Consider the following 57,671-nt stretch of genomic DNA (forward strand, 5'->3'; position numbering starts at 1 on the left):
CGTGAAGGATGCAGTTTTTTCACATAGACTTCATCCCCCTGACCGCCCAGCATGTGTTCACCGGTAAAGGCCACGATATAAGGCGCCTGGGCCAGCAGGTTCTTGTCCATGACCAGGGACGCGTTCAGGAAGGGTTTGATGTCCATCAGCGGGATGGGAGGGATGGCTGCGTCACTGGGCATGGGCCGCATGTGCGGCGACAGTTTAATCGTGCCGTTGGATAAGACCTTCAGGTACGGGTGACGGTGGTAAAAATTGAGTTCCAGAACGGCGCCGGGATAAAGTCGGTTCGGGTTTTTAATGGTGGGATTGGCATGCCAAAGGGCTTTCCATTCCCAGGGACGATTCAGGTACGTGGTGGCAATCGACCACAATGTGTCGCCGGGCTGAACAACATACCGTCTGGGGTAATCGGAGCGGAGGGAAGTCACGTGCGGCGCTGAAGAGAATGCTTGCAGGTCAAATGAGAGAAAAAAGCATAAAAGAATCAGCAAGTATCGCATTGATCAGTCCTTGGTCCAATTGTTGGCATCTTGCAGCTGCACAGGGTATTAGCGATAATACCACGCAATTCACCATTTAAAACAGATGTCTTATGGCTATTCGCAAGATTATTTACCTGCCTGATGCGGTGTTGCGTCAGGTCGCCAAACCGGTTGGGCAATTCGACGACGCATTGCAAACGCTTATCGATGACATGTTTGAAACCATGTACAGTGTCAATGGCGTAGGCCTTGCCGCTCCGCAAATCGGCGTGAGCCTCCGCTTGTCGGTTATTGATGTGATCGGCGACAAAAAACAGCAACTCGTCCTGATCAATCCCGAAATTATCGCTTCCGAAGGGCAAAAGGAATACCAGGAAGGCTGCCTGTCTGTGCCTGGGGTTTACGACACGGTGGTGCGCGCCGACAAGGTCACCATTCGGGCACTGGACAGAACCGGCAAGTCGTATGAAATGACCGCTGACGGTTTACTCGGCGAGTGTTTCCAACACGAAATTGACCATTTAAACGGCAAACTCTATGTGGATTTACTGTCGCCGCTCAAACGCACCATGGCCCGGCGCAAGCTTGAAAAATACAAGCGTCAGATGGCGCGCAAATAATGAGGCCGCTGTCGATTGTTTTTGCAGGCACACCTGAATTTGGTTTGCCCTGTCTGGAGGCACTGGCAGGGTCGGTGCACCGCCTCACCGCCGTTTACACCCAACCGGACAGACCGGCAGGACGCGGCCGCCAACTGCAGCCTTCCGCTGTCAAACGCTGGGCCGTCAATCACGGCCTGCCGGTGTATCAACCGGTCAATTTTAAAACCCCCGAGGCGGTGGATGAACTGGCAGCCTTAAAACCGGACTTAATGGTTGTGATTGCTTACGGCCTCATCCTGCCGGGAAACGTGTTAACCATCCCCCGTTTGGGCTGCATCAATGTGCATGCGTCGTTGTTACCCCGCTGGCGAGGCGCTTCGCCCATTCAACAGGCCATCCTGCATGGGGACAAGCAATCCGGCGTAACCATCATGCAGATGGACGTGGGACTGGATACAGGCGACAGTCTGGTTGAAACCGCCTGCGAATTGACGGAGAGTGAAACGGCAGCCAGCCTGCATGATAAACTGGCGCAACTGGCGCCCAAAGCGCTGCTTGACGCCATCGACGCATTGGCTGAGGGACGCGCCAAACCGGTTGTGCAAAACCATGCGCTTGCCACCTACGCATCAAAGATTGCCAAAGACGATGCCCGCATTGACTGGCATCAGTCGGCTGAGGTCATCGACAGGCAAATCCGTGCCTATAATCCCTGGCCTGTGGCTTATACCCAAATGGGTGAGGAAAGCCTGCGTATTTATCAGGCCCGCATTGAACTCGATACCCACAGTAAAGCCCCGGGCACGGTGTTAAGCATCGACAAGCGCGGCATGCGGGTGGCAACTGGCGAAGGGGTGCTTTGCATTGAAATCCTGCAGTTTCCCGGCGGCAAAGCCATGCGCGTTGCCGATTGGCTGAATGCTGGCCGTGCCGGGCAGTTGATTAATCAGGTCCTTCAATGAGTAAAAATGATCGCCTCCAGGCCTTAAACGCACTGATGGCTGTGTTTAAGGACAACACCCCCCTGTCCTACAGCCTGTCCGATGCCTCGCCACTGGCCAAAGAAATTGCTTATGGCGTCTGTCGACATTATTTTCGGTTACAGTGCTTAGGCGATAGCCTGCTCAAAAAACGCCCTAAACCGCTGGAAGTCTGGATGGTGGTGGTGATGGGGCTTTATCAGTTGTTGTATCTGAATAAACCCATTTATGCGACCGTCAAGGAAACCGTGGCGTTGCTTGCCATGGTGAAGCAAGCCTGGGCTAAAGGTTTAGTCAATGCGGTACTGAGGAATTTCTGTCGAGAAAAAGACGATTTACTGGCAAAAGTACAAACCAGGCCTGAGTACCTGTCGGGTCACCCGGACTGGTTGGTTAAGCGATTACAACAGGATTGGCCACAACACTGGGAGGCGATCATGAAGGCCAATGATCAGCATCCGCCGATGAGTCTGCGCGTCAATCAACTTCGCTCCTCCCGCGAAGACTACTTAAAGCGGCTACAGGATAACGGCATCGCAGCGCACGCCCACTCGCAGGCAGCGCAAGGCATCGCATTGGAGCAAGCCTGTGATGTTTGGGACTTGCCCGGCTTTGCAGAGGGGGATGTCTCTGTGCAGGACGAGTCGGCGCAACTGGCCGTGACCCTGCTTGATTTACAACCCGGACTGCGCGTGCTTGACGCCTGCTGTGCTCCCGGCGGCAAAACCTGCCATATTCTGGAAACTGAAACCCGGCTTAAAGCCTGCGTCGCGCTGGATGTGGATGCAAAGCGGCTGATGCGCGTGAACGAGAATCTGTCGCGCCTGCACCTGAAAGCCACTGTGCTTCAGGGCGACGGTTTGGATCCTTCGTCGTGGTGGGATGGCGAGTGCTTTGATCGCATTTTACTGGATGCGCCCTGTTCCGCCCTGGGCGTTATCCGCCGGCACCCGGACATCAAGCTTTTGCGAAGCGAAAAGGATGTCCGTGAGGCGGCAACTCTGCAAAAGGCATTGCTTCAAGCGCTCTGGCCCCTGCTGGCACCCAAAGGGGTGCTGGTTTATGCCACCTGCTCCATTCTCCCTGTTGAAAATGAACAGCAGATTGCCGCCTTTGCGGCGCATCATTCGGATTGTGAAGTCTTAACGCGGGAGCAGCCATGGGGAATTTTTACCGGTCATGGCTGGCAAATCATGCCCGGTGAGGGAAACAGGGATGGTTTTTTCTACAGTGTGTTACGCAAAGGATAAAAGAAATGCTGATTAACTGGCCGCTGATTGTCATCCTGACCGGTTTGTCCTTACCGGGCATTGTTATCGCCATTCCCCGCCTGATTCATCTGCTGTTGCCGCAAAACACGGAGGAGTTAAGGAAAAAAATCAGCCGCTTTGCGATGCTGCAAACCCTGATGATGGTCATCCTGATGAGTTTTGCCGGTACGGTTTTATCGCTTAAAACCGGGTTAAATGAACCCATCCTGCAAGGTTTGCTGCACAATCAACCGGTGATGGGGTTGCTGCAGGAGATGCTGTTGCCGGTATTTCTAAGTGTGCTGGTCGGGCTGTTGGTCTTCTTTTTCCTCTATTACGGCGTCATGGTCAGCATTCTTGATGACAAAACCCTAACGGTTTTATACACCATGCGTGCGGCCCTGCGGCTTGACGGGTGCATTTTGTATGGCGGTGTCGTGGAGGAAATCATTGGCCGTTTTGGACTTATGAATGTCATTGCCTATTTCGGCGCCCTGTTTACTGGCCGAATTTCCGGGGGCGTCATCGGCTTTGCCATGTTAAGCAGCGGCTTGTTGCTCAGTTTGGGTCATTTACCCGCCTACATCGCGGCGGGCTGCGCAGGCAGCCGTCGTTTTGCCTATGCCATGGTGCTGTTGAACCTCTGGCAGACCGCTTTATTTGGCTGGTTGTTCTGGCAATACGGTCTTCTGGCGGCCATCGCCGGCCATGTCCTTTTTCACATTGGCTGGTATCTTTATGATCCCGCCCCAAAACCGGTTTATCCTGACGGGTCAGCCTAAGTATTTTGATTGCCAAACGGACGGCACTTGTGAAACAATTTTTCGCACTTGTATTAAAGCCCGATTTGGTCAATGCAAACACCTGCCCAGTATCAGTTATTGCCTTTAGACGCCCTGCAGCCGGGACGCTATCAACCGCGAATCCATTTTGAGGAGACGGCGCTTCAGGAGTTGGCGCAGTCCATTACTGCCCAGGGCTTGATTGAACCGCTGGTGGTCAGAGCCATTGCGGCGGGACGCTATGAAATCATTGCCGGTGAACGCCGCTGGCGCGCGGCGAAACTGGCTGGATTAAGCGAAATTCCCTGCCTGATAGGTCAGTATACCGATCAACAGGCCGCGGCATTAACGCTGGTTGAAAACATTCAGCGTCAGGAGCTGAATCTGATTGAAGAAGCGACAGGCTATCGTCGTCTCTGCGATGAATTTCATTTCCAGCAGGATGAAATTGCCGTGTTGGTAGGCAAATCACGAAGCCACATTGCCAATATTCTGCGTTTATTGACGCTGACGAAATCCGTGCAGGATAAAATCGGTAGCGGCGCGTTATCCCTGGGGCATGCGCGCAACCTGGTGGGCATGACGCCTTTTGAGCAGATGCGCTGGGCAGATGACATCATTAACGGGCAATGGTCCGTGCGCCAACTGGAAGAAAAAGTGCGCCAGACTAAAGCCGTCCCGGCCCCATTAACCGATCGGCGCCGCGACCGGGATATTGAGCGTCTGCAGAGTCAGTTGGCGGAACAAGTCGGCGCGCCTGTTCAAATTGTAAACGATGACGGCAGCGGGGGATGGCTGCAGATAAAATTTTTTGATAATGATACCCTGGCAGGGCTTCTTGAGCGCATGGGCTTGCGTTATGATTAGCACTTTTGCACTGACGTGTCGGTGTCCTGGGCTAATCAGAGTTTCAGACAGATGTTATTTCAATCACCTACTTTAAGGAAGCGAAATTGATGAAAAGGACCTTATCAGGTTTGATTATGGGCGCGTTGTTTACAACCAGCCTGCATGCCAGTTTTCAAAGCGGCGCGGACAAAATTATCAATCAGGTCGATCCCGCCATGAACATCGGTGTCGAAGTGGTGGACTTAACCAGCGGCACGACGATTTATCGCCGCAATCCGGCTCGCTCGTTCATTCCGGCCAGCAACATGAAACTGTTTTCGGATGCTGCGGCCCTGATGGTTCTCGGACCGGATTACCGGTTTAAAAACCAACTCAGCGCAGGGATTGGCACTTTGCAGAATGGCGTACTGAACGGCACGCTGTACCTGCATTTACCCGGTGACCCGTCCTTCAGCCGCGAACGCCTGGCCAGCCTGTTGGCTTCCTTAAAAAACTGGCACATCGACCGGATTGTCGGCAATGTGGTCATTGACAGCAGCCATGCCAATGTTAACCCTTACCCGCCAGGCTGGATGGTGCAGGATCTGGTTTACAGTTATGGTGCGCCGCTGGCGCCCGTGGTGATTGATGCCAACCGCATGATCGTGACGGTTAATCCCGGCGATAAACCCGGGGCGCCGGCCATTGTGGAAGTGGAAGGCGACAAAGGCGGCATCGTCATTAATAATCAGGTCACCACCAAAGACAGAGCCTCCCGGTGCGGCGTGGATTTTTCCATGAACAAGCAAAATCAACTGACGATACGCGGCTGCGTTGGCGTGGGCCAATGGGCGGTGCAGCAGAAGATGGCCATCCAGAACCCGCTGATTTACGCTCAGGGGTTGATCCAGCAGCAACTGAATCAACTCAACATCGTGCATGAAGGCAATGTCACCCTCGGCAGGGCGCCCGCCGGTTCCCTGTTGCTGGCCACCGACACATCCAAGCCCATTGCCCAGCTCATGGCCGATACCTTAAAGCCCTCCGATAACCTCTATGCCGACAGCCTGTTCCTGCATGCCGCCGCTAAATTACAGGGCACGCCGGTTAATTGGGCCGATGCACAAAGCATCATTAAAAAATTCCTGCAGCAACAAACCGGTATCCCGTTGCAGAATGCTATCCTGACTGATGGATCCGGCTTGTCCCGACACGATTTGTTAACGCCGAATCAAACCGTGAGCCTGCTTAAATTTTTATACGAGCGTTTCCCGCTCTCCTATGAATACATCGCCGCCTTGCCAATCTCGGGCCGTGATGGCACCTTGCAGCGTCGCTTTAAGCGGCCTGATCAACAGGATCTGGTGCGCGCCAAAACAGGCACCATGACGGGCGTCATCAGTTTGTCCGGCTACCTTTATACCGCCAATGCACACACCTTAGCCTTTGCGATTTACATTAACCGCCTGCCTGGAACCAAACCTTCGGTGTCTGGACGTTACCGCTACGTCGTGGATGCCCTGTGTACGTATTTCCTGCAGCAAAAGCCAAGCAATAATTCCTGGGCGAAGGTCTTTTCAAAACACCCGCGAATCAAGTATCAGCAAAATCCAACCCAGACTGAACTGCAGCGCAGCCGTCAGGCGAAATGGCGTCGTCTGGAAACCGTGGTTAAGCAGGCTCTGCGAGGGCAGGCGGTGACTATCCTGTACCGCGGCAATGAACTGGTTCTGAAGGATAATCAGCCCGATGCCAATCGGGTTATGAATGCCCTGCAGAGCCTTCGGAAAAAATACCCCTTTGCCGTGGCCCTGGCCTCCAAAAACAAACCCGGTTTAACCGGTAAGCCGCTGGTGATGTGGATAGACGAAGCGCCGCTGGCCGCTCAACGGGTTTGGACTATCCGTGAAGCCACCAGTTAAAGACCCTAAAGCGCCTGGTCAACAGGCGCTTTACCAAGGTTTATCATGATTCGTCTGATCCTGTTGATTTTCGTGTTGCTGGCTTCGTTTTCCGGCCAGGCAGCCATTCGCTTTTTAACCATTTCCGATATTCATTACGGCGCCCGGAATACGGATGGCGACGGCCATGATACCAGCCCATCCCTTCTGAAGCTGGCAATGAAAAAATACGCACAATTGTCGCGACAGGCCGATTTTATTATCACGCTGGGGGACCTTCCCACCCATTTGTTGGGGCAGGTGCCGGCTAAGGCAGACTATGAACAGGACGTATTCCATGCCTTGTATGAGGCCGATAAGGCTAAACGGCCCCTGTTCTATGTTCCCGGGAACAATGACGCACTGAAAGGCAATTATCAGCCTTTTAATGCAGCAGGGAAAACGCCGCTCGATTTGGCGGCTGACTGGGATGGAGCCTGTGCTTATTGTGACGGCCTGCTGCTGAATGACAGCGGCATGAGCCGTGATGGCTATTATGCCAGTTATGTCACTCCCGGTGATAAGTCCATCATTCTCATTGCATTAAACTCAACCCTGTTCAGTCGCACCCCTTTTTTCCTCCCTTCCTACCCGCATCAACAGGAAGCGGCTAAAAGGCAATTGCGGTGGTTAAAAAAACAATTATCCACTTACAAAGCCAGGCAATTGCTGATTGCCATGCATGTCCCTCCAGGCAATAACCTCAAGGGCGAGCCGATGTGGCATGACATCTACCAACAGGAGTTTATCCGTCTGCTGGATGCGGCTCAGTCCCATTATGGGCAAATTACCCTGCTGACATCCCATACCCACATGGATGAAATCCGACAAATCAGGCTGTCCAAATCCATGGTGTATGCCTATTCCACGCCTTCCATCAGTCGTGATCACCACAATTATTCGGGAATGAAACTGTTTAAGCTCGATGAACAGGCCATCCTTGCCGATTTTACGACTTTCTATACCCGCTCCTTCACAACCTGGAAAAATGATCGTTATGCGGCGCTTCGAGGACCGGATGCGATTTTTCCCCAATGCGCTTCGTCAACGCTGGCTTCCTGCCTGAATTCCTTAAGTCCTGTGGCGGTGTGCCATCGTCTGGACGGCGGCCATTATTACGGTGTAAAAAGCGAGAACGTCGCCTCGAACGTCTGCCCGCGCTTTTATCAGGTCAATCCGTACAACGCAGGATAAGCTGTGGTTTCCTCATCGTTGCCTTGTCAAAACCCAATTTTTGCTATAATTCAAAGTGTTCCTATAAAAATTAGTCAACATTATGCTTTCAACAGCACGAATAAAATCAACTACGCTGTCGAATGAGGGATGGTTTAACAGGAAAAGCCTGTTAAATCTCATGAATGAAGTGCTTTTGCTCCTGGCTCTCATCGCCCGCCATGAAAGCAAGGCCAATCAGGCATTGGTTGAGCAATGGCTGCAAAAAGTCTTACGTACCGTTTCCCTGTGTTTTGACAGTGGATCCCCTGAGAATATGGGATGCCTGGCCAAATTCATCCGTAGTGGTAAAGAGGGGTGGGTTATTTTTGAGGAAGAGGATTGGGCCGTGTTACACGGGATTCTGGTGCCTTCCTGCACGGGGTCAATGGCCAATCTTAAGTCGCGATGCCTTCATGAACTACAGCATTTTATCGCAGCGGCCAGTCTGAATAAAAAAAACCCTAAACCAAATGACATCATGGCGGCGGGCATTCACCAGTTACTTTTTCAGGAGCAATTGACGGCTTACCTTAAGTCATTTCACGCCGCACCCGCCAAAGCAGAGGAGATGCCCAAGTTAACCAAGGCGGTTACTGTGTTGATCATTTATTTTTTAAAAGCCGTGGGTATGGCATTGACGCCGCTTGCTGTGTTAAGAAAAGACAATAAATACTATTCCCATTTAAAAAGCGGAAAACAAATCCAAACGGTTACCACCCGCCTTCGCGATGCCGCGGTGGACGTAGCCGATGCCTGCCGGCAAGCTGTTTTTCTGCGAAATAACCAGACTGACATTGAACGTCAGGCGTTGACGGTTGTTAACGCCGCATCCCAGTTAGCGATTGAATTCACCCTGAAATCCTCGGAACGCTCGTTGAAACTGGTAAAGGAACGTTTGGCAGCCAAGAAAAAAGCCCTGGGTGAGGCATCGGAAAAGGCCAGCGGCCTGCAAAAGGAAATAAAAAAGCTGCGCAGTGAAAATCAACAACTCAAACAGCAACTTAAAATTGAAGCCAACCTGCTGGAAGCATTAAGGCAGGAATTTGTTACACGGAATAAAGAAGCCCTTCATCTCAGGGAAGAAATTCAGCAGGTTAAAACCGAAACGTCAGGGGTTAAAAATGAACTGCTGCGTCTGCAAAGCCTCATGGAGCAGGAACAAAGCCGGCAGAAGGCGGCGCAGGTAAAAAATTTTGACAAGGATTTGACGCGTTACAGTAAATCGCCCTCCAAACGGCTTAAACCCTAGCTTTTTTGCGCAGTGACAGTTTGAAATGCGCAAACGGCTGTGTGATTTGCCCCAAGGCATCCGCATAGCCAATACCAATCGCTGATGCCTTGAATTGCAGAGGTTTCAATTGCCGGTATTCTTTAATTAAAGTATTTATTTCCTCGTGAAAAGCCGCAGCTTCCGTGGCATTCTTAAACGGTTTGGCCATCAGGGTGATGTGGGGGGCGTATTCAAAAAACACATTCGGGCTGCCGTAAAGGCTGAAAGCCTGGCGTTTAACGGGGTTATTCATCGCCCAATCGGGGATGGGCATCGTGTTGTCCCGCAGCGAATTCAATTGCAGCACGGCTTCATCACTCATCTGCTGCAGGTAATGGTTACCGCCACGCTCCTGATGCGGTAAATCAATGCCCAGCATGACGTAATTTCCCTCCGTGACATAGAGCGACGTGGTTTTTAGTTCCACTGCGTGCCAGAATTTGGCCAGAAAGGCTACTCGTTTGACCAGTTGCGGGATGTTTTTATCGGGGTAATCGGCAAGGTAAAGCGTGACATGCAGCGGGTAAGCGTGCAAAAAAGGCTCTATCTGGTATTTCTTAAAAACCCCCTTGCTTTTTAAAAAGTGATTAAACTGCTCGATGGATTGATAAACAGCGAGATTATCCAATTCGACATAGACATTCACACTACGGGCAAAAGCGTGCGGTATCAGAAACATCAGCGTCAGGCAAATCAGTCGTTTCAACAGGGAATGAGCGTTGTTTGTTTTCATCATAAAAACCCGGCTAATGGACGGTAAAATCAAAATAAGTCTGAGGATAAGGTTCATTTCTCAAGGTGAAGTGCCACCATTCCTTACTATAAGGTTTAAATCCCTGGGCCATCATCAATTGCCTGAGCAACAGGCGGTTTTGTCGCTGGATTGCGGTTAACCCGCGATAAAAAACATGGGCGCTTGGGTCTAAGCAATCGAAACGGGTGCCGGTATTAATGGAATCATCGTCAACGTGCTGATTGGTTTTACTGTAACAGGTGCCGTTAATGCGTAGTGGGTAGTGGCCGCGCTGGTTCAGTTTCACCAGGGTTAAATCGACCGTGCTGCCGCGGCTGTGGCCTGAGGCGAGTGAAATATAGCCCTTGGCAAAGAGTGTATTTTTTTCTTCGCGCGGGTAATACCACGTTTTGGTGGCGGTGTTACTGGATTGACTCCATTGGTAAAAGGCTTTCACCGCGCGGCGGGGGCGGTAACAATCGTAGACTTTTAATGTATACCCTTTTTTTAAAGCGGCTTTTTCGACTAAGGCGAGTTGCCTTGCGGCTTCCCGGGTCAGAATACACCGCCCCGTTCGATAACCCGGAACGCGCTGTCCGGTAAAATTGTTGGCACTGGCATAGCGCAGGTCTTCAATGATTTCGGGCGCTACCGGGTGCAGATAGACAAAGCCTGTCGGCAAAGCACACGCTGCTGCAGTCCATAATAAGGTTAGCAGGGTAACAAACAAAGGGCGCATGGCGTCCTGCCAGTGATTAGGGGAAGACTAACTATAATCAATCTTTTCAAACGTTGGCAAGCGATGAAAGGGCGTCTGTCAGAGAATAAATTGAGCCAGAACGCCTCATTCCCCTTGCAACTTTTTTCCAAATTGTCTATTTTATGACATTTTTTTTGATTGGCGGTAGTGATTATGAAAAAGACATCAACTGAAAAGGCTGGCATGGGGTTTATCGATCTTATTCTTAAAAAACATCAGAAAAAAGAGAAAGAATTCCCGCAGGATAGGCTTCAGGAATCCCCGGAAGAACTGATCCCATCCATTGAGGACTTTCAAACAAAAAATGACGCCACGGAAACTGGAAAAACGCTGGGTGAGCGGGATGAAATCCTTGAGGAAAATGAGAGCATACTATTTCATACCGACAGTGAAATTACAACGGCTGCCGCATTACCCACCCCCACATTTTCACCAGAACCGAGGATTAAGAAAGTCGGAGATACCGAACACGTAAATGCGTTGACCAAAAGTGAGATGGCGGACAACAAGATGACTGCAGCTGCGGTATTGCACAGTAAGTTCACTCTGTCAGAGCCGGCCATTAAAAAAGTCGAAAGAACCGAAACTACTATCCCTCGAGCCACAAGCGAGATAGCGGTAAAGGGTGAAAGGACGTTGGCCTACACGGCCTCATTTACCCAAAAAAAATTAAGGGAACTGAAAAGCCTGGAGCAGTTGTATCTACCAAAAGACCTTCCCCGCAAAAGCAGTGAACCGCCCGCGTCGTTTTCCCAACTCACCCGGGCTGACACGGTGGACAGCACCGTAACGCCTTATTTTATTGATTCGCTGACTCGAAAAAATTCGCAAATGGAGCTGGTTACGGTCGATCCCTCGGCGCCAAGTTACCTGCTATCGCGTCAGGCTTCTGTTGATGAAGCAGGCTTTAAGGCGTCCATGAGCTATGATTGTGTACCGCCTTCGCGTAAGCCGCCTGAAGAGCCTGGCATGGAGGCAGTGCAACAGCCTCAGCTCATACCGGACGTTCCCATCAGCCAGTTAATCATAAAAAAAGTGACCGCTCCCGATAATGATTTTAAAAATAATTTCTCACTGAATGGCTATACCTGCTGGCATGATAACACGAGTCTTGTTCGTGAAAATGTCAAGCTGTATAAGCAGAAATCCAGGCTTGAATCCATTCAGGAACTCCGAAAACTGCTTGAGCATCTGCTGGATAACAACGCTTATAAAAATCTTAAAGCGATTCAAAAGAGCAGAATTAACCTTGATGAAAGCAGACATCGTTCGTTGAACTGGTTGCTTCTTTTAACGGAGATTAGTGCGATAATCCAAGTTTTTGATTCTACAACCGGGGAAAAGTTTGCTAAGCCTTTGCCCATAATAACCATGCATCAGTGGCTACCAACCCAGGGAATGGCTCATGTCTTACGCTTGATCAACTTTAATATTCAAGAGATTGAGATTTACAAGATGATTATCTCTTTTTTTGAACTATTTGCCGATGAAAAGACCAAAAAGGACGCCAGGTTACTTTTTTTAGAGCAGGTTATTGGCGATTTAAAACAAATTGAAAAGGAACTTTCTGAGGTTGACCTGGATATGGGGCAATTTGCACACATTAAATATTTAACGATTGATGCTTTTAAAGAAGACTCATCTCATGGTGAGGGCCATCTGTCTCATGCTTATCCTTTTGAATTTGCTGATGTGCTCAACTGGTTGCGAGCTCTTGAGTTGCCTAAGCTTAAAAGTGTCATTATTGATGATTTTATTGATAATCAATTTAAATCCAATTTTGCCGTGCTGGTGGGTTTTTTGCAGAAAAACAGCAGCAGTTTAAAGACAGTCATTTTGGGCAAGTGCTTTTCCGAGGACGATCGGGAATTCCTTAAAAATAAATTGCCAACAGTGAAAATTGCGCTTCAGTCGGAGGCTGTCCCCAAAAAACAGCTTGGGTTTTTTAAGAAAGAAGCCAAACCGACGCTCAGTCCTGCGACCAGTGTACTGAAATTTGCCTGATGCTCGATTAGCTGACGGTTTTATCCGTCACCCGGCTTTCAAGATAAGGGATAAACAAGCGTAAGGCCTGCTGGAACCAGGGCGTGAACTGCTCTGGTTCGTCATGGACCCATTGCTTCAGATAAGCCAGCGTTACCCATTGCACAGCCTGGGCTTCGTCTTGATTGAAGGGTATCGTGTCGCTCTCGTAAGTGCCTGCCAGCACGTAATCGAGTTCGTTTTCAAATAAACCATTATTAAATACCGCCACATAATGAAATTTACCCACGGTATGAAGCGTGGTTTTAATCCCCATCTCTTCATAAAGGCGGCGTTCAGCGGCTGAAACAACGCTTTCCTCTGGCGTTGGATGCGAACAGCAGGTATTGGTCCATAAACCGCCTGAATGGTATTTACTCTGTTGACGTTGCTGTAAAAGAATTTCAAACCGGTCTTGCCGCCGGCGGTAAATAAACACGGAAAAAGCACGATGCAGCATGGCGTATTGATGCGCCGACAGCTTGTCGATGGTTCCCAGTACTTCGTCATCTGGTGTAATCAGCACCACATGAGGATTATTCATTCATTCGTCCCCGTTCACCCGATGGGTATTAAGAGTATAGACTGTGCGCCAGGCTTTTTTGAATAAAAATTAATCAAATTGATGGCGCTATGCTATAGTTAATTAGGTTAATTTATCAGAACGGCATTTTATGGATTTTCATACCTCTGTTCCGGCCAAATGCATATTGGCCGGTGAGCATGTGATTGTTCATCGTGGTTTTGCTTTTGTCACCCCATTTAGCAATTACACGCTTACCCTGGGTTACACCAAGGACTCTGTCCGTACCATTCAAACGATTTCCACGGAGGGGGAAAACTCGCTCTCCATTATGCTGTGGCCTGTCGTCAGTCATGCCTTGATGCTTGCGGAGAAAAACCCGGCGGAACTGACCGGCTTTTTTACCATTCATTCTTCAATTCCCATTGGCGCAGGCCTCGGATTTTCCGCCGCCATCTGCGTGGCCGTCGCCCGCTGGTGTCTGTATTACGGTTTAATCAGTCAGATGGAACTCTTTGAATTTGCCATTCAGCTTGAAAACGAGTTTCATATCAAAAGCAGCGGTCTGGATATCGCCGGAGTCATGTCCAGCGGGGTGATTAAGTATTCAACCAATCATGAAATACAACCGATTGAACCGCGTTGGAGACCCCGGCTTTACGTGTCGTCTTCCGGTGAAAAAAGCATTACTGACAGTTGTGTCAAGACGGTGAATGCGCTTCGAAAGACCAATCCTGAATTGGCAACCACCATTGATGACCGGATGCTTGATTCAGCAAGGGAAATCCAAATGGCTTTGGAAAGCGAGGCGACAGAAGGTTTTCTGCTGCTGGAAAGCGCGTTAAACAAAGGCAATCAATGCTTTTATGACTGGGGACTGGTTTCTGAAAAACTTCATCAGCATGTTCAGGAATTAAAAAAACACGCCAAAGCCTGCAAAATCGTTGGCGCAGGGTATGGCGGTCATGTGATAAGCCTCTGGGATAAGGAGCCGGATGTTCATTTGCCCTTTAAATTGCATCGCCTGTTGTAATTTTTTGATAAAAAATCAATAACACTCCACACGTGTTGTGGTCACATCCACCGGGGCGTCTTTGACAATGGTGATGGTTTGATGAGGCGGAACCACCAGGACCTGCTGGTATTGAACAAATTCGGTATTGCTGTAGTTACAGCCAGTCAGTAAAACGAAGGGTATTAAGGCCATCCATTTCATGTTGTTATTCCTTCTTCGTCATTTAGCTCAAATTGTAGTTTGATTGCTTATTATTTGCCAATCATCCCCGCCGTTCTTCGCTTGCGTAGCCTTCGGGCTTTTTATCATTAAGATAATAAAGGAAAGCCAGTAATTGTGCGACGGCCAGATAAAGGGATGGGGGAATCTCATCATTTAATTTGACTTTGGATAGCATGGCTGTCAACTCGGGGTCTTTTTCAAGCGGGATGCCGTTTTCCTGGGCGACTTTGATGATTTGCTCGGCAATAAACCCCTCACCCTTGGCCACCACCCGCGGGGCTGATTCACCATCGTATTGCAGGGCTACGGCCTGTGGCGGTGTCTTGTTCATACTTTCAAGTCCAGTAAAGAAAAGCGGCTGCCGTCGATTTTGTTGTCTTCAAGCCCAAGATGCAGGCCAAAGGCGCCTAAATTCAGCCCCAAATCGCTGACCAGTTGTGAAAATTCATCGTGATGATCCTGTAACAAATCCAGGGTGGCTGGCTTGTCCGCGTTGATGTGGATATCAATGGTGTTCTGATACATAGTTATTGTGCCCTGCAAATCGCCCAGATCGTTTAAGCTTAAGGCAAATGAAATGCTATATCGCGGCGGCATCAGGTTGTTCTGATGTTCTTCATTAATCAGCAGGGGGATGGCTTCCTGGCCATCGGGCGTTCTTATTGGTAAATCCAGCATCAGGCTGTAAGGCTGATCCGGCGTTTTCATCAAGTGAGCGTATTGACTGGTATTGATGCGGGCAAGCGCATGTTCCGTGTGCTCGCTTAGCACGGACAACAGTTTCTCCACCGGCATGTCCGCCATGGATTGCAGGGATTTGGGCTCCAGGCGATGATGGGGTTGCGGTACTGCACCGGGCAGTGGCAGGGAATCATTCTCAGCCATTTCATACCCCGTGCTGGCCATGGGTTTGGCAGGCGGGGTGATGCCCTGTTGTGCTAAGGTATCTAGCAAGCGCAGGTACTGTGCTTTCAAATCACTGGCAAGGGCCGCCGGCGGTAAGGCCGTCGGCGTCACGGCGGCGGTCAGCAGATTCGCTTCCAGAAACAGGCCGCTTTGACTGACCGCCTGCATCATCTGTTTCGGCAATTGCGAAATAGTCGGAAGGCTTGAAAGGATGTGGTTTATCTGTTCTTTGACATTAACCGGAAGCTTCGGATGCGCCACCAGCGCATGGAGTGTGGCCAGCAGGGCTGTGGCCGGGGCTTGTCGCGGCAGGTTCTGGGCCAGGGCCGTTTGAATGGGGGAGGGCGGCGCTTTATCGCTTAACACCTGCAAAATGGTTTCTTCCCCGATTTGCAGCACCTTCACATCCAGCACTTCTCCCGGAGCAAAATGGTGTGCGGTCTTGGCATTGATATTCTGGCCGTTGATTTGGATGGTGACCTGATCCTCTTTTAAGGCCCCGATGACAACGCTTTTAAGGATCTGGCCAACGTACAGGTCCACGGCCGGTTTTGCGAGTTTGAGTTCCTGCACCGGATTTAAGCGTACGTTTTGTACCGCACCAATGTCAAAGGCCATGATGGCATCCTTTATCTGCGCTCACCACCAATTTTTCTTGTCTTTTCTAAAGTCATTTCACTATACTGATGCCTTTGTTATCGGCTGGAAAATCCTTTTCTTGATACTTGTCCATGAAAAGGCGTCGTGGCTCACCAAAGCTTGGGTAACATAGGGATACTAACAAAACAGGGTGTGGAAAATGTTAGATAGAGCGAGTGTTGTCGACGAACAATTTATAAAGCGCGTTCAAAAGGGGGATTTTCCTGCTCCCCGAAGCGTATTGACTCCCTCTCAGGCCGGCATGGATAAAAAAACAAGCATCGAGATTTTCGATTCGCAAATGAAATCGCGCCTGCTTGATTTAATTGCCCGCCAGCTTAAAGAAAAGGGTTTGTCCTTTTATACCATTGGCAGCAGCGGCCATGAAGGCAATGCCGTGTTTGGCGAGGTTTTTTCACCGTCCGATATGGCGTTTCTGCACTACCGAAGCGGCGGCTTTTACCTGCAGCGGTCAAAGCAGGTGGCGGGGTGCGATGGAGTGAGGGACATTCTCCTCTCGCTGGTGGCTGCCGCAGACGATCCGATTTCAGGCGGCCGTCATAAAGTATTTGGCAGTGTGCCTTTGAATATCCCGCCGCAAACCTCGACGATTGCTTCGCACCTGCCGAAGGCGCTGGGCGCGGCCTTGTCCATCACCCGAGCCAAAGAGTTGGGCATTACCGCCAATTTATCGCCTGACAGCGTCATCCTCTGCTCGTTCGGCGATGCTTCAACCAATCATGCCTCAAGTCAAACCACGTTAAATGCCTGTTCCTGGATAGCCAGTCAGAATTACCCCCTGCCTCTTGTTTTCATTTGCGAAGACAATGGCATCGGCATTTCCGTGCCGACCCCTGACAGTTGGATCGAGTCTTCGGTGAAACAGCGTCCCGGTATTCACTACCTGCATTGTGATGGTCTGAACATGGCCGATGTTTACCTGAAAGCGCGTCAGGCAGACGCCATCGCCCGTCATAAAAAACAACCTGTTTTCCTGCACATGCGCTGCGTGCGCCTGCTGGGGCATGCCGGTTCAGACATCGAATCGCAATACCACAGCCAGAGTAAAATTGAACTCATTGAAAGCCATGACCCGTTGCTGCATTCCGCCCGCATTTTATACGATGGCGGCTGGATGTCGCAAAAAGCCATGATTGATTTGTACCGTGATAACCGGGCTTTAATCGAAGCCAAGGCGACAGAGGCCATACGCCTGCCGCGCATGACCAGCGCCCGACAGATCATGACGTCGATCACGCCCAAAGTGCAGCCGAAAGCCGATTTCCCCTTGCCGGATGAAACCCGGCGGATGGCGGTCTATGGGGCAGCGGCCAATCAGTTAAAATTAAAGCGCAACCTTTGCCAACAGATTAATTTCGCGTTAACTGATTTGATGATGCAATACCCCAATATGCTGGTTTTTGGTGAGGATGTGGGTAAAAAAGGCGGCGTTTACCGCGTCACCGCTGATTTGCAGGCCCGCTTTGGTCAACGCCGCGTCTTTGACAGCCTGCTGGATGAAACCACCATACTGGGTACCGCTATTGGCCTTGCGCACAATGGCTTCATTCCAGTACCTGAAATTCAGTTTTTGGCTTATTTGCACAATGCCGAAGACCAGTTACGGGGCGAAGCGGCCACGCTGTCATTTTTTTCAAGCGGCCAATACCAGAATCCCATGGTTATACGCATTGCGTCCTTAGCCTACCAGAAAGGCTTTGGCGGTCATTTTCACAATGACAATTCCATTGCGGTGCTGCGTGATTTACCCGGCGTCATCGTCGCCTGCCCTTCCAATGGGCCGGATGCGGCGAAAATGTTACGTACGGCCATGCGCCTGGCTTACAGGGAAGGCCGTATTGTAGTCTTCCTTGAACCCATTGCCCTTTACATGACCAAGGATTTGCATGAAAACGGCGACAACGGCTGGCTGTTTGACTATCCCTCACCTGAACAAACCATTGAACTCGGGGAGGTCGGCGTTTATGGGCAAGGGGATACCGTCATTCTAACCTATGCCAATGGTTACTATTTATCCCGGCAGGCCGCTAAACTATTAGAAGAGCAGTACAACATTAAAACCAAAATTGTCGATTTGCGCTGGTTAAGCCCCTTGCCGGCAGCCGCCATTATCAAAGAAGTGGCTAAAGCCAAACGCGTGCTTATTGTCGATGAAGGTCGACGCAGCGCGTCTGTCAGTGAAGGGTTAATGACACTGTTGATGGAAGAAGCCCCCTCCCGTTTGAAAATCAAACGCATCACGGGCGAAGACTGCTTTATTCCGTTAGGTACCGCCTGGCAGTATTTATTGCCCAGCCGGGATTCAATTATTGCGGCCGTTTTGGCATTGCATTCAGTAAAAAGGGAGAAAGAAGGTGGACGACTTGTTATTTCTTGACGAACAATTGCACGACGACGAACGTATGATTCGCGAAAGTGTCGCGCGCTTTGTCAACAACGATGTGATTCCCTTAATGGCTGAATCGTTCGAGCACGGGCAATTCCCACGTCAATTGATTAAAAAATCAGCGGATTTGGGCCTGTTGGGTTTAACCCTGCCGGCGCAATATGGCGGTGCGGAAGCCTCTTATGTGGCCTATGGCCTCGTTTGTCAGGAATTGGAAAAAGGCGACAGCGGCCTGCGCAGCTTTGTCTCTGTACAAAGTTCGCTGTGCATGTACCCCATCTTCCGTTACGGTAATGAAGAGCAAAAAATGCGCTTTTTACCCGCCATGGCGGCGGGTGAGGTCATTGGCTGCTTTGGGCTGACGGAACCCGATTCCGGCTCTGATCCAGCCAGCATGCGCACTCAGGCTAAGAAAGTGGATGGCGGTTGGCGTTTAAACGGCAGTAAAATGTGGATCACCAATGCGCCGATTGCTGACATTGCCATCGTCTGGGCAAAAACCGAGAGCGGCATTCGTGGTTTCATCGTTGAAAAAGGAAGTAAAGGCTTCAGCGCCCCGGAAATTAAACACAAGATGTCATTAAGGGCTTCCATTACCGGCGAACTGGTGTTTGAAGATGTTTTTGTTCCCGATGAAAACCTGTTGCCGGGGACTGAAAAGGGCTTGGGCGCGGCTTTAAGCTGCCTCAGCCAGGCCCGTTACGGCATTGCCTGGGGGGCAATGGGAGCCGCCATGGCCTGCTTTAATGAAACCCGCGACTACCTGTTGGAGCGTAAGCAATTTGACCGTCCATTGGCTTCGTTTCAGTTGATTCAGAAAGACTTAGCCGAGATGTACACGGAAATTATCAAGGCCCAGTGCTTGAACCTGCAGATTGGCCGCTTAAAAGATCAGCAGCGTGAAACGCCGGTCATGATTTCACTCGCCAAAGGCAATGCCTGCCGCGAGGCGCTGAAAATAGCTCGCCAATGCCGTAATTTATTAGGCGGCAACGGGATTAGCCTGGAATACAGCGTGATTCGCCACATGCTGAATCTGGAATCCGTGTTCACCTACGAAGGAACAGATAATGTTCACACCCTGGTATTGGGCCGACACATTACCGGTATCAATGCCTTCAGCTAATTAACCTGTCCTGAATTCACCGCAGGCAACAGTCTTCGCTTCGATGGCAAGGCGGTTGGCTGCGGTAATGCCCTTGAGCATTCCCTGCCCTCCTGAAAACCTGAGCAATTCACCCTGCGTTGACTATACTTTTACATATATTCTGGCTTGGATAGGAAGCACCGGCTTAGGATTGACCATGAAGGGATGCAAAATGACTCACCGCATGAACCCAAGCGATTTAAAGCCCTGTCGTACACGATTATTTCACGCAATGAGACGGCTGCGTGTTAACTTTATTGGCGTAGGGAGTTAATTATGGAAATCCAGGTGTTATTGGCCGGTGATGAGAAAAAGGAATTATTACGCATCAAAAAGCTGTTGAGCGCGATTAGAAAGAGCCGTTTCCGGGTGAATGTGGTTCTTGATTCTGATAATGCGCTGGCGGAAACCCTGAGTGGCCATGTGGATGTCTGCCTGATTGATTTCGAAGCCGAACCCCTGGATGGGCTTAATCTGGTAAGACGAGCCATCGGCAAAGGCAGTGATGTGCCTTTTATTGTTTTAGCCTCCGAAGAAGGCAGTACCGAAGCCACCGATGCAGGAGCCAGTGATTGCCTGAATAAACAGGAGTTGAACGGGCAACTGCTCGATCGGGTTATCCGATATACGATTGAGCGCAAAAAAAATGAAGATCAGTTAACCAAAGTCAATCAGCAACTGCAGTATCTCGCCAATTATGACCTGTTAACGGGCCTTGCCAATCGCAATCAGTTCAACAACCAGCTCCCTTTCATCATTGAGCGGTGCATGCGGCAAAAATTATCCTTAGCCGTGTTGTTTCTTGATCTGGATGAGTTTAAGCAGATCAATGACGCCTGGGGACACAGTTACGGGGATTTGTTATTGAGGCAGGTGGCTAAGCGCCTAAGAAAAAACCTGCGTAAAGTCGATAATATTTATCGCTTGGGCGGTGATGAATTCATTGTGGTGGTTGACGGTCATATCAATGAAGATCAGGTGGCGCATCTTGCTGATAAAATCATTGCCATTCTGTCAGAGCCGTTCATTCTGAATGAATACAAATGCCAGATGTCGACCAGCATAGGCATCAGCTTTGCCAATTTTGATTCCATGCGTCCGTCGGAGCAATTAAGTAAAGAAGCTGACATTGCCATGTACAATGCAAAAAAGAATGGCCGTAACACCTATCAATTTTACCGTGCGGAATACGTCGATGACGTCTTGCGTTACACCCATTTAACACTCGACTTGTACGAAGCCCTGTCCAATAATCAGTTTAAACTGCAGTACCAGCCTTTAATCACTCTGGATGGCGATGTCATAATGGGTGTAGAAGCACTCCTGCGTTGGTATCATCCGCAGTGGGGTAATATTCCACCCAAGGTGTTTATTCCGCTGGCTGAGAAAAACGGCTTGATTAATCCCATCGGCGAATGGGTCATGCGCGAGGCCTGCCTGCAAAGCCGACAGTGGCAGGAACAAGGCTATGCCCCCCTGCGCATGGCAATCAATATTGCCATCAGCCAATTGCAGCATCCTCATTTTGTTGACACCACGAAAAGTATTATTCAGGAAACACAGGTCGATCCATCCCGACTGGAGTTGGAAATTTCAGAATCATCAATCACCACCAATTTTCATGAGTGCGCGCAAAAAATGAGTGACCTTAAAGAAATAGGGGTTCATTTTGTGATCGATGATTTTGGCACGGGGTATTCCAATCTCGGTTATTTAAAACATTTTCCCTTCGACAAACTTAAAATTGATAAATTGTTCATTGATGAAATTACTTCCAATAACAATGAACAATACATTGTCGAAGCCATCATTAATCTGGCTAAACAAATGAACCTTGAGGTTCTTGCAGAAGGGGTAGAAACCCGGGAGCAGTTAAACTACCTGCGCAAACATCACAGTGATCAGGTTCAGGGCTTTTATTACAGTGAACCGCTGGATGTTGATGTGTGTACGCGGTTACTGGCTAAGGGTAACAAATGGAACCCTCTGATGACGACAAACCAGCATAAAGTCTATAATAAATTGAGGTAGCGGAGAAAATCGATGAGTAATCTTGAAAAAGAGACCGTGGATACCCTGGTTAAGCCGGAACCGGATTTTTCTGACGAACTCTCACTGGAAGACTCTTCCAATGAATTAAACCAGAATCAGTTTATCAGCGGTGACGAAGTGGATTTGCTGGGTGATGGCGTCCCGGGCTATGAAACCACGGGCGAGTGCGATCCGGTCGATCAGATTGGCAATGATATTCTGGTCAATAGTCCCAAATCGTAGCTGTTCTCCTCAAATTCCTTTAAATAATTTTTGCCAAACCCTTGAAAAACAGACAGTAACCCCTATGTTTAATATCACACCTTCTTAAACTTTCAGGAGACAATGATGAACATACGTAGTTATTATCCCTTGCAAAAAGATTTAAGTAATATTTTTGACCACTTCTTTCGCGATAATGGCGCAGACTCTTCGTTTGTAGACACAGGAACCTGGGCTCCGGCCGTTGATATTAAAGAAGAAAAAGAAAAGTTCCTGGTGGTGGCTGATATTCCTGGCGTCAATAAGGATGACATCCATATTGCTCTCGAAAACAACATTCTGACCATCAGCGGCGAAAGAAAATTTGAAAGCAAGGAAGAAAAGAACGGCTATTCCCGGGTAGAACGCGTGCAGGGCCAGTTTTACCGTCGATTCAGCCTGCCGCAAACGGCCGATGAGTCACAGATCAGCGCCACCTACAAGCACGGCGTTCTGGAAATTGCCATTCCTAAAAAGCCCATGGCTGTACAAAAGAAAATTGAAGTCAAAACTCAAGAGTAAATGCTTGATAACCCGGACACGGCTGCGGGCGTATCCGGGTTGCTCATGAAGCTTATTTCTTAAGCTGCCAATTCTCCATTATTGAATTAACAGAGGTTTTTGCTCCTCTCTGTTTTCGTTTTTTCCATGAACAAAGCGCGTTGTATTGAATATATCCTGCAATTGTCTGCAGCAAGCCTTGTTGTGCAGGGAAAACGCGTCATCAGCCATCAACGTATAAAGCGACTGGACCCCCTGATGACGCCCTTTACCAAAAAAGTGAGATTTTGACCAATGGCTGTCTTTGCGCGCTGCGGCGATTTCACGCATTTTCAGGCTGAGCATCGATAACTTTTCCGTTTCGGGCCAGGCCTTTTTTTGCAGTTTTTTAATTTCCGCCATGATCTCTTTCACCCCAGTGCTGTTGGTTCCCGTGCAGTGTTGCTGCAACAGGCTTTCCCAGGTTTCAAGGCGCGGCACGGCTTCGTCATGGGGGTGCATCATGGCGGGCGAACTGTCGAACCCGGTCTGTAATTGATCCTTTAAATGCTGGTTCTCCGCCGCTAATTCTTTATTGTTCTGTTTCAGGGTTGCGATTGCTTTATTAGCCTGCTGCATGGCCTGTTGCAGGTTTTTTAATTGATTCAACAGGTTTTTTATCCAGGCAATGAACGGCATTTTTTGCGGATTATTTTCAGGTGTCATTAATGTCTGGGCGTTTGCCAGTTCAGAGGCTTTGTCCATCAGGGCTTTGTTTTCTTCGAGGAGCTTGTCGCATTTCGCCTTTAAGTCTTCCAGGGGTTGCTTCAGCGGCAGGGGAGGAGCCTTTTGCACTAGTTTTTCAATTTCAGCCTGTTTCGCTTTGATTTGCTGACGTAAGGTTTCCTGTTCAGCCAGGGATTCTTCATACTGTTTTTTAAAATTCTGCAGTTTCAGTTTTTCGTAACTGGCTTGCCAGTGTTCGCCATAAGCGCGAATACAATCTTCAAGAGGGGTTGTTTTGGGGAGTTCTGGTGACAGGGAACGGATATAGTCGCTCAGTTCGTCATGTCTTTTCTGCAGGCGCTCGTATTTCTCTGAAAGCGTCAGATAATGAGCCTGGGCTTCCAGACGGACATTTTCTACGGCAAGACAGGACTGAAAAATCTGTAAATCCTTCTCCATCTTTGCCGCTTGCGCCTGCAGTCTCGAGCTGATTGGCTTTTTAAACGCAGTAACGGATTTGGTTTTCATCTTAAAAAGAGCATCGACAGCGCCTTTTAGGCCCTTTTGCATGCTGCTCCACTGTAAATCGGTCCCGGAGGTGGTTTTTTTATGGACTTCCGCTTCTTCAAAAAGAACAGCATAGGGCGTTGTGAGAAAATCAATTACTTTAATGGCGGAAGCCAGGAGATCATCATAACGTTTATCTTTGGCAACCAACGGTTCAAGATCAGCGAATAAAATTCTACGAAGGAAAGCGCAGTGAGCCTCGCTTGCACTTCTTTCCTCGGTGCTGAAGCTGTTGAGATAGGCTGAGGCGCTGGCTTCCTGCCGGTAGGGCCCAAGAAGCGCATTCAAACCGTTATTATCGGCCACAGTCCAGGTTATCAATCCTTCTTTTTTCTGGTGGCGAAAATAGGCGCCGGAGAGGGCCAGGACGTTAAAGTTTTCACTGCTGATGTATTGCAGGATTTTAGTGGAAACCTGCGAAAAAAGCTGGCTGTATTCTGATTTCTCATTTTTCAGCGCTTTGGGTGCGATAATTTCAATTAGCAATTCAGAGATATTAATTAAAAAAGAAGACAGTTCACTGGGGGATGAAGCCCAGGAGCGGCGTTGGCAGTCAGTTAATTGAATTGGCATGATAGTCCCTCGGTTACTCTGTCAATTTAATGGACTCCATCATAACCGAGTTTGTTAACGCTTAAAAAGGTTACCGTCAAAAAATAGCGCGTTTGACTATACTCAATTAAATCCAATCACAAGGAGGTAAAAATGAACCAACCGCAGACAGGGGAGTTTTGCTGGAATGAACTGGCTGTCGCTGATAAGGAGGCGGCTAAATCGTTTTATGGCCAATTGCTGGGCTGGACATTCACTGATCATGACATGGGCGAGTACACTTACACGATGATAAAAAACCGTGATCAGGAGTTTGGCGGTCTCTGGCAAATCCCTAATGACAGACAAGAGGAGATTCCATCGCACTGGATGGGGTATATTCTGGTGGATGATCTGGAAAAAACCTTGGCTAAGGCAGAAAAACTCGGTGCACAGGTCATCATGCCCATTACCCAGGCAGGTGAGATGGGTCGTTTTATTATCCTTAAGGATCCTGCCGGCGCTCACATCGCGTTCTGGCAATCGGGAACGAAATAAAGTGGAATAACAATGCCCGCCTGACCCGCGGGCATTTAACAACGAGAGGCTTGTTATTTCTCATCGGTCACGGTATTATTGCCATCCAGTTCGGGGCGTAGCGCAGCCTGGTAGCGTACTAGCATGGGGTGCTAGTGGTCGAAGGTTCAAATCCTTCCGTCCCGACCAGTCTCATCAAGGGTTATAACGAATCCACATCCCCTAGCATGAATTCTTGGCTACACTTCTGGCTACACTTTCAAAATTTTCCATAGGCTAGTGTGTAAAAAAAATAGCTCCTCAATTCAATTGCCACTTTCATCTATTGAATTTATAATCGGCACTCTGCTAAAAAATAATTTTGAACAAGGAGATGTGATGAAAGAATTTTATATTAATAGAATCGATGCAGAAGAAGATAAAGATGAGTATATGCCTTGGTAACTAAAGAAGAGAAAAAGTATTCCATCTGATATTTTGCTGTAGAAGTAGTATGAAATTAATCTTAAACAATGATGTGTTTGCAGTAATCGATGATTTCTTAGAGCCATCCCCTTTTGAAAAAATTTGGAATTTTATTCAAACTGAAAAATTTAAGTTTGTTCATTCTTCTAGATGGATAAATGCTTTTAGTCTCGAGGATGGCGCTCCTCTGTGGGGTAACGTTACTATTTCTCATTCAAGGCCTGAACCCTGCACTACAGAGCAAATTTACCCTACCGATACAACAATTGATTTATTTATACAGGCACTAATTGTGGGCTCTGCGGAGTTTTCTCATTTAATAGGGTTTAAAGATAGAGATTGGGACTTTTTCTATGCTAGGCCCTACCTTTACCCAAGGGGTTCAGGACTTTCTTGGCATACCGACGGAAAATATAAAATCTCAGGCGCGTATGTTTATTACTGTCATCCTAATTGGGATATGAATTGGGGAGCCGAATTATTAATTAATCCTATACACCAGCAAGAATTTGAATATCCTGAAGTCTCTTTAATTAATAATGAGATGAAAAAAGCAGGGTTCCACCTTAATAGCTCAGAGTTGAATAACTATATTGGCGATGGAATAGGCTATTATATCGTACCGAAACCTAATCGATTGGTTATTTTTAAAAATAATATTTTGCATTGTATAAAAAAAGTAGAAAATGCAGCAGGAAATCATGTACGGGCATCGATAACTGGTTTTTTTATGAGTAATGACAAAATACAGGAAGTGAAAGGGGGGCTGAAAAGACCATTCATTTATAATTATTAGTTTGAGCCCCACCAAATTATAGACAACCCCCAATCTTAATATGCTTGGAATTAAGAAATGAATTTAGTGCACGAAATATCCCCTACACAGGCTCAAGAAAAAGTAAATTTTGTTATTTTGATACCTCATACGGATGAAGTTACTTTATATAACCCTATACTTAGGGAAGAAGATGTTCCTTATAATGAACAACCAAGTCATTATCAATTTAAAAAATGGTCTGCTTGGTGTTCTGCTCATTTCTCCTCTTATTACTACTTTGTTAAGTATAAAAATGCTCTCTTAAGATGTAAGCAATTTTTGTATGATTTTGGGCCTTTATCAACATTAGATCATGCTGCTTTATACGATCATTGGGTTTGGGAAATGAAACCCCACGTTTTGAATCAGGAAAGTATTTGTTGGATTGGTTATGATTATTCGAAATCTAAAACGTTAAGTTTTTTATCCCATGGAACTAATATTGAACTTCGTTTACTTGAAGGAAATTTGAAGGATGAGGAGTTCTTAGATCTTTGTAAATTTTTTTCTCCTCTTTCATCATCAAGTGAAATCTTAGAAAAGAGCTTTTTTGAACTATCGTATTGGTCACGCTACAACAACTGCGTAGAAAATGCGTGCATTAATAGAAATGAATATAAACCACCTTCAAGTTTATGGAATTTAAGATGGCCAATGCATAATATCCTTAGAAGTAGCAGGCCGGATTCCTATACTAAGTATTTAAACCATCTTAACTTAGACTTTATTCCAGATAGCCAAATTATTTATGGTAATGAAAATCAAGTAGAAGAAATTCAATTTGTTATGTTTCCGAAGAATGAAAAGAAAAACCAAATTGCATGGTTTCGTGTTTTCAATAAAGCCTCTTTCCCAATAAAGAAGCCAGCACTTTCTAGATTGCCAAATATGAATTCATTTAGTGGATACAGTAATTTTAATTTAACTGTCCTAAACCCGAAGAGTGATATGATTTCCAGCAATATATACATTGCCAGTGTTAATAATTGTTATGGGCCACATGATGCTCTGTGGTGGGATAATGAAAATACTTATTTACTACAGCTAAGCGCTAGTGCTAATAACTCTATAGAGTATTTTAAGGGAATTTTTTGTCAACTTATGGATGACAAACGATCAATGGACTCATGCACTTTTAGTATGGATATATTAAGCTAGCACCAAAAGCTACCAGTAAAGCTCCAATCCACTGATATTGGGAAATCTTTTCACCAATAAAATAAGCAAATATTTGCGCAAATACCACTGAGGTATTACGAAGAGTAAGGGCTAGACCAGCTTCAGCATGACGCAATCCAATTAAAAATAGCAAGAAAGATAATGCACTTATAATTCCTCCTAGAGAAGTCATTTTCCAATTGGATTTAACTTGTTCTTTGAATATTTGTCTTTGTTTTTTCTTCATCAAAAGAAAAACACAAGGCAAAGCAATCCATAAAGCTGCAGAAAAGAGCGCAGCTGGGTTTGCACCATATGCTAAAGAACGACCGTAGCATAAATGATAACCAGCAATGCAGATGCCACATAGAACAGGAAATAACAGTTGTCTTGATTGATCAGGGTTAAAAGTTTGGCTTGTTAGTATCAATCCAAAAAGAACAGAGGATACACCAATGACACTAAATAAATTTATATTTTCACCAAGGAAGCATGCTGAGATAAACCAGACAATTACCATGGCGCTACCTCGCATAATAATGTAGGCTTTCCCAAGCGAAGACTGACTAAAACTGATAGCTAATGTGATTATATAGCCTCCTTCAAATAAACCGGAGGTTAGTGCCCATAAAAAGGAATCAGATGTTTCAAACAATGGACCAGAGAAAAGAGGAATAAATAGAAGCGAGAATACAGTTGCAAAACTCATAATTCCCAATACTTCGTAATAGGGAGTTGAATTGCGTTTGGCAAATGTATTCCATGTTGCATGGAGTATTGCGGATAAAATTATAAATACACCAGAACCCATTTCAGTTCATTTTGAGTTAAATAATCGATTATTGTAACATTGAATCAACGGGCTATAATACTTGTTTAAAACCTAATAGAAGTTTCAAAGTGGTTTTAGAGTTTAAACTAGTAGAAAAGAAGCCCCAAAGAGGGGCTTAATAGCTTGAAAAAATATATGCCTGTCCACCAAACTCTACCGAACAATAATCACTAATAAAAAGATCACGAGCAAAAGCTTCATAATCAAAATAGCAGATCAAACTATCCGGCAATTGATGGGCATAACAGTCATCAAATAACTGCCTGGAAAAATCAACCTCTGAATCATAACAACCTTGGTAATGCTCCTCCAACATAGTTTGTGCATCATCTATCGAATAGTCAGAGAGAAGAGCTAAACCCAGCTCCCCGTGTTCTTGGATAAATGAGGTGTACTCCACAATATTGCATATTGATTCGTACTCATGGATTTTGATGCTGCCGAATCCTTCATAATCATGTATGGCATATTCTTCAGCATTGGGTTCAGGGCTGTTATCCAGCATTTCCCAGATTTCTTCTATGATGTCATCTTCGCTTTGCGTGGCATCTATCCAAACACCATACAATATGGAGTTATTGTAAGAGGCTAAACAGGCAACGTAGATTGAAGGGGTGTCCATGGGATTATCTCCTTGTGTTAAGGGGGCAATCCCACACAGGAGCTTGCTCCCGTGGTAGGGTATGATCAAAACGGTAGTTCTTCTGAATCGGGTTGCAGTATTTCTCGCATCTGAGCCATGTGCTGTTCTGCGGTTTTGCTGCTTGATTCATCAGTAGATTTGGGTGTGCTGAGTAGCTGAATATGGCTGACAACAATGCTTAAGGCTTGACGCGCTTTACCTTCATTGTCAGTCCATTGATTAGAACGTAGTTTGCCTTCAAGGTATACTTGCGCCCCTTTCTTTAAATATTCAGTCACTTTAGTCAGCTTTCCAAAAAGCACTAGCTGATACCATTCCACTCTGGTTTGCCATTCATCATTCTGTTTGAATGACTCATTGGTTGCTAAAGTGGCTGTGACAAAAGATTGTCCGTCTTTTCCGGTGATGCTTTTAGGATCAGCCCCTAAATTGCCGATTAATTGAACGCGGTTTAAAGATGCAGTCATTGTATTCTCCTGTTATTTGTTAAATGTGAGCGCATAACAGAAAAACATCCGCATAGGCAGATGGTTTTCTGTTATGCAGATAAGACTTAAATCGTTTCAATCAACAAGCGATTCGTTGAGTATCAAACAGTTTGACAAAAGAAATCAGAGATTCCAGTTTGTGCATACTTAACTCTGCTTGCTGAATATCATGGGGATTGATTTGCAGTCGGTGGCGACTTAAATCATTGACACAACAATTCAGCTCAAACAGCAAATGTTCGATCTCAAATTGTGCTGGTTCCAGTTGTTGCATTATAGGCTCCTTGGAAATAGGGAGGATTAGCCCCAAAGGGACTATTAATCCCAATTGGGTTATGCAAAAAGATCACCGAAACATCGGTTGATTTACCTGGTTATTAATGATGATGTGCTCGAAGCACTCCTCGGGCGCAAGGCCGTAAAGACAACTCCTGATGGGGTTTCCCTGCTAAACGCTTTGCCATGGAATTAGGGAACAAGATGGCATATCACAAGACCTGTAGGTTTCGTCAGAATCGCACTGACTCTTCAGTTGTGTTGCTTTTAGATTATCAAGCCAGAACTGGAAATCAAGCGCTTTTTCCAAATGATAGTAAATGAACTTATTTGAAAATTTATTAATACACAGTTTTCTGATAAGTGATACAATTCAAAGATTAGCTCCCCGTTATTTGAGTATTATTTAGATGATTAAAGCCTCCTCAAATGAGTTGCGTTTTTGTTTCAGACCAATGAATAAATCTCAACATGAACTTGTTCTGGCGTGGATTCATCAGCCACATATTAATGAATGGCTTCATGGTGATGGTCTAAGTAATACGATTAAAGACATTGATCAATTTTTAAGTGATGGGGAATCGTGGGCTACTCATTGGATAGCCTATGATAATGAAATCCCATTCGCTTATTTAATTACTTCTGAAATAGAGAAATCAGAAGAATATCTTGATGGTGCAGTTACTCTAGATTTATTCATTTGCAGATTGGATTATATCGGTAAGGGATTATCAGTATGGATGATTCATGAGTTTATTTTAAGTCAATTTTCTGATGCAAAAATAGTGCTTATTGATCCTGAGATCTCTAATGAGCGTGCGGTTCATGTTTATAAAAAGGTTGGTTTTGAAATTATTGGAGAATTTCTAGCTTCATGGCATCCAGTGCCACATTATAAAATGAAATTGTGTATTGAAAAGCTAAAAAAACAAAAAGTGTCAGCCTAAATAAATTTTGGTTATGGATACTCTGGAGTGGCCGAGGTCTCTACTTATAATTCCACGGGCTTCACGATCTATTGCTTTTTCTGATTGAGACAAATATTTAGATGATTTTCCACCCTCAATTGGACATTTTAATGACTGTTTATCTGGAGAAAGCTGACTCGTGATTTCATGATATCTTTTTTGAGCATAGGCATGACGCAGACCATGGCACTTTTTAAGTCCCAGCTTTTCTGTTTCAGTTTGGTATTGCCTTAAATATTGTTTATAGGTTTTGCCTTTGGGGATCAATGATCGACCATGAGGTACTTGCTTAATCGCTTTTTCTAGCCATTCTTTTTGTTCATCGTTGGTGATATCTATGGATCTCCCAATACCGCCTTTTGTCCAGCTGGATTTTAATATTAGACGGTCCCCTCTCCAAGCATCACTGATAACTAATTTCATTGACTCTTCACGGCGTAAACCAAAGAGGCATTGGGCCTCAAGAGATAGACGTATCATTGGATTTTCGCATTTTGAGAAATCTACGTTAGTGATGGCTTTGTTATGTGTTGGCACATAATTCCGCTTGTCAATTTGATAATGATCATTGCTCGGCTTGATCAATTCTGGTTTATTGAGCCAGATAGATAACTTCCTTAGTTTAGACATGTAATTTTTGATAGTAGCGGGGTTTTTACCCAGTTTTTTCCAGTGCTCTACTAACACATAAATGTGTTTTGATTTTAGCCCTTTAACATGAGCAACCATAAAACCCTGGTCATGTAGATCCTTAATGCAGCGATTTAAGATATGGCGTGTGTCGGCTTTGCTGGCATGGGAATATACGCCTAACTCTTTGACACATTCATTGATCGAAAATAATGCGCTTTTCAGCTTTGATTTACTCATGGAGGTATGCCCATAGTGTGTTGCGGGATTTTATTCCCAGTTCATCATGTAATACTAAACAGGTTTGGTAGTTGCCCAGAATCGGTAGTAAGTATTCGTACATCTGTCTTGCATATAAATAACGCCAGGATTTTTTTATTGGGATGCTGTGGTCTACCAGTGCATGATTCCAATCTAGCTTGATGCGTTTGTAGCTAAAAAAATGTACCAGGCTTTGCCTATTGGTTAGTTGTTCTAAATCAGACAGAATATTTTTTTGGATTTCATTTCTGATAGGAATGGTTCTATCCACCGAGTTAAAAGTGATCTCGCGTGTGAGCGAGAGTTTATGTTCTTTAATATGGATACCTGGCCTAATATGTATTGCTTCACTAAAAGTTAGGCCAAATTGTGTTTGCAGTGCCATGATGATACGTGGTGTCCTATCAGAGAATGATTCCCAGAGGTTAGGTTGCCATTTTAATCGTTGGCGTTTTGGCTTTTTTCTTTGCAATTGCAAGGATTTGTTATCAATATTGAGTATTTGACAATCAATATCCTGTAAATAATTTCTGATAATTGTCATGTAACGCATAATCGTGGCGTCTTTGACACGGTCTTTTTTCCAATATTCAACCAGCTTTTGAATATGCTCTGATTTCATGACTTGCCATGAGGTAGGCACATCACCAATGCAAAATAAATCATCAATCATTTTTTGTATGACGTAAGCACGCTTTTTCTTTTCTTGATAGCTGCCTCGGTTATCAAGCTGAAAGTACCGATTAGCAGTTTGTCTTAAGGAATATTGTCTCATCATCCAATCCGAAAATTCATTTGCCCTGTTTCTGGTTTAGTGTTGGTCGAGCGGCTCACTCAAAAATGAAACCTGGCAAAAGCCATAAAGCTCGAAGTTGGGGGGCAAAACAATCGTTATAAGGCAAACGATCTCGCCGATTATTACAGTTTTTCTAGTGGTTATTTCTCCTTATTTTGCTGATTAATAAAAACGACAAGACAATGGGCCTTGTCACAAGTCCATGGTCAAATTGAAATAAATTGACTTAAACTCCCGAGGGAGTTGCCCTGCCGGATGGCAGAGATTCCTAGATGGTTTTCCCGACTGAACGTCTAGCCACAGAGTTAGGGAATGAAGTGGCTTTGCACAAGACGTTGGATACGTTTCGCTGGAATCACACCAGCTCTTCAGTTGTGCTTCATTAAAAAGTACCAAAGCGGTGCTTGCTGCGCAAGGGTTTGAAGAAGAGAATTTTGTCCTGACGCCAGACGGGCGCCAGGACAAAATGCGCTAATGTTTTGATTTTACCCGGTAAAATCAAGGTTGGTTTTCTGCGTCACTGCACAAAATTGCAGTGACGCAGAACAGAGGAGTAGAATACGATGCATTAATGATTGGGTTATATATTGTCAAAGGATACTCTGAATCAGACTTACGTTCATTGCCCCTCAAAAATTTGTTTTGTGTAGTCTAAACTTGGAGGGATTATATGTATGCAGAAGAAGGATTAATATTAATTTTATAGAACTGGGGAACATGAAAATTTTTATTGGAATATCAAAAAAATAAGGGGGCATGACTCACATGAAGCATATCAGACTGTCTAAAATAGAAAAAATGAGCTTTTTTAAGGTTGTTCTTATTGTTATTTTTTTCTTCACAGCAATAAACGCCTATGCAGGCAAGGAATCCTATCATATTAAATATCATAAAGATTCCAAAATAAAAAATGTATCTTTATCCAATATCGAGATATTAATAGAGTTCCATCGTAATGGAAATTCAATTGGGAGAATTACTACAAAAACAAGTAATACTCAAGATATTAAGATAGACAACACTTATGGAAAAAATTTGATTATTCATATCCTATCAATGAATATTGATGGAAAAAGGATAAGATGCTGGGGTGTATCAACACGTAAAACAAATACGATTGAGATTCAGTGTGATAAAGTTGTTTCATTGAAGAAGATGGAAGAAGAAACTAAGCCCTCTGATTCAATTAATTGAGAAAGGGATGCGACAATCAATAATTCTCCTCAGTTCTTTTGATTATGTCTTTTGGTTTTAAAACCCCATGACTTAGAAAGAATAAAAAAATCCAGGATTGCTGAGCTAAAATACTGACTATTGACACAGAGAATCATGTAGCATGACACTATAAAGCACTCAAATTATCAGAAAAGAAACCAAAATGACCAATAAAATTCGCGGTAAAGTAAAATGGTTTAATGAAGGCAAGGGCTTTGGCTTTATTGAAAGTAGTGGCAAGGATTATTTTGTCCATTTCAGTGCTATACAAAGTAGCGGTTTTAAAACCCTTCCCGAAGGGGCAACCGTTCTATTTAAAGTAGGCAAAGGACAAAAAGGGCCGCAAGCAGAGGACGTTGAACTCGTTAAATAATTAAATAACCAAATCAAGGAGGAAGGAAGGTGAACAAACGAATTGCTTTAGTAACGGGAGGAACTGGTGGCATTGGAACAGCCATATGTCAAGAAATGCAAAACCTCAATTATCAAGTGATTGCTTGCTACTTCAAACATGGCCATCACGAATTAGCAAGAGAATGGCAGAAAAAACAATCCATGCAAGGATTTGATATCGACATTGCCTATGCGGATATTTCTTCCTTCAATGATTGTGAAAAATTAACGGATTTGGTGATAGAGAAGTACGGCAAAATTGACGTTCTAGTTAATAATGCAGGCATTACTCATGATGCCAGCTTGAAAAAAATGACACCGGAACAATGGCAAGAAGTCATTAATGCTAATTTAAATAGCGTTTTTAATATGACGAAAACCGTATTATCCAACATGCTGGATAATGGTTATGGGCGTATTATCACAATCTCCTCCATTAATGGGCGCAAAGGGCAGTTCGGACAATGTAATTATGCCGCCAGTAAATCGGCGTTATATGGTTTTACCAAAAGCCTGGCGCAAGAAGTCGCAAAGAAAGGAATTACCGTGAACACGGTCTCCCCTGGCTACATTAATACGGAGATGCTTGCCGCGATGAGGGATGATGTTTTAGAAGCCATTGTCGCTCAAATTCCTGTGGGGCGATTAGGCAAACCTCAGGAAATTGCTCGGGTCGTTGCTTTTCTTGCTGATGAACAAAGTGGCTTTATCACGGGTGCTAACTTTGATATCAATGGTGGACAATACATGTAATTACTAAATGACCAAGAATACTTTTAAAGAAAAAATGACTTTTGGTTTATTAGCCCTTAATATTGTAGCCGCTATCCACATAAAGAGTCTGACCAGTGATGGAGGCGGCTTTATCGGATACCAAAAATGAGGCTGTTTCACCAATGTCCTCTATTGTAACCAGTTGATGCAAGGGCGCTTCCTTTGCTGCCTGTTCCATCAGCGTATCAAAATCAGCTAAACCTGAGGCTGCACGAGTGCTTATTGGCCCTGGAGAAATGGCATTGACTCGAATCTTTTTACTGCCAAGTTCCATGGCGAGATAGCGTACTGAGGTTTCCAAAGCCGCTTTAACAGGCCCCATGAGATTGTAATTTTTGACCACTTTTTCGGCACCATAATAACTCATGGTTATGATACTCCCTCCATCGACCATCAGTGGTTCAGCGGCTTTTGCCAATCGGATGAGCGAATGACAAGAAATATCCATCGCCATCATGAAGCCGTCTTTCGAGCAATCGACAACACGACCTTGTAAATCAGTTTTTGGTGCAAAGGCAATCGCATGGATAACAAAATCAAGACGACCCCAGCGGTCTTTTATTTTCTGAAATAGGGCATCAAATTGTTCCTTATCCGTCACGTCCAAAGGCATAACAATAGGAGATGACACTTTTTCAGCCAAAGGCTGTACATAGCCCCTGGTTTTCTCATTTTGATAGGTGATTGCCAATTCGCTGCCCGCTTCATGCAATGCTTTAGTACAACCCCATGCGATGGAGTACTCATTGGCAATTCCAACAATCAATCCTTTTTTATTCTCCATCAGCTTTTACTCCCGTTTGACGCTCAAGAAGTGACATGGCATGAATTGCCATCATGCGCTCTTCGTTAGCTGTAACAACCCGTGTTTCAAAAGGTTTAAGAAATTTCAAATGACGCAAGATAGTGTTTCGCACAAAGGCTGAGTTCTCACCAATACCGCCCGTAAACACGATGGCATCCATCCCACCCAGGGTTACTGCCATCATCCCCATGAATTGGGCAGCTTTAAGGCAGAAATAATCTAATGCAAATTGTGCCCTTGTATCCTCACTGTCTTGCAAGATTTTCACATCATTGCTTAAGCCTGATAAGCCAAGAAGTCCAGATTCATTATAAAGAAGACGCTCAACCTCATCGGTAGATAAGCCTAAATGACGCATCATAAACGTTACAGCGCCGGCATCAAGGTTCCCACAACGAGTTCCCATGGGTAATCCATCCAAGGCAGTCATGCCCATCGTCGTATCAATACTTACTCCATTACGCATCGCACACAAACTTGCTCCATTGCCAAGATGGGCCGCAATAAGCCGTCCCTCAACTAATGAAGGCTCATACCGCCGCAAGGTGTGAACAATCCATTCATACGATAATCCATGAAACCCATAACGACGAACACCTTGTTCCCTTATCTTTTGTGGCAATGCATACTCGGTGAACAAAGCCTTATGATGGGCATGAAACGCTGTATCAAAACAAGCAATTTGAAGTGCCTCTGGTTTCAGGGTACTGATGAATTCAATGGCTTTGAGATTATGGGGTTGGTGTAAAGGAGCCAATGGAGCTAATGCCCATAATTTCTGCATGACGTGTGGATTGACTATCACACTGTTTTTAAAGAGAGTCCCGCCATGGACAATGCGATGAGCAACTGCAGTCACCTGCCATTGTTCACTCAAAACCTCAATCCAGTTCAAAATAAGACGTAAGGCTTCTTCATGCGTACACTCATCAGAAAGGCTTTTTTTATCAACCTCTGTATTGCCGAGATTTGGTATTGCACCGATCGCTGTAAATGAAGGCTTGTTACCAATATCAGATACTTTCCCTTGAACCAACAGTTGTGGGTTTAATTGTCTTGAAAAAAGCTGAAATTTGACACTGGAAGAGCCTGCATTAATCACAAGGATACTGGCTTCTTGTACTTGGGTCATTTGATTCGTCCTTCCTTTCGAGCTGCCGCCAGTTTAACAGCCAGGGAGCAAGAGAAGAGCCTCGTTCTAAGTGAGTCGGCTCGGCTCACCAGAATGAATGGAACACGAGCACCCAAAACAATTCCGGCAGCATCCGCATGGCCTAAAAAAGTCAATTGCTTGGCCAAAATATTCCCGGACTCGATTTCAGGAACCAAAAGAATATCCGGATCGCCTGCCACAGAAGAAATAATCCCTTTTTCTTTGGCTGCCTCCTTGTTAATCGCATTATCAAAAGCCAAGGGACCGTCAAGAATGCCATCATTTATCTGTCCTCGGTCAGCCATTTTGCATAAAATAGAGGCATCGACAGTGGCTTGCATCTTAGGGTTGACGGTTTCGATGGCGGCAAGGATGGCTACTTTGGGCTTCTTGTCCTCGCCAAACAATACTCGCCAAAGATTAATGGCATTTTGGCAAATGTCCGCTTTGTCGGTGGCAGTAGGGGCAATATTAATCGCAGCATCTGTAATGATGAGTGGTTTGTGGTACGAAGGGATATCCATGACGTAGGCGTGACTCACACGATGTTGCGTGCGTAAGCCCGAGGCGGTGGGTACAATAGCCCCCATTAATTCATGAGTGCTTAATGAGCCTTTCATGATGGCATCAATCTCGCCGGAAGCTGCCAATTCGGCAGCCTTGCTTGCTGCGGCATCGCTGTGTTCTGTATCAATCGTTTCCCACTGTGATAAATCAATACTTGCTTCCAAAGCTGCAGTTTTCATCTTGACCAAAGGGCCAATTAAAATGGGAATAATGAGTCCTGCGTTTACCGCATCGTTCACCGCTTCCATGACACTCATACTAACCGGATGCACAATGGCCGTGCGAACAGCGCCCATACAGCGACACGCTTTGATTATCGCCTCGAAGCGATCGTGGTTATGTATTTCTATAGACGGTAAATGAGTTCGTGCAACCCGTACTTTTTTCGTTGGCGCAAGCACGGTTGCTAAGCCCTCGATGACCGTTTCTCCGTGCTGATTCACACCCTTGCAATTAAAAATCACACGGGGCTTATTGGCACCCTTATCCTTGACGATGATGGTGATGGTGAGCGTATCCCCTAAACGCACTGGCTTTTTAAATTGAATGTCCTGTTTAAGATAAATGGTGCCTGGACCAGGTATAATAGTACCAAGAAGTGTTGAAATCAGCGAGCCAGACCACATGCCATGACCCACAATACCATGAAAAATATCGCTTTGGGCAAACACCGGATCCATATGAGCAGGATTCACATCACCCGACATGGCAGCAAATAAATTGATGTCGTCTTGAGTGAGTGTTTTACTTAGACTCGCCTGCCGGCCTACCGTAAGCTCATCAAAAGTCACATTCTCAAGAAACTCCTTGTCCATTTTTCTTCCCTTTTATTTCTGCAGTACATAAGTACCTGGTGCAGCGGGTAGTGAGGCATTTATGACCAACGCAGGAACGCGTTTTTTGGTGGACTGTTGCACTAACCAATCATGCCATTCTTGCCACCAGGAGTCTTCTTGTTTTTCTGCAATCGCGAGCCAACTCTCAGGATTGAGATAAGCATCACCTTTCTTGCTCTCATGAACCCGATAAGAACGCCCCGGATGACCCGGTTCACTCACAATCCCTGCATTATGTCCGCCACCGGTGAGGACGAAGGTAATGTCACCCTCCGTCATCAGGTGGATTTTATAAACAGACTGCCAAGGCGCCACATGGTCTTTTTCAGTACTGACTGCAAAGACGGGCAACTGAATGTTTTCAGCAGCCACCGGCTTTCCTTCCACGGTATAACGGCCTTCTGCAAAATCATTGTTTAAAAACAGTTTTTCAAGGTATTCGCTGTGCATTTTATAAGGCATCCGCGTGGCATCCGCATTCCAAGCGGTTAAGTCAATCATCCCACGCCGCATCCCGTGCATGTAGTCTTGAACCATTTTGGACCAAATTAAATCGTAGGCACGCAACATTTGAAAGGAACCGGCCATTTGTTTGGTATCAAGATACCCTTGTTCTCCCATCATGTTTTTAAGGAAAGCCACTTGGCTTTCAGTAACAAAAAGCATTAATTCCCCGGCTTCAGTAAAATCCCCTTGGGCTGCAAGAAGGGTGAGGCTATTTAAGCGTTCATCCTTATCTCTACTCATCGCGGCCGCCGTAATCATGGCTAGTGTGCCACCTAAACAATAGCCCATCAGATTAATTTTTGTTTGAGGCAGAGTGGCTGATACCGCATCAATCGCAGCCATGGCGCCTTGGCGATAATAATCATCCATTCCTAAATCACGATCCTCTTTGTCGGGGTTACGCCAAGAAATGATGAATACGGTATGGCCTTGCCTTACGAGCCACTTCACCAAGGAATTATGAGGCGATAAATCCAAAATATAATATTTCATAATCCAGGCAGGGAGAACCAGTATGGGCTCTTTATACACGGTTTTAGTCAGAGCTTCGTATTGAATCAATTCGATTAAATGATTTTGAAACACCACTCGTCCTGGGGTAATCGCCACGTCTTTGCCCGGGATAAAATGTTCAGAGCCTGTAGGTGGTGCGCCCGTTAGCTTTTCTAAGGAGTCTTCCATAGCGATTTGGCTGCCTTGAATGAGATTAAGTCCCCCAGTGCGAATGGCTTCATGAAACAAATCAGGGTTAGACCAAACACAATTGGAAGGGGACAGGGCATCAAGATATTGGCGTGCCCAGAATGAAACGGTGCGTTCCACTTGGCTGGGTAGCCCAGGAACTTTGGTTGTGGCACGTCGCCACCAATCCTCTACCTGCAAAAATCCTTCCGCATATAAGCGCCAAGGCATAGGCTGCCAACTGTCTTTTTTGAAACGTACGTCTTTGCCACCAGCAGCACGATCGACACAAATGATATTATTAATGCAATCATTAGCATGAAAGACAGGATAAAAGGCCAGTTCCCATAATACTTCTGGAGATTGTGCCAATTGCCAAAGCCATGTGGAATAGGACGAGCCTAGCGCTGCAGGACTTATCCCCGCAGTCCATTTAGCAAGGTTTGCTTGAAATAACTGACCGAAAAAAGCAAAGGCATTATCAGTAGCGTCTGCATCACTGGGTGCACAACAAGAATCTAAACCTTCTGAAGATTCTTCCTGCTGAGTTAATAGGATTTTCTTGGGACAGCATTGCTTTTCTAGTCCATTCATGGCCTATATCCTTGGCATTATATAAGTAGATAATCAATCAGATACATACAATAATAGCAGAATATTTAACCTACCCATTCAGTTCAGGGGATATCTATTCTTGTATGGGGATGCTAAATAATGACACTTTGAGGAACTTTAGCTATTTCTTTCCTTGCTTGGTAGTAATGATCACTTTCTTGACTATGGACTATAGTCAATGGTTTATTAAGCCATTTAAATACCTTAAAGCAATTTATTGCAATAGCGGATTAATTATTTTAAGCAGATTATTACCACCTATCAAAAACAAGAGGAAGAAGTAGCCGAAAATATGATAGCAGGTGACAAGTGACTTTAGCTCGCAAATCAGGTATGCATCTTAGCCATCACTATGCAAAATGGTGAATTTATTTTACTCAATTGAAAGCGACATTAATTTTATATTTTTACAATTAATACTTTTATTCGTAATCAAAGTAAGTAATAGTCTTATATGGGTATGTTAAAAGCACGCTAAATAAAAGGAATTATAGATATGAAAATTGTTTATTTAATAATTAGCTTTATGATTCTTCTTTTGAATTCGGGCTGTGGAGGATTACGTCAAGTAAATGAAGATGCGAAAAATGTTAACTTGTATTTTTCCTATCCTACAGGAAATTGCCGTTTCTTAGGGATTATTAAAAATCCAAATGTACATGAAGTTATGGATATCCGCTCCTCTTTAAAAGATCTAGAAAAAGATGATAATAATTTTTTAAAAAATGAAGGCGCGAAGTTAGGAGCAAATGTTATCGTTCTTGTAACACATACACCAAGGGAATTTCATAAGAGATATGTAAGGGGATCAAAAAACTTAACAACTATTAATATCCATTCCGTAATAGCTAATGCATATTATTGTCCCTATGTGAAAATTGACCAATTACAACAAAGAAATTTAGAAATTAAGCAAACTCCATTATTTGAAAATGATGACCTGCAGATAAATTATTAAAAAATCCAGGGTCCTATCTGGTAACAGGACTACATTACTGTAGCCCCGTCCCATAAGAACGGAGCATGCGACTTTAGCCGCACTCCGCTCAAGCCTTCGCAAGGCCAACTTTGGTTGACCCAACCATCCAGTCTACTTCATTTGATGATAATAAGGAGGTTGATGCTTTATCCCTTGTTTCTAGCCGCTATAGTTTCAAGTAGCGCTGGCGCTTCTTAAAATATTCTGTATAGGCTGGAACATAGGGTGTTGCCTCTACCCTTATTTTGGTATGTCTTCTAATAGCAACAGAACTCATTAAAAATAAATCCATATAGGTGCTTTTGCTATCTTTATTTGGGTTTCTCGCAGTAAATATCCAATCTCGTGCACCCTGAGAGCGAAAGTACTTCTTTTCCCTCCATGCTGTACTTTTTCTCGGGCGTCTACGATGAACCAATCTCCACAAGGCTTGGTGTATTTGATGATCGATAAATCCAAACGTCTTTTTATCAGAATCGGTTTGGCCTTGTATTCCGGCAAGCCATTTATAAACCAGATATAACGGTCCATGTAACCAAACAATTCCATGCACAGGTATCTGATTTAACTGAGGCAACGAGTAATGTAAGGTTACCCTTCATCGGTAAAATAAATTTTAAACATAAGGCCATCTGTTACAAGGCCATTTTAATCCTTTCCTTATCTCTAGAAAAACTGCTTCATTTTATTTTTCATTGAGATAAATGATTATAATCCCGTTAAAAATAAAAACAGTAATAGCATCCGCCTCATACACATCCTTATTACGGTACCGTGCATCCATTTTTTAATTAAAAATCCCTGCCACACACTCTAATGCAACGTAAAGGAAACACCATGCAAAAAAATCGCTCCTAAGATGAGGAAAATGAATAGGGCGATGACAAATCGCAAATGCCTCTTTTTTCTAAAGAGAAACATGAGGCCAATTAACAGAATAACAAATACACCCAAAACGCCTATAAACCATGCATTGAGTTCCATTATTCATCCCTGAGTAGATTATAAAATCCCTTGTTATCCATTTTGGTGTATATGGCCACCATCACCACCAAAACCACCCTCATAAGCTCCTTCAGGATGAGTCTCGGCAGGGGTTGTTTTATTACAAGACATTAAACCGCATCCTAAAATGAGTAAGCCAATAAAAACAAAAATTGTTTTAAATCCGATAGGGTTCATTTACATCTCCATTTCCACAAATAAAAATCGTTGCATCGGTCATCATAACATACTGAATCCTATGATGTCCTGCTTAACGAAACCCTAAATGAATCTCTCCAGAGGCATGATAGGAAACAACCTCTTACCATTTTAACTGGTGTTTTTATTTTGAAAATTCAACAATCGCAAACCATTCGCAACAACAATGAGACTTGCTCCCATATCGGCAAAAACCGCCATCCAAAGTGTCGCCAACCCAGCCAAAGCCAAGATGAAAAAAACAACCTTGATAGCAATCGATAAACTGATATTTTGACGTAGCACCCGAGCTGTTTTATGACTTAAATCGATAAAAAAAGACAGCATCGCTAAATTATCGTTCATCAGGGCCACATCCGCTGTTTCAAGTGCGGTATCAGTCCCTTTTCCCATCGCGAAACTAATCGTTGCCTTTGCAAGTGCAGGGGCATCATTAATGCCATCACCAACCATACCCACGGTGTGGTAATGAGCCAACAGGGCGTTCATGGCATTCAGCTTCTCTGTAGGCAAGATATTGGCATTGACTTCATCAATTCCCACCTCTTTGGCAATAGCGGCAGCGGTGACGGCATTATCTCCAGTTAACATGGCTGTTTTGATGCCACGTTGATGCAAGGATTGGATGGCTAATTGGCTGGTTGAACGAAGGGTATCCGCTACTGCAAAAATAGCCAACACGGTTGTGTCATTACTTAAAATAACTGTGGTCTTTCCTTCTTGCTCTAACTGAGCAAGTTGTTTTTCGATACCGGAATTACACACCCCATTGTCTTCAGCCAGCTGATGATTCCCAACAAAATACTGCTCATTATTGACGCTCCCCATGACGCCCCGACCAGGAATTGCTTCAAACCGACTCACCGTCAATAACGACCCCGTTGGTTGTTCTTCTCGCCAGTATTCGACCAAAGCGTGGGCAACAGGATGTTCGGAGTGACTGTCTAAACTGGCTGCCAAGAGCAGTAAATCACCTTTGGTTTGCGTGCTTTCATAGGCAATAAAATCCGTGACCACCGGCTTTCCTTCAGTCAGTGTTCCCGTTTTATCCAGCGCAATGAGTTTTAACTGATAGCCGATTTCTAAATAACTTCCGCCCTTGATAAGAAGTCCGTGATGAGCTGCCGCTGCCAAGCCACTTACTACGGTCACAGGCGTTGAAATAACCAACGCACAAGGGCAAGCGATTACAAGCAAGGTGAGTGCCTTATACAGCCAATCATAAAAAGGATACCCCAATGCAATTGGTGGAATCAGAGCAACGGCTACTGCAATGAGCACCATGATTGGCGTGTAATATTTGGCGAACTCATCAACAAATCGCTGGGTTGGTGCCCGCTCTGCTTGTGCTTGTTCTATTGCTTTGCCAATTTTAGCCAACAGGGTATCGCCTGATTCTTTGGTCACCTTCACTTCAAAGGAGCCTCGCTCATTGAGCGTACCGGCAAACACACTGTCTCCTGTTTGTTTGCTCACAGGCATCGACTCACCAGTAATGGGCGCTTGATTAACGCTACTTTGGCCACTCACAATAACGCCGTCCAAGGCAATCCGCTCACCTGGCTTAACCAGGATAATTGCACCTGACTTGATGTTCTCGACCGCTAATTTTTGCCATTTTCCTTCCGTCGTTTTGACGGTTGCTTCATCCGGTGCAATCTGCATCAGGCTTCGAATGGCTAATCGTGCTTTATCCAATGAGTAGCGTTCAATACGCTCAGCCAATGCAAATAACACGGTGACCATCGCCGCTTCCGGCCATTCGCCGATGAGTATGGCACCTGTTATTGCAATCATCATCAAGCTGTTGATATTCAAGGCTTTCGTGCGCAGAGCAAGCCAACCCTTTTTGAAGGTAGGCGGTCCACTTATGGCCATAGCCACTAATGCCAATGCCGCTACCCAAACTGACTTCTCGGTCCCAAATAAATAGGAGAGCACTTCCGAGAAAAGAGCCAACAATCCAGCTACAGCAAGCCACCACCAAGAAAAATCATTGGCCTCTTTTGGGCTATCACTTTTAGTGCTGCTTTTGGTGCGAACACTCATGCCCAATGCTTCAATTTGTCTCTGGAGTGGCTCAATCGTATTTAAACGATGATGAATCGTCACTTCTTCGGCAATGAAGTTAAAATCCATCTTTTCGATTTCCGGAATTGTTTGTAATTGTCGCCTAATTAATTGCTCTTCAGCAGGACAATCAAGCCCTGCAACAAAAAAGGTCGTTAAGGTTAAAGGTGTTGTCATAATGATTTCCCACATTGACTGCAATGACGTATCTAAGCAGTGTTTATTTTCTTAGTGAGGTAATTTATTGATTACATTGCACTCAATACTCTCTCGAGTCGTTCCTTCACTTCAAGAGCAATATGATTTATCTCCGAATTGCTGACTAATTCCAATACTGCTTTAGGATCCATAAATTCAACATATACGTTGCCAAGGTTATCTTGACGTACGACTACATTACAAGGTAGAAGCAAACCTATAGAGGGTTCCTTAGCTAAAGCATGATGAGCAAATTGAGGATTGCATGCACCAAGAATTTGATAAGGAGGCATATCTTGATTTAACTTTTTTTTCAGCGTTGCTGATACATCTATAGTGGTCAGGACTCCAAATCCTTCTTTTTGAAGCCCTTCTGTAACTTTTTTTACTGTATCGTCAAAAGAATATAATACTTTTTTTCCAAATCCATATTTAATATGTTCCATTTTTTAATCCTCGATTTTTTATAAATTACTAAGATAATTCTAATTATTAACTCTAAAACACTCAGATATTACAAACTGTGTATCTCTCAGCATAAATTAGGTTTCCTCGCCTGATTTCTTCATCAATGGCTTTTTACGTCGCTCATGAAACACATAATACAAACCAGGCAATACCAACAAAGTCAGGAAAGTCGAAGAAATAATACCGCCAATCACCACCGTGGCTAAAGGCCGTTGCACTTCAGAGCCTGTACCGGTCGCTAATGCCATTGGTACAAAGCCCAAAGAAGCCACTAAGGCTGTCATTAATACCGGACGAAGACGCGCCAGTGAGCCTTGCAATACCGCGTCTTTTAAATACATTTTTTTTTGCTCGTGTAGTTTATTGATAAAAGTAATCATTACCAAGCCGTTTAGCACCGCAACTCCTGATAAGGCAATAAACCCGACTCCCGCGGAAATGGATAAGGGGATCCCCCGTAACCATAAGGCGAGTACACCGCCTGTTAATGCTAAAGGAATGCCGCTAAACACCAAAAGCGCATCTCTTACTCTACCAAAGCTCATAAACAGCAGTAGGAAAATGCCCAATAAGGTAATAGGCACTACAATTTGTAGTCGTTGAGAGGCCGATTGCAATTGTTCAAATTGCCCACCCCAGGTTATCCAATACCCACTGGGTATTTTGACATTTTGCTCAATGCGTTGTTTGGCCTCATTGACAAACGAACTTAAATCACGATTTCTTACGTTCGCACTGACGACCACGCGACGTTTACCGCTTTCGCGACTGATTTGATTAGGGCTCTCGCTTCTCACCATTTTCGCCACTTCATTCAGAGGAATGAAATGGCGCTCACCGTCTTTAGCAGGAGGCAAAGGAATAAAGATTTGTCGTAATACATTCGGATCGGAGCGCAATGATTCAGGTAGGCGTACAATTAAATCAAAACGTTTATCTCCCTCAAAAAGCTCCCCACCTTTTTTGCCGCCTGTAGCAATCACAATCGCATCTTGCACACTACCTATTTGTAAACCGTAACGGGCGAGCATATCGCGATTAATCGCAATGGTTAAAAGCGGCAAGCCACTGACTTGCTCGACCTTGACATCTGCAGCCCCGGGTACCTTTTTTAATTGCGCACTTATCGATTCAGCTATTTCTAGCAAGGTATCCATGTCATCGCCGAATACCTTCACCGCCACATCGCTTCGCACCCCAGAAATAAGTTCATTAAAACGCATTTGAATCGGCTGGGTAAACTCATAATTATTACCAGGAATTTGTTGTACCGCCTGTTCAATTTCCTGCACTAACTCTTGCTTGGTTTTTTTGGGATTGGGCCACTCTTTTCGAGGTTTTAAGATAATAAAAGTATCTGCCACGTTCGGTGGCATGGGATCGGTGGCTACCTCTGCCGTTCCAAGTTTTGCAAACACGTTTTTGACTTCAGGAAATTGCCGCACCCGTTCTTCCACCAAATCTTGCATGGCCAGGGCTTGAGTCAAACTGGTGCCTGGAATGCGCATCGCATGCATCGCAATATCGCCTTCATCCAGGCTTGGAATAAATTCCCCACCTAAGCGATAAGCAAGGAGCAAACTGATGACCACTAAAACCACTGCCGCACTAATGACCCATCGCCTTGCATGAAAACTACGGCGTAACACTTTAGCATAGACTTTTGACAGGTGATGCACGAGCCAATTTTCTTTTTCCTGGACACGTCCTCGAAGAAAAATTGCAACGGCTGCAGGAATAAACGTCAATGCAAAAAGCATGGAGGCCAACAAGGCGATGATGACGGTTTGAGCCATCGGTAAAAACATTTTTCCTTCCACACCCGTTAACGTTAAAATCGGCAAATAAACCACCGTAATAATGAACACGCCAAAGATGCTGGGCCTTATGACTTCGGTGGTCGCATAGGCAATCACTTTTAAGCGCTCTTCCAGATTTAAAACTCGCTGCAGTGCATGCTGTTGCTCACCTAAATGTTTAATGCAGTTTTCAACGATAATGACCGCACCATCCACAATCAAACCAAAATCAAGTGCTCCTAAACTCATTAAATTGGCACTGATTTGATTACTCACCATGCCGGTGATGGTGAGTAACATGGATAAAGGAATGACCATCGCCGTAATAAGGGCGGCCCTAATATTTCCCAAAAATAAAAATAAAATGACACAAACTAATAAGGCGCCTTCAAGAAGATTGTTCTTCACCGTATTAATCGTGGCATTCACCAGCAAGGTTCGATTATACACCGTGACTGCTTCAACACCTTGAGGCAAGGATTTGTTAATGTCTTTCATTTTGGCGGCCACGCGCTCAGAAACGGTTCGGCTGTTTTCTCCCATCAACATAAACACCGTGCCTAAAACCACTTCTTTACTGTTCTCTGTTGCAGCGCCTGTACGCAACTCTTTACCTAAAGCAACATCTGCCACATCACGGATACGAACCGGTGTGCCTTCAAAACTGGCAATCACAATATTTTCAATGTCCGGAATATTTTTTACTTGACCGGGCACGCGAATTAAGTTTTGCTCCCCATTGGTTTCAATGTAACCTGCGCCCACATTGGCATTATTGCGCGTAAGCGCTTCTACCACATCGTTCAAACTTAAACGATAGCGAACCAGTTTCATGGGATCGGGCGTAATATGAAATTGCTTTTCATAACCACCAATGGTATTGACCTCCGCAACGCCTTCCACATTTCGTAGTTGAGGCTTAATAATCCAATCCTGAATGGTACGAAGTTCAGTGGGATTGTAACGCTGGGACACAGGCACATTAGGTTTATTGGTGACAGTATACATAAAAATCTCACCAAGACCTGTCGATATGGGGCCTAGAGTGGTTTCCGCTTCGGGCGGTAGTTTATCCCTAACCTCTTGCAAACGTTCATTAATTAACTGACGCGCAAAATAAATATTCGTGCCGTCTTTAAAGACCACCGTGACTTGCGATAACCCATAACGCGACAAAGAACGCGTATAATCGAGATTAGGTAGCCCACTCATCGCTAACTCAATAGGAAAAGTAATGCGTTGCTCCACCTCAAAGGGCGAATAGCCTGAAGCTTGAGTATTAATTTGCACTTGCACGTTGGTAATATCAGGAACGGCATCAATGGGCAAACGTTGAAAGTTGTAGACGCCGAGCGCTGCAATCACCAAGGTGAATAAAAGAACAAACCAACGATGTTTTAGAGAAAAGCGAATAATTTTTTCAAGCATCTCAATCCTTAGTGCTCATGGCTCGCGCCTTCCTTGCCTAACTCAGCCTTCATAAAAAAGCTGTTTTTACTGACATAACGCTGGCCAGCATCAAGCCCTGACACCACTTCTGCCCATTGGTCGTCTTTTTCACCTAAAGTAACGGGTGTCGCTTCAAAATAATCCCCTTGCTGGACAAAAACCACCTCTTGTTTATCCATGCGCTGGATGGCCGAAAGAAGGACCGCCACTGGTACTTTTTTTTCTTTAATGGTAATGGCCGCATTCACATACATTCCTGGTAACCAGACTCGTGGTTCGTTAGATAAAACCGCACGTGCTAACGTGGTTTGACTGTCTTCGATGCCTAAAGGTGCAATGTAAGAAATCGTGCTGGTGGACTTTGGTTGTCCTTCATCGCCCGTGACAGTCACTTCCATCCCTTGCTTCACAAGAGGGGACTCTTTGCGATACAAGGTAAAATCGGCCCACACCGTGGCTAAATTGGCCACCTCATAAATGGGTTTGGTGTTTTGAGCCAACTCGCCATTCGTTGCATATTTTTGCACAATAGTCCCAGTCATTGGGGCAGTAATGCTGTAGTTTTGCAAACTCTCATTGCTTTCAATGGTGACTAATACGTCTCCTTTAGTGACTTCATCACCGAGATTTTTAGTCATTGATTTAATGATGCCCGAATAGCGTGCATAAATAGGAGTTAGGGTGTCGCGATTAGGAACAATTTTTCCGACCACCTTTAATTGGGTCTTAATGGTTTGGCTCTGAGCTGTAGCAATTTGAATGTCAGCCGCTTTTAGAATGCCTGATACTATTTTTACGCGACCTTCATAGCTTGAGTAACGCCAATTGTAACGTGTTCCATTAAGCTCTAATTGCACCGTCACATCAAAAGAATGAGGTTCTCGAATCACTTGATTGCTTTGTAAAAAATGCTCAACAGGAATAAAGGTAATCTCTTCTTTTTTGTCATTGAAGCGGAGCAATTGAACCGTTAAATGGGCCTTATCGGGTGAAATCAACTCTCCATTTTGATAAAGATAAGCACGAAAATGAGGAGGCATCCCTCGTTCAAATATTAACAGCTCAAGGGCTATGTTCCCTTCTTTTAGCAAACGTCCCCCATTGGGCCCTTTTTCCATGGTGTCTTGGTGATTGTTTTCCTCAACCGCATGAGTATCTCCACTTGCCCATAATGAAAAGGAACTTAAACCAAATAAAAGAATCAGTAATGGAATCGGGAGAATGAATAACTTTAGAAATTTCATTGACTCTCCTTAACAGGATTTAATCCTAAAAGCCCTACCAGCTGAATTAGTGCTTTATGATAATCCGCATGGGCTTGCTGGTAATGACGCTCTTCTTCATACAAGGTATTGAGTGCTGTGAATAACTCAATATACGTGTAACGCCCCATTTGATAACCCTCTTGCGCGAGTGTTATTGATTTACGTGCTAAAGGTAATAGTGAATCGGTGACTAAACTCGCTTCATAGTGACTTTGCTGGGCTTGTAAAAAGGCATTGTACACATTTTGACGCACATCAAGTCGCGTTCCTTGAAAGTCATGGGACGTTTGCGTGTATTGCGCCTCTGCAGTCAGGATTTTGCCTTGATTTCTATTGTAAACTGGCACTTCCGCAAAAGCGGACATCACGGCAGCATTACTGCCGTCATCAGAAAAATGACGGCCACCGAGTTGTATGTTTAAATCCGGCCAAACGGACTTTTTTACTGCCGTAATCGTCGCACGCTTGGCTTGCAATTGCAGTTGCATTTGCAGGAGCTGCGGGCTTTGAGGTAAGTGTTTTAATAATTTGGGCCAATTAAGTGAAATGCCCGGCAAGCCCTTATCCACCAAGGGTCTATCTATTCTTAGCCCGTCACCTAATGACCGAGCCAGTTTGGCTCGTTGGAACAACGCGTCACGTGCCGCTTTATTTTCCTGAATTCGAGCCTCACCCAACCGTATTTGGGCTAATCGCAAGTCCAATTCAGACCCAGCACCTGCCTTAACCCGTCGTTCAATGGCTGCCACAATGTCTAGATTCAGTCGAATTAGTTTTTTCGTCACGCGATGCCATTGCTCCGCATACAGCGCGTCCACGTAAGCTACCCCAACCGCCACATACAGGGTGGCCTTTTGCACTTTAATCTGGGCAAGAGATGCTAAGTAATCCGCATAAGTTGCTTTTTTTAGATACTGAAGGCGATGCCCCAAAGGAATGGGTTGAGTGGCGGAAAAAGTTGTTTCTGCTGCTTCATAACTACTATAACTACCTGAACCACCAAAATTTTCGGCAGTTAAAGTTAATTGCGGATTGGGATAAAGACCGCTTTGAATAAAAACCCCGCGCATCGCTTGGGCTCTATCGATTTCTGCTTGCAATTCAGGGTTATTTCGGTAAGCAATATCTAATGCTTGCTTAAACGTTAGTGGAGCAGCAGCCATCACTTCATTACAAAGGAAGTGTATTAATAGAATAATGGCTAAACCGATGTAACGCATCCCTCACCTTTTAAAAAATACCATGCCCAGTATCACTTATTTAGTGTATCCTGATTTGCTTTAAGAGAATACCCTCTGTACCCTATAGAATGGCAAAAATTAGCTTAATAATTCACTGGAATCATTGAATTTCTTTTATGCAGTGAATAATTAACAGCTCTATCCAGGTGATGATTCGATGCGGATTCTTTTTTTAGGTGATGTATTTCTCGTGTTGGCCAGTATAGTGGAGGCCAAACCATTGATTATTGGGGTAGACGACACGCCCCCTTTGCTATAAATGCCGATAAAGGCCATTTCTTTGGTTTTGATATAGAGCTTATGATCAAAGTAACATGATTTCAAAAAACCATTAGTGTATCCATGAAGAAAACACGTCTCTCTGGATTCAATAAATTTTGGTTAAATTCACTTTAATGGCGCCCAGGACCGTGCACATGGGGATGGTAACCTCCAAATCGTCCTTTTCTTGGCTCTTTATTTTGGCTTTCTTTGGAGTCGACCGACGCACAAGAAGAGCATAAAGAGATAACGAATAAGAGAATGAAAAAAAGACTTGTTTTTAATGAGCGTATATGGCACATAAATAGATACCTCCTGCCAAAAATATTTAAGTATTTAGGTTAAGTCAACGTTAATTAATAGAGATTTTAATGCTCATCACTATCTTTCTAGTTTCGCTTATTTTTCAATGACATTCCATAGCCATGCCCTATGAATGGTGCACGATAACAGTATTGTTTTTTGTGTGTAATGGACGTTTAATCAATATTTTATTCGTGAGTGATTTTACCAGTATTAGCATCTATCTTTAATTCAACTTTTTATCTTCTTTGCCAAATTACATTCTTCACAGTGTTATCCGCCGTAGCCTCAGCGCATTGATAATAACGGATACAGAAGAAAGCGCCATAGCAAGTGCAGCGATGATTGGACTTAATAGTAAGCCTGTGAATGGATACAAGATTCCTGCAGCCAAAGGTACACCCAAGATGTTATAAATAAAAGCAAAGAAGAGATTCTGGCGTATATTACTCATGGTCCCTTCTGATAAACGACGAGCCTTGACAATACCACGCAAATCCCCATGCAATAATGTAATACCAGCACTCTCAATAGCCACATCAGTCCCTGTTCCCATGGCAATACCAATATCAGCTCGTGCCAGTGCCGGTGCGTCATTCACCCCATCTCCTGCCATTGCAACAGTGAGTCCTTTATCCTTTAATTCACTTATAATACGGCTTTTATCCTCAGGCATGATTTCAGCCACTACCTTTTTTATGCCAAGTGTACCTGCCACAGCTTCTGCTGTTTTTTTACTATCCCCTGTCAGCATGTAAATTTCAATGCCACTTTGTTGAAGTGAGTGGATGGTTTCAGGGGTTGTTGATTTAATTGGATCTTCCACTACCAAAAGGGCTACTGTTTTATCATCGATAGCCATAAACATCACAGAGGCACCTTTGGCACGGAGCGCATCTGCTTTTGTAAAAAGAGAAGTATTATCGTTCCCATGCTCTTGCATTAATTTGATATTACCAATGGCAACACGATGACCATTTACTTTACCCACTACTCCTTTCCCAGTTGGGGCGTCAAAATTTTGGACTGGTTCAAGAGCCAACTGTTTTTCCTTTGCAGCCCTCACGATGGCTTTGGCAAGCGGATGTTCGCTTTGATGTTCAAGTGATGCCGCTAGCGCTAATGCCTCTTCCTCATTTAAGCCTTGATCAGATACAATCTGCGTCAATTTGGGGTGCCCTTCAGTGAGTGTTCCTGTTTTATCTACAACAAGCGTGTTCACCTTTTCCATTCGCTCAAGCGCTTCCGCGTTTTTAATCAATACACCAGTCTGAGCACCTTTCCCTACTCCTACCATGATAGACATCGGAGTTGCCAAGCCCAAGGCACAGGGACAAGCGATGATTAATACAGATACAGCAGCAATTAAGCCATAGCTAAGTGATGGTTGCGGCCCCAACAATGCCCACAAAATAAAAGAAAGCATGGCAATTAAAATCACGGCAGGCACAAACCATCCAGATACAGTATCTGCTAAACGTTGAATAGGGGCGCGGCTTCGTTGAGCATCACTCACCATCTGAACAATACGTGAAAGCATGGTGTCACTACCAACGTGAAGTGCTTTCATAACAAAACTACCCGTCTGGTTAATTGTCGCACCAATAACTTTAGCACCTGCTTCTTTAGTAACCGGAATAGGTTCTCCAGTCACCATAGATTCATCTACAAAACTTCGGCCTTCCTGTACCTCACCATCTACCGGTATCTTTTCACCAGGGCGAACACGCAGCAAATCGCCAACATTAATCTTATCCAGAGATACTTCCTCTTCACTCTCATCTTCTTTTATACGATGCGCACTGTCAGGTGCTAATTTCAATAAAGCACGGATAGCACTGCCTGTCTGCTCTCTTGCTTTTAATTCCAGCACTTGTCCTAATAAGACAAGGGTCGTAATAACAGCTGCGGCTTCAAAATACACAGCGACTACCCCTTCTGGACTTCGAAAAGTCATGGGAAATACCCCGGGCAGAAGTACTGCCACCATACTATAAACCCATGCTACCCCAATACCCATAGCTATTAGAGTAAACATATTCAATTGACGTGTTTTAAGAGTTTGCCAGCCACGTTGAAAAAATGGCCAACCACACCAAAACACAACAGGTGTAGCAAATAGCAGTTGAATCCAGTTTGAAACACTGGCAGATATAAAGTTTTGCAACAAATGTCCGCCCATCTCCAATACCACAACAGGTAAAGTAAGAATTACTGCCATCCAAAATCGACGCCTCATATCGAGGTATTCAGGATTTGTTTCTTCTTCGGCTGTCACTGTTTCCGGCTCTAAGGCCATACCACAAAGAGGGCAAATCCCGGGATTAGTCTGACGTACTTCAGGATGCATGGGGCAAGTATAGATGATTACACCCTCTGTTTTGGAGGAAGCATTGCGTGACTTCTGTACTCTATGTTCCTGATGACAACAAGCGTCCTCTTTTCCAGTATTTGTATGCTTTTGTTGATGATGGTCGTGTTTCATTGATCACCTATTCGTATTAGTAGTTTCACTTAAGCAGAGAACACGTTTCAATGCCCACCGCCATGGCCACCGTGGCCACCAGCACCGTGTCCCCCATAGCCTCCATCAACCTCCTGTGAACTATGCTTTCTCAACCCATCACAGGAGCTCAAAAAGAGTGTTGCCCCAACTAACCCAATAAAAACAATAAATGCCATAGTTATTTTAAAAATTGACATCTGATACTCCTTGAAAATAAATGTTGGTCCACTTATCCTTTTAAAGCCTTTACCAAATTGTGTTTTACTAACTCATCCACAACCAAATCACTCACATCAATGGCATTGGTTATATGATTTACCGTGTTACAAGTAATGATTTGCATACCTTCCATTTCCGATAATAGGGAATAGGCATCTTCTGCAAAAAGCGCATGCACACCAATGCAAGTCACTGACTTAACCCCTAAATCTTGCAAATGCTTCACCGTTTCCACCATGGTTCTGGCCGTGGAGATGATGTCATCGACTAATACTGGGGTAGAGGAGTGAAGCTTCGGAATATTGGGTACTGAAATAGCCACCTCTTTATCACCCCGTCTCTTTTTTTCCAAAATCACATAGGGAAAATCGCCCTTTTCTGCAATGTCGGCAACCCATTGCTCACTTTCCATATCAGGGCCTATAAGCACTGGTTTAATAACATGAGCCTTAATCCATCTCGCTATATTTGAAGTAGCATGTAAGACAAAAGTAGGAATGGAGTAGACTTCATCTAAAGAGTTATAACGATGCAAATGGGGGTCAATGGTTATGAGCCAATCAAATGAAGTAGAGAGTAACTCAGCAAAATAACGCGAGGTAATCCCTTCACCCTGATGAAAACGTTTATCTTGACGTAAATACGGAAGATAAGGGGCAATCAAACCAATTTTTTTAGCTCCTAATTCTTTGGCTGTTTTAGCAAAAAACAACAAAGGTAGTATTTTTTCATCGGGTCGGTTTAAGCTATCCACTACAATGAGGCTGTGATTTTTAACTTCCGAATTAATTTTTACGTACCACTCCGTGTCTGGAAAACGATGCAACGTGGCATCACCCACCTCCACTTGAAGCGCTTTTTTTAAGTGTCTACTGATTTCTGAAGCATCAAATAATGAAAATAAAATGGGCTTCAAGGCTTCTCTCCCAGAACAATGGTATTTTGTTTATCGCGAATAAAATCGCGAGCATAAGTCATCTCTCCTGAAGACTCTGAATGGATGGTGAACAAAGGCTGTCCTTTTTCAACTTGGTCGCCAATATGAACATGCAAATCAACCCCTGCTGATTTAGACTTAGGGGCCCCTGCAAGCTTGGCAATTTTTGCGAGCATTCGATTGTCAATGAGAGATACTTTACCTGCTTTCTCAGCACCAATAGGGTTAGTAAAACGTGCCGCCGTCAATTCCCGCATGCCTCCTTGTGCCTCACAAATCGCCTGAAATTTTTTAAACGCTTCGCCGCTATCTAATAATTGTTTGGCTATCGATTGACCTGAGCCAGGTTGTACTGTTGATGAAAATTCCAGTACTGCTCCTGCAAGAGTTAATGATTTTTCGCGCAAATCCTTTGGGGCATGAAGCAATCCTTGTAATACCGCCAACACATCGCGTGCTTCCAGGGAAGGGCCAATACCATTTCCTATCGGTTGTGCGCCATCAGTAATTAAAGTATGGACCACAAGGCCTAACTGTTTTCCTACTTCTTCAAGGGATTGCTTAAGAAGTAAAGCCCTGGACTTATTCCTGACTTTTGCGGTAGGTCCCACTGGAATATCAATAACGGCATGGGTTGCTCCTGTAGCAATTTTTTTAGAAAGGATTGAGGCGACCAATTGACCTTCACTATCTAACTCAAGAGCACGCTCCACCCGAATAAGCACATCATCGGCAGGGCTTAAGCTCACAGCACCTCCCCAAACGATACAACCGTTTTCCTTTTCAACCACGTGACACATAGCCTTTGGGCTCAGTGACACCGGTGCTAAAGTTTCCATTGTATCTGCAGTACCTGCTGGAGAAGTAATTGCCCGTGAAGAGGTTTTTGGGATAGTTAACCCAAAAGCAGCTACAATGGGAACCACAACAAGGGTGGTGCGATTTCCTGGCAAACCACCAACACAATGCTTGTCTACAATCAAAGGAGATGACCAGGATAAGCGATCGCCACTGTCAATCATGGCTTTTGTAAGTTTCATGATTTCAGTATTGCTTAAACGTTCTGCGGCACTGGCCGCTAAAAAAGCAGAAATTTGCAAATCAGAAAGACGACCACTTAAAACGTCATCCACGATGGCTTTGATTTGTTTAAAAGAGAGTTCATTACCATAAATCTTCGTATGCACATAACTTAATGATTCCAGAGGTTTAGGATGGGATAATTGGATTTCATCCCCTTCTTTAGCATTTAAAGAATCCCAGGCATAGTGTGACAAGCTGGCTTCCCCGGGCTTAAGCAGCTCTGAGGTAACGACATTAAGCGTTGCGATAATGGAGCGTTTTCCAAGGGTCACTTGAATACGTGTCTGCACTTCAAAGCCTTCTGCATGACACACATGACAATCCTCTCGCATGTAAATAATGGCTTCATGATACGTCTTGATGCCTAAATATTTTAAACGCAAGGCATGACCCACTTCTTTTGTCACGACAAATCCTCCACATGCTGGTAAGAAGGAATCATGCAGGTGAAACCAAATTGCTGTTCAATCTTGTCTTTGAGCGATTGTGCACTGTGAGGTTCACCATGAGTGATAAAGACTTTTTTGGGTGGCCGAATAAAGTGCTTTAGCCAACCTAACAGCTCCTGATAATCGGCATGCGCAGAAGTACTGCTCATGACAACGACCTTGGCACGTATAGGAATCATACTACCATGAATTTTGACCTCACGTTCCCCATTGACAATCCTGGCACCACGAGTGCCTCCTGCTTGAAAGCCGGTAAAAAGAAGGGTGCTCTTAGGATCAGGGGCAAAGGCTTTCAAATGATGCACAATACGACCACCTTGGGCCATCCCACTGGCGGCTATAATGATTTGAGGCATTTTATGACGATCGAGTTCTTTTGACTCCTCAGGGGTATTGATATAAGTAGCTGCGTTACATAAGCCATGGCATTGTTCCTCATTTAAACGATGATCCTCTTTATAAGTGCAGAGCAAATGGGTCGCATTGATGGCCATTGGGCTGTCTAAAAACACTGGAACGTCTTTGTGAATCTCTCCTTTTTGTTTCAGTTGATAAATAAAATAAAGAAGACTTTGCGCACGCCCTACGGCAAAGGCTGGAATGACGACAGAACCCCCTCGTTTGATGGTTGTATTAATCACTTGCCCCATTTGCGGCAACGGATCAGTTGCATCATGCAATCGGTCGCCATAAGTGGATTCCATGATCAGATAATCCGCTTCTTGAATGGGGGTTGGTGCCTTCATGACCGGATCATAAGGTCGACCAACATCCCCGCTAAACAAAAGGGAACACTTGCTTGTTTTTATTTTGATCATCGCGGCACCCACGATGTGTCCTGCACGATGAAATTCGAAGCTAAATCCATTAAATAATTGGTGCGGCGCATTAAAATCAACGGTTTCAAAATGTTTTAATGCCGTTCTCGCGTCTTTTTCGGTATAAAGAGGAAGCGCTGGCTTATGTTTCGAGAAACCATATTTATTGGCTAATCGTGCTTCTTCTTCCTGAAGATGACCACTATCCGGTAATAAAATAGCACACAATGCTTTTGTGCCGGGTGTTGCATAGATTTTTCCTTGAAATCCATTTTTTACTAATAGGGGCAAATAACCGGTGTGGTCAATATGCGCATGAGTGATAATCACAGCATCAATATCGCGCGGGTCAATAGGCAATGAAGCCCAGTTACGTAATCGTAATTCTTTATACCCTTGAAAAAGACCACAATCGATGAGAATTTTTTTAGAATCGATGGTCAAAAGGTATTTTGAACCAGTAACGGTTTGGGTTGCCCCTAAGAACGTTAATTTCATCTTGCCTCCATTAGACTTCCTTGTTTTTTCAAATCCACTTGCCAGCGCCACATCACATAAACCACGGGAATCACAATTAAAGTCAGCAATAGTGCTGAAAAAATCCCACCCACCATGGGAGCCGCGAGGCGTTTCATCACATCAGCACCAATACCTGTCGCCCACATCACCGGTAACAAACCCAGT

General features: G+C 44.8%; 55 protein-coding genes and 1 tRNA gene (2 of these 56 cut by a window edge). 25 read left to right on the forward strand and 31 right to left on the reverse strand.

From position 1 onward, the window contains the following. Positions 1-503, reverse strand: the 5' portion of a protein-coding gene (locus Lrub_RS08935; RefSeq protein WP_058531830.1) for a LysM peptidoglycan-binding domain-containing protein. It extends 556 nt beyond the left edge of the window; only the first 503 of its 1,059 coding nucleotides appear in the window; it begins with the start codon at positions 501-503; the stop codon falls past the left edge of the window. 92 nt (positions 504-595) lie between these two features. Here Lrub_RS08935 and def point away from each other — a divergent pair, with 92 nt between their 5' ends. From def to Lrub_RS08975, 8 genes are all read left to right on the forward strand, one after another. Continuing rightward, on the forward strand, positions 596-1,105 hold the full coding sequence (gene def, locus Lrub_RS08940) for a peptide deformylase (protein WP_058531831.1): 510 nt from the start codon (positions 596-598) through the stop codon (positions 1,103-1,105). Beyond that, positions 1,105-2,049 (forward strand): methionyl-tRNA formyltransferase, encoded by a 945-nt coding sequence (gene fmt, locus Lrub_RS08945; protein ID WP_058531832.1) that lies wholly within the window; start codon positions 1,105-1,107, stop codon positions 2,047-2,049. Before def ends, fmt begins: the two co-directional genes overlap by 1 nt. Further along, complete coding sequence (gene rsmB / locus Lrub_RS08950) at positions 2,046-3,317, forward strand: 16S rRNA (cytosine(967)-C(5))-methyltransferase RsmB (RefSeq protein ID WP_058531833.1); 1,272 nt, start codon at positions 2,046-2,048, stop codon at positions 3,315-3,317. Before fmt ends, rsmB begins: the two co-directional genes overlap by 4 nt. A 5-nt stretch (positions 3,318-3,322) precedes the next feature. Continuing rightward, the gene (locus tag Lrub_RS08955) at positions 3,323-4,099 is read left to right on the forward strand and encodes a CPBP family intramembrane metalloprotease (protein WP_058531834.1); all 777 of its coding nucleotides are present in this window, start codon (positions 3,323-3,325) and stop codon (positions 4,097-4,099) included. A 72-nt stretch (positions 4,100-4,171) separates the two neighbouring features. Beyond that, a complete protein-coding gene (locus Lrub_RS08960; RefSeq protein WP_058531835.1) occupies positions 4,172-4,966 on the forward strand; it encodes a ParB/RepB/Spo0J family partition protein in 795 nt (264 codons plus the stop codon). A gap of 89 nt (positions 4,967-5,055) precedes the next feature. After that, on the forward strand, positions 5,056-6,849 hold the full coding sequence (gene dacB / locus Lrub_RS08965) for a D-alanyl-D-alanine carboxypeptidase/D-alanyl-D-alanine endopeptidase (protein WP_058531836.1): 1,794 nt from the start codon (positions 5,056-5,058) through the stop codon (positions 6,847-6,849). 45 nt (positions 6,850-6,894) lie between these two features. Then, on the forward strand, positions 6,895-8,061 hold the full coding sequence (locus Lrub_RS08970; RefSeq protein ID WP_058531837.1) for a metallophosphoesterase family protein: 1,167 nt from the start codon (positions 6,895-6,897) through the stop codon (positions 8,059-8,061). Between the two features lie 82 nt (positions 8,062-8,143). Beyond that, positions 8,144-9,331 carry a hypothetical protein gene (locus Lrub_RS08975; RefSeq protein ID WP_133134112.1) on the forward strand — a complete coding sequence of 396 codons (1,188 nt, stop codon included), beginning with the start codon at positions 8,144-8,146 and terminating at the stop codon, positions 9,329-9,331. Here Lrub_RS08975 and Lrub_RS08980 read toward each other — a convergent pair. Together Lrub_RS08980 and Lrub_RS08985 are read right to left on the reverse strand one after the other, a co-directional pair. Continuing rightward, positions 9,321-10,088 carry a 2'-5' RNA ligase family protein gene (locus Lrub_RS08980; protein ID WP_133134111.1) on the reverse strand — a complete coding sequence of 256 codons (768 nt, stop codon included), beginning with the start codon at positions 10,086-10,088 and terminating at the stop codon, positions 9,321-9,323. The two genes, Lrub_RS08975 and Lrub_RS08980, sit on opposite strands and share 11 nt — an antisense overlap. A gap of 10 nt (positions 10,089-10,098) precedes the next feature. Beyond that, positions 10,099-10,824, reverse strand: a complete 726-nt coding sequence (locus Lrub_RS08985; RefSeq protein ID WP_058531840.1) for a M15 family metallopeptidase — start codon at positions 10,822-10,824, stop codon at positions 10,099-10,101. Positions 10,825-10,998: 174 nt separating this feature from the next. Here Lrub_RS08985 and Lrub_RS08990 point away from each other — a divergent pair, with 174 nt between their 5' ends. Then, positions 10,999-12,849, forward strand: a complete 1,851-nt coding sequence (locus tag Lrub_RS08990; RefSeq protein ID WP_133134110.1) for a hypothetical protein — start codon at positions 10,999-11,001, stop codon at positions 12,847-12,849. Between the two features lie 7 nt (positions 12,850-12,856). On the opposite strand, the gene idi is transcribed toward Lrub_RS08990, so the two are convergent. Continuing rightward, entirely contained in the window at positions 12,857-13,411 is a 555-nt protein-coding gene (idi, locus tag Lrub_RS08995) for an isopentenyl-diphosphate Delta-isomerase (protein WP_058531842.1), read from the reverse strand. 130 nt (positions 13,412-13,541) lie between these two features. Between idi and Lrub_RS09000 the strand changes: the two genes are divergently transcribed. After that, positions 13,542-14,423: a mevalonate kinase family protein gene (locus Lrub_RS09000; RefSeq protein WP_058531843.1), complete on the forward strand. Its 882-nt coding sequence runs from the start codon at positions 13,542-13,544 to the stop codon at positions 14,421-14,423. A 15-nt stretch (positions 14,424-14,438) separates the two neighbouring features. Here the strand turns inward: Lrub_RS09000 and Lrub_RS14775 are convergent, their stop codons facing one another. The 3 genes from Lrub_RS14775 to fliK form a co-directional block, all read right to left on the reverse strand. Beyond that, positions 14,439-14,606 (reverse strand): hypothetical protein, encoded by a 168-nt coding sequence (locus tag Lrub_RS14775; RefSeq protein WP_156413036.1) that lies wholly within the window; start codon positions 14,604-14,606, stop codon positions 14,439-14,441. Positions 14,607-14,667: 61 nt separating this feature from the next. Next, on the reverse strand, positions 14,668-14,958 hold the full coding sequence (locus Lrub_RS09005; protein WP_058531844.1) for an EscU/YscU/HrcU family type III secretion system export apparatus switch protein: 291 nt from the start codon (positions 14,956-14,958) through the stop codon (positions 14,668-14,670). Next, positions 14,955-16,151: a flagellar hook-length control protein FliK gene (gene fliK, locus Lrub_RS09010; RefSeq protein ID WP_058531845.1), complete on the reverse strand. Its 1,197-nt coding sequence runs from the start codon at positions 16,149-16,151 to the stop codon at positions 14,955-14,957. The genes Lrub_RS09005 and fliK overlap by 4 nt, the downstream gene beginning before the upstream one ends. A 181-nt stretch (positions 16,152-16,332) precedes the next feature. On the opposite strand from fliK, the gene Lrub_RS09015 reads away from it, so the two are divergent. From Lrub_RS09015 to Lrub_RS09035, 5 genes are all read left to right on the forward strand, one after another. Next, positions 16,333-18,570: a dehydrogenase E1 component subunit alpha/beta gene (locus tag Lrub_RS09015; protein WP_058531846.1), complete on the forward strand. Its 2,238-nt coding sequence runs from the start codon at positions 16,333-16,335 to the stop codon at positions 18,568-18,570. After that, complete coding sequence (locus tag Lrub_RS09020) at positions 18,548-19,705, forward strand: acyl-CoA dehydrogenase family protein (RefSeq protein ID WP_058531847.1); 1,158 nt, start codon at positions 18,548-18,550, stop codon at positions 19,703-19,705. Before Lrub_RS09015 ends, Lrub_RS09020 begins: the two co-directional genes overlap by 23 nt. 297 nt (positions 19,706-20,002) lie before the next feature. Further along, the gene (locus tag Lrub_RS09025) at positions 20,003-21,757 is read left to right on the forward strand and encodes a GGDEF/EAL domain-containing response regulator (RefSeq protein ID WP_058531848.1); all 1,755 of its coding nucleotides are present in this window, start codon (positions 20,003-20,005) and stop codon (positions 21,755-21,757) included. A gap of 12 nt (positions 21,758-21,769) precedes the next feature. Next, positions 21,770-22,000, forward strand: coding sequence for a hypothetical protein (locus tag Lrub_RS09030; RefSeq protein ID WP_058531849.1), 231 nt, complete (start codon positions 21,770-21,772; stop codon positions 21,998-22,000). Positions 22,001-22,105: 105 nt separating this feature from the next. After that, positions 22,106-22,540, forward strand: coding sequence for an Hsp20/alpha crystallin family protein (locus Lrub_RS09035; protein ID WP_058531850.1), 435 nt, complete (start codon positions 22,106-22,108; stop codon positions 22,538-22,540). 78 nt (positions 22,541-22,618) lie between these two features. Here Lrub_RS09035 and Lrub_RS09040 read toward each other — a convergent pair whose 3' ends face one another. Continuing rightward, on the reverse strand, positions 22,619-24,364 hold the full coding sequence (locus Lrub_RS09040; protein WP_058531851.1) for a hypothetical protein: 1,746 nt from the start codon (positions 24,362-24,364) through the stop codon (positions 22,619-22,621). Positions 24,365-24,496: 132 nt separating this feature from the next. Between Lrub_RS09040 and Lrub_RS09045 the strand changes: the two genes are divergently transcribed. The 5 genes from Lrub_RS09045 to Lrub_RS09060 all read left to right on the forward strand — a co-directional run bounded on the left by Lrub_RS09045 (position 24,497) and on the right by Lrub_RS09060 (position 27,299). After that, the gene (locus Lrub_RS09045; RefSeq protein ID WP_058531852.1) at positions 24,497-24,880 is read left to right on the forward strand and encodes a VOC family protein; all 384 of its coding nucleotides are present in this window, start codon (positions 24,497-24,499) and stop codon (positions 24,878-24,880) included. A 91-nt stretch (positions 24,881-24,971) separates the two neighbouring features. Beyond that, positions 24,972-25,048, forward strand: a tRNA-Pro gene (locus Lrub_RS09050). Between the two features lie 90 nt (positions 25,049-25,138). Beyond that, positions 25,139-25,303, forward strand: coding sequence for a hypothetical protein (locus tag Lrub_RS14920; protein ID WP_162263136.1), 165 nt, complete (start codon positions 25,139-25,141; stop codon positions 25,301-25,303). 49 nt (positions 25,304-25,352) lie between these two features. Next, positions 25,353-26,120 carry a 2OG-Fe(II) oxygenase gene (locus Lrub_RS09055; RefSeq protein ID WP_014842633.1) on the forward strand — a complete coding sequence of 256 codons (768 nt, stop codon included), beginning with the start codon at positions 25,353-25,355 and terminating at the stop codon, positions 26,118-26,120. A 57-nt stretch (positions 26,121-26,177) separates the two neighbouring features. Next, a complete protein-coding gene (locus tag Lrub_RS09060; RefSeq protein WP_014842632.1) occupies positions 26,178-27,299 on the forward strand; it encodes a hypothetical protein in 1,122 nt (373 codons plus the stop codon). Here the strand turns inward: Lrub_RS09060 and Lrub_RS09065 are convergent. The 4 genes from Lrub_RS09065 to Lrub_RS09080 all read right to left on the reverse strand — a co-directional run bounded on the left by Lrub_RS09065 (position 27,277) and on the right by Lrub_RS09080 (position 29,536). Continuing rightward, positions 27,277-28,110: an EamA family transporter gene (locus tag Lrub_RS09065; RefSeq protein WP_014842631.1), complete on the reverse strand. Its 834-nt coding sequence runs from the start codon at positions 28,108-28,110 to the stop codon at positions 27,277-27,279. The two genes, Lrub_RS09060 and Lrub_RS09065, sit on opposite strands and share 23 nt — an antisense overlap. Before the next feature lie 136 nt (positions 28,111-28,246). Then, entirely contained in the window at positions 28,247-28,753 is a 507-nt protein-coding gene (locus Lrub_RS09070) for an antirestriction protein ArdA (protein ID WP_014842630.1), read from the reverse strand. A 65-nt stretch (positions 28,754-28,818) separates the two neighbouring features. Further along, on the reverse strand, positions 28,819-29,241 hold the full coding sequence (locus Lrub_RS09075) for a single-stranded DNA-binding protein (RefSeq protein ID WP_014842629.1): 423 nt from the start codon (positions 29,239-29,241) through the stop codon (positions 28,819-28,821). Between the two features lie 100 nt (positions 29,242-29,341). Continuing rightward, entirely contained in the window at positions 29,342-29,536 is a 195-nt protein-coding gene (locus Lrub_RS09080) for a hypothetical protein (protein WP_014842628.1), read from the reverse strand. A 412-nt stretch (positions 29,537-29,948) separates the two neighbouring features. Here Lrub_RS09080 and Lrub_RS09085 point away from each other — a divergent pair, with 412 nt between their 5' ends. Then, positions 29,949-30,485, forward strand: a complete 537-nt coding sequence (locus tag Lrub_RS09085) for a GNAT family N-acetyltransferase (protein WP_014842627.1) — start codon at positions 29,949-29,951, stop codon at positions 30,483-30,485. On the opposite strand, the gene Lrub_RS09090 is transcribed toward Lrub_RS09085, so the two are convergent. Next, complete coding sequence (locus Lrub_RS09090; protein ID WP_014842626.1) at positions 30,477-31,376, reverse strand: phage integrase N-terminal domain-containing protein; 900 nt, start codon at positions 31,374-31,376, stop codon at positions 30,477-30,479. The two genes, Lrub_RS09085 and Lrub_RS09090, sit on opposite strands and share 9 nt — an antisense overlap. Then, complete coding sequence (locus tag Lrub_RS09095) at positions 31,369-32,172, reverse strand: integrase (RefSeq protein ID WP_014842625.1); 804 nt, start codon at positions 32,170-32,172, stop codon at positions 31,369-31,371. The genes Lrub_RS09090 and Lrub_RS09095 overlap by 8 nt, the downstream gene beginning before the upstream one ends. Positions 32,173-32,958: 786 nt before the next feature. On the opposite strand from Lrub_RS09095, the gene Lrub_RS09100 reads away from it, so the two are divergent. From Lrub_RS09100 to phbB, 3 genes are all read left to right on the forward strand, one after another. After that, a complete protein-coding gene (locus Lrub_RS09100; RefSeq protein ID WP_014842624.1) occupies positions 32,959-33,387 on the forward strand; it encodes a hypothetical protein in 429 nt (142 codons plus the stop codon). Positions 33,388-33,571: 184 nt separating this feature from the next. Next, positions 33,572-33,781 carry a cold-shock protein gene (locus tag Lrub_RS09105; protein ID WP_010652810.1) on the forward strand — a complete coding sequence of 70 codons (210 nt, stop codon included), beginning with the start codon at positions 33,572-33,574 and terminating at the stop codon, positions 33,779-33,781. A 29-nt stretch (positions 33,782-33,810) separates the two neighbouring features. After that, the gene (phbB, locus tag Lrub_RS09110; RefSeq protein ID WP_014842623.1) at positions 33,811-34,554 is read left to right on the forward strand and encodes an acetoacetyl-CoA reductase; all 744 of its coding nucleotides are present in this window, start codon (positions 33,811-33,813) and stop codon (positions 34,552-34,554) included. A gap of 49 nt (positions 34,555-34,603) precedes the next feature. On the opposite strand, the gene fabI is transcribed toward phbB, so the two are convergent. The 4 genes from fabI to Lrub_RS09130 are packed head-to-tail and all read right to left on the reverse strand — an operon-like array spanning position 34,604 to position 39,718. Further along, positions 34,604-35,359, reverse strand: a complete 756-nt coding sequence (gene fabI / locus Lrub_RS09115; RefSeq protein WP_014842622.1) for an enoyl-ACP reductase FabI — start codon at positions 35,357-35,359, stop codon at positions 34,604-34,606. After that, positions 35,349-36,512, reverse strand: coding sequence for an acetate/propionate family kinase (locus tag Lrub_RS09120; protein WP_014842621.1), 1,164 nt, complete (start codon positions 36,510-36,512; stop codon positions 35,349-35,351). The genes fabI and Lrub_RS09120 overlap by 11 nt, the downstream gene beginning before the upstream one ends. After that, a complete protein-coding gene (locus tag Lrub_RS09125) occupies positions 36,509-37,915 on the reverse strand; it encodes a bifunctional enoyl-CoA hydratase/phosphate acetyltransferase (protein WP_014842620.1) in 1,407 nt (468 codons plus the stop codon). The genes Lrub_RS09120 and Lrub_RS09125 overlap by 4 nt, the downstream gene beginning before the upstream one ends. 12 nt (positions 37,916-37,927) lie before the next feature. Then, positions 37,928-39,718 (reverse strand): PHA/PHB synthase family protein, encoded by a 1,791-nt coding sequence (locus tag Lrub_RS09130; RefSeq protein ID WP_014842619.1) that lies wholly within the window; start codon positions 39,716-39,718, stop codon positions 37,928-37,930. 517 nt (positions 39,719-40,235) lie between these two features. Here Lrub_RS09130 and Lrub_RS09135 point away from each other — a divergent pair. Beyond that, positions 40,236-40,697: a DUF4156 domain-containing protein gene (locus Lrub_RS09135; protein ID WP_014842618.1), complete on the forward strand. Its 462-nt coding sequence runs from the start codon at positions 40,236-40,238 to the stop codon at positions 40,695-40,697. Between the two features lie 297 nt (positions 40,698-40,994). Here the strand turns inward: Lrub_RS09135 and Lrub_RS15115 are convergent, their stop codons facing one another. The 13 genes from Lrub_RS15115 to Lrub_RS09190 form a co-directional block, all read right to left on the reverse strand. Continuing rightward, entirely contained in the window at positions 40,995-41,249 is a 255-nt protein-coding gene (locus Lrub_RS15115) for a hypothetical protein (protein ID WP_028389633.1), read from the reverse strand. Between the two features lie 486 nt (positions 41,250-41,735). Beyond that, entirely contained in the window at positions 41,736-41,900 is a 165-nt protein-coding gene (locus tag Lrub_RS14950) for a hypothetical protein (protein WP_014842616.1), read from the reverse strand. Positions 41,901-42,032: 132 nt separating this feature from the next. Beyond that, positions 42,033-44,168 carry a heavy metal translocating P-type ATPase gene (locus tag Lrub_RS09145; RefSeq protein WP_014842615.1) on the reverse strand — a complete coding sequence of 712 codons (2,136 nt, stop codon included), beginning with the start codon at positions 44,166-44,168 and terminating at the stop codon, positions 42,033-42,035. A gap of 71 nt (positions 44,169-44,239) precedes the next feature. Beyond that, positions 44,240-44,635: a DUF302 domain-containing protein gene (locus Lrub_RS09150; RefSeq protein WP_014842614.1), complete on the reverse strand. Its 396-nt coding sequence runs from the start codon at positions 44,633-44,635 to the stop codon at positions 44,240-44,242. A 96-nt stretch (positions 44,636-44,731) separates the two neighbouring features. Continuing rightward, positions 44,732-47,884: an efflux RND transporter permease subunit gene (locus Lrub_RS09155; RefSeq protein WP_014842613.1), complete on the reverse strand. Its 3,153-nt coding sequence runs from the start codon at positions 47,882-47,884 to the stop codon at positions 44,732-44,734. Positions 47,885-47,892: 8 nt separating this feature from the next. Next, entirely contained in the window at positions 47,893-49,149 is a 1,257-nt protein-coding gene (locus Lrub_RS09160) for an efflux RND transporter periplasmic adaptor subunit (RefSeq protein WP_014842612.1), read from the reverse strand. Continuing rightward, positions 49,146-50,390, reverse strand: coding sequence for a TolC family protein (locus Lrub_RS09165; protein ID WP_014842611.1), 1,245 nt, complete (start codon positions 50,388-50,390; stop codon positions 49,146-49,148). Before Lrub_RS09165 ends, Lrub_RS09160 begins: the two co-directional genes overlap by 4 nt. Positions 50,391-51,240: 850 nt before the next feature. Next, positions 51,241-53,460: a copper-transporting P-type ATPase gene (locus tag Lrub_RS09170; RefSeq protein WP_014842610.1), complete on the reverse strand. Its 2,220-nt coding sequence runs from the start codon at positions 53,458-53,460 to the stop codon at positions 51,241-51,243. A 47-nt stretch (positions 53,461-53,507) separates the two neighbouring features. Next, complete coding sequence (locus Lrub_RS14955; RefSeq protein WP_014842609.1) at positions 53,508-53,678, reverse strand: hypothetical protein; 171 nt, start codon at positions 53,676-53,678, stop codon at positions 53,508-53,510. Between the two features lie 32 nt (positions 53,679-53,710). Next, positions 53,711-54,616 carry a ribose-phosphate pyrophosphokinase gene (locus Lrub_RS09175; protein WP_014842608.1) on the reverse strand — a complete coding sequence of 302 codons (906 nt, stop codon included), beginning with the start codon at positions 54,614-54,616 and terminating at the stop codon, positions 53,711-53,713. Continuing rightward, the gene (locus Lrub_RS09180; RefSeq protein WP_014842607.1) at positions 54,613-56,127 is read right to left on the reverse strand and encodes a thymidine phosphorylase family protein; all 1,515 of its coding nucleotides are present in this window, start codon (positions 56,125-56,127) and stop codon (positions 54,613-54,615) included. Before Lrub_RS09180 ends, Lrub_RS09175 begins: the two co-directional genes overlap by 4 nt. After that, entirely contained in the window at positions 56,124-57,485 is a 1,362-nt protein-coding gene (locus Lrub_RS09185) for an MBL fold metallo-hydrolase RNA specificity domain-containing protein (protein WP_014842606.1), read from the reverse strand. Before Lrub_RS09185 ends, Lrub_RS09180 begins: the two co-directional genes overlap by 4 nt. Further along, positions 57,482-57,671, reverse strand: the final stretch of a protein-coding gene (locus Lrub_RS09190; RefSeq protein ID WP_010652852.1) for an efflux RND transporter permease subunit. 2,954 nt of this gene lie beyond the right edge of the window; 190 of the gene's 3,144 nt are visible here — the last part of the coding sequence; the start codon falls outside the window, past its right edge — the gene reads right to left on this strand; it ends in the stop codon at positions 57,482-57,484. Before Lrub_RS09190 ends, Lrub_RS09185 begins: the two co-directional genes overlap by 4 nt.

Origin of the sequence: Legionella rubrilucens (genome assembly GCF_001468125.1) — a bacterium.
Classification (GTDB): domain Bacteria; phylum Pseudomonadota; class Gammaproteobacteria; order Legionellales; family Legionellaceae; genus Legionella_C; species Legionella_C rubrilucens.

Coding starts and splice junctions, on each gene's coding strand:
- Lrub_RS09000 (WP_058531843.1), top strand. CDS start 13,542: ATGGATTTTCATACCTCTGTTCCGGCCAAATGCATATTGGCCGGTGAG.
- fmt (WP_058531832.1), top strand. CDS start 1,105: ATGAGGCCGCTGTCGATTGTTTTTGCAGGCACACCTGAATTTGGTTTG.
- Lrub_RS09035 (WP_058531850.1), top strand. CDS start 22,106: ATGAACATACGTAGTTATTATCCCTTGCAAAAAGATTTAAGTAATATT.
- idi (WP_058531842.1), bottom strand. CDS start 13,411: ATGAATAATCCTCATGTGGTGCTGATTACACCAGATGACGAAGTACTG.
- Lrub_RS09005 (WP_058531844.1), bottom strand. CDS start 14,958: ATGAACAAGACACCGCCACAGGCCGTAGCCCTGCAATACGATGGTGAA.
- Lrub_RS15115 (WP_028389633.1), bottom strand. CDS start 41,249: ATGGACCGTTATATCTGGTTTATAAATGGCTTGCCGGAATACAAGGCC.
- Lrub_RS09040 (WP_058531851.1), bottom strand. CDS start 24,364: ATGCCAATTCAATTAACTGACTGCCAACGCCGCTCCTGGGCTTCATCC.
- Lrub_RS09160 (WP_014842612.1), bottom strand. CDS start 49,149: ATGAAATTTCTAAAGTTATTCATTCTCCCGATTCCATTACTGATTCTT.
- Lrub_RS08975 (WP_133134112.1), top strand. CDS start 8,144: ATGCTTTCAACAGCACGAATAAAATCAACTACGCTGTCGAATGAGGGA.
- fabI (WP_014842622.1), bottom strand. CDS start 35,359: ATGGAGAATAAAAAAGGATTGATTGTTGGAATTGCCAATGAGTACTCC.
- Lrub_RS09105 (WP_010652810.1), top strand. CDS start 33,572: ATGACCAATAAAATTCGCGGTAAAGTAAAATGGTTTAATGAAGGCAAG.
- Lrub_RS08985 (WP_058531840.1), bottom strand. CDS start 10,824: ATGCGCCCTTTGTTTGTTACCCTGCTAACCTTATTATGGACTGCAGCA.
- Lrub_RS08955 (WP_058531834.1), top strand. CDS start 3,323: ATGCTGATTAACTGGCCGCTGATTGTCATCCTGACCGGTTTGTCCTTA.
- Lrub_RS09170 (WP_014842610.1), bottom strand. CDS start 53,460: ATGAAACACGACCATCATCAACAAAAGCATACAAATACTGGAAAAGAG.
- Lrub_RS09095 (WP_014842625.1), bottom strand. CDS start 32,172: ATGAGACAATATTCCTTAAGACAAACTGCTAATCGGTACTTTCAGCTT.
- Lrub_RS14955 (WP_014842609.1), bottom strand. CDS start 53,678: ATGTCAATTTTTAAAATAACTATGGCATTTATTGTTTTTATTGGGTTA.
- Lrub_RS09100 (WP_014842624.1), top strand. CDS start 32,959: ATGAAGCATATCAGACTGTCTAAAATAGAAAAAATGAGCTTTTTTAAG.
- Lrub_RS08970 (WP_058531837.1), top strand. CDS start 6,895: ATGATTCGTCTGATCCTGTTGATTTTCGTGTTGCTGGCTTCGTTTTCC.
- Lrub_RS14775 (WP_156413036.1), bottom strand. CDS start 14,606: ATGAAATGGATGGCCTTAATACCCTTCGTTTTACTGACTGGCTGTAAC.
- Lrub_RS09185 (WP_014842606.1), bottom strand. CDS start 57,485: ATGAAATTAACGTTCTTAGGGGCAACCCAAACCGTTACTGGTTCAAAA.
- Lrub_RS09070 (WP_014842630.1), bottom strand. CDS start 28,753: ATGGACACCCCTTCAATCTACGTTGCCTGTTTAGCCTCTTACAATAAC.
- Lrub_RS09065 (WP_014842631.1), bottom strand. CDS start 28,110: ATGGGTTCTGGTGTATTTATAATTTTATCCGCAATACTCCATGCAACA.
- Lrub_RS09125 (WP_014842620.1), bottom strand. CDS start 37,915: ATGGACAAGGAGTTTCTTGAGAATGTGACTTTTGATGAGCTTACGGTA.
- Lrub_RS09090 (WP_014842626.1), bottom strand. CDS start 31,376: ATGAGTAAATCAAAGCTGAAAAGCGCATTATTTTCGATCAATGAATGT.
- Lrub_RS09165 (WP_014842611.1), bottom strand. CDS start 50,390: ATGCGTTACATCGGTTTAGCCATTATTCTATTAATACACTTCCTTTGT.
- Lrub_RS08990 (WP_133134110.1), top strand. CDS start 10,999: ATGAAAAAGACATCAACTGAAAAGGCTGGCATGGGGTTTATCGATCTT.
- Lrub_RS09015 (WP_058531846.1), top strand. CDS start 16,333: ATGTTAGATAGAGCGAGTGTTGTCGACGAACAATTTATAAAGCGCGTT.
- Lrub_RS09025 (WP_058531848.1), top strand. CDS start 20,003: ATGGAAATCCAGGTGTTATTGGCCGGTGATGAGAAAAAGGAATTATTA.
- Lrub_RS08980 (WP_133134111.1), bottom strand. CDS start 10,088: ATGATGAAAACAAACAACGCTCATTCCCTGTTGAAACGACTGATTTGC.
- Lrub_RS14950 (WP_014842616.1), bottom strand. CDS start 41,900: ATGAACCCTATCGGATTTAAAACAATTTTTGTTTTTATTGGCTTACTC.
- Lrub_RS09055 (WP_014842633.1), top strand. CDS start 25,353: ATGAAATTAATCTTAAACAATGATGTGTTTGCAGTAATCGATGATTTC.
- Lrub_RS09120 (WP_014842621.1), bottom strand. CDS start 36,512: ATGACCCAAGTACAAGAAGCCAGTATCCTTGTGATTAATGCAGGCTCT.
- rsmB (WP_058531833.1), top strand. CDS start 2,046: ATGAGTAAAAATGATCGCCTCCAGGCCTTAAACGCACTGATGGCTGTG.
- Lrub_RS09085 (WP_014842627.1), top strand. CDS start 29,949: ATGATTAAAGCCTCCTCAAATGAGTTGCGTTTTTGTTTCAGACCAATG.
- Lrub_RS09075 (WP_014842629.1), bottom strand. CDS start 29,241: ATGACTGCATCTTTAAACCGCGTTCAATTAATCGGCAATTTAGGGGCT.
- def (WP_058531831.1), top strand. CDS start 596: ATGGCTATTCGCAAGATTATTTACCTGCCTGATGCGGTGTTGCGTCAG.
- Lrub_RS09150 (WP_014842614.1), bottom strand. CDS start 44,635: ATGGAACATATTAAATATGGATTTGGAAAAAAAGTATTATATTCTTTT.
- Lrub_RS08960 (WP_058531835.1), top strand. CDS start 4,172: ATGCAAACACCTGCCCAGTATCAGTTATTGCCTTTAGACGCCCTGCAG.
- Lrub_RS09135 (WP_014842618.1), top strand. CDS start 40,236: ATGAAAATTGTTTATTTAATAATTAGCTTTATGATTCTTCTTTTGAAT.
- Lrub_RS09130 (WP_014842619.1), bottom strand. CDS start 39,718: ATGAATGGACTAGAAAAGCAATGCTGTCCCAAGAAAATCCTATTAACT.
- Lrub_RS09145 (WP_014842615.1), bottom strand. CDS start 44,168: ATGACAACACCTTTAACCTTAACGACCTTTTTTGTTGCAGGGCTTGAT.
- Lrub_RS09155 (WP_014842613.1), bottom strand. CDS start 47,884: ATGCTTGAAAAAATTATTCGCTTTTCTCTAAAACATCGTTGGTTTGTT.
- Lrub_RS09045 (WP_058531852.1), top strand. CDS start 24,497: ATGAACCAACCGCAGACAGGGGAGTTTTGCTGGAATGAACTGGCTGTC.
- Lrub_RS09080 (WP_014842628.1), bottom strand. CDS start 29,536: ATGCAACAACTGGAACCAGCACAATTTGAGATCGAACATTTGCTGTTT.
- dacB (WP_058531836.1), top strand. CDS start 5,056: ATGAAAAGGACCTTATCAGGTTTGATTATGGGCGCGTTGTTTACAACC.
- Lrub_RS09030 (WP_058531849.1), top strand. CDS start 21,770: ATGAGTAATCTTGAAAAAGAGACCGTGGATACCCTGGTTAAGCCGGAA.
- Lrub_RS09060 (WP_014842632.1), top strand. CDS start 26,178: ATGAATTTAGTGCACGAAATATCCCCTACACAGGCTCAAGAAAAAGTA.
- fliK (WP_058531845.1), bottom strand. CDS start 16,151: ATGGCCTTTGACATTGGTGCGGTACAAAACGTACGCTTAAATCCGGTG.